The 54,849-nt window shown below is 72.8% G+C and carries 56 protein-coding genes (2 of these 56 running past the window's edge); 18 read left to right on the top strand and 38 right to left on the bottom strand.

The window, feature by feature from the left end; all coding sequences use genetic code 11:
• On the bottom strand, positions 1–1,707 hold the 5' portion of the coding sequence (locus tag AB0D74_RS21005; protein WP_362588768.1) for a non-ribosomal peptide synthetase. Its footprint begins 1,050 nt before the window's first position; only the first 1,707 of its 2,757 coding nucleotides appear in the window; its start codon is at positions 1,705–1,707; its stop codon lies off the left edge, out of view.
• Between the two features lie 708 nt (positions 1,708–2,415).
• Positions 2,416–3,339 carry an LLM class F420-dependent oxidoreductase gene (locus tag AB0D74_RS21000; RefSeq protein WP_362588766.1) on the bottom strand — a complete coding sequence of 308 codons (924 nt, stop codon included), beginning with the start codon at positions 3,337–3,339 and terminating at the stop codon, positions 2,416–2,418.
• 244 nt (positions 3,340–3,583) lie between these two features.
• Between AB0D74_RS21000 and AB0D74_RS20995 the strand changes: the two genes are divergently transcribed.
• Both AB0D74_RS20995 and AB0D74_RS20990 read left to right on the top strand, forming a co-directional pair.
• The gene (locus AB0D74_RS20995) at positions 3,584–3,781 is read left to right on the top strand and encodes a hypothetical protein (protein WP_362588763.1); all 198 of its coding nucleotides are present in this window, start codon (positions 3,584–3,586) and stop codon (positions 3,779–3,781) included.
• 320 nt (positions 3,782–4,101) lie between these two features.
• Entirely contained in the window at positions 4,102–4,770 is a 669-nt protein-coding gene (locus tag AB0D74_RS20990) for a Type 1 glutamine amidotransferase-like domain-containing protein (RefSeq protein WP_362588760.1), read from the top strand.
• Positions 4,771–4,827: 57 nt separating this feature from the next.
• Here AB0D74_RS20990 and AB0D74_RS20985 read toward each other — a convergent pair whose 3' ends face one another.
• From AB0D74_RS20985 to AB0D74_RS20970, 4 genes are all read right to left on the bottom strand, one after another.
• Positions 4,828–5,286, bottom strand: a complete 459-nt coding sequence (locus tag AB0D74_RS20985) for a DUF6099 family protein (RefSeq protein WP_362588757.1) — start codon at positions 5,284–5,286, stop codon at positions 4,828–4,830.
• Positions 5,287–5,481: 195 nt separating this feature from the next.
• Positions 5,482–5,811, bottom strand: coding sequence for a nucleotide pyrophosphohydrolase (locus tag AB0D74_RS20980; RefSeq protein ID WP_362588754.1), 330 nt, complete (start codon positions 5,809–5,811; stop codon positions 5,482–5,484).
• Positions 5,808–7,112, bottom strand: coding sequence for an ATP-binding protein (locus AB0D74_RS20975; RefSeq protein ID WP_362589074.1), 1,305 nt, complete (start codon positions 7,110–7,112; stop codon positions 5,808–5,810). The genes AB0D74_RS20980 and AB0D74_RS20975 overlap by 4 nt, the downstream gene beginning before the upstream one ends.
• Before the next feature lie 433 nt (positions 7,113–7,545).
• Entirely contained in the window at positions 7,546–7,935 is a 390-nt protein-coding gene (locus AB0D74_RS20970) for a cell division protein SepF (protein WP_362588751.1), read from the bottom strand.
• A gap of 292 nt (positions 7,936–8,227) precedes the next feature.
• Here AB0D74_RS20970 and AB0D74_RS20965 point away from each other — a divergent pair, with 292 nt between their 5' ends.
• Positions 8,228–9,925, top strand: coding sequence for a hypothetical protein (locus tag AB0D74_RS20965; RefSeq protein ID WP_362588749.1), 1,698 nt, complete (start codon positions 8,228–8,230; stop codon positions 9,923–9,925).
• Positions 9,926–10,027: 102 nt separating this feature from the next.
• Here the strand turns inward: AB0D74_RS20965 and AB0D74_RS20960 are convergent, their stop codons facing one another.
• A complete protein-coding gene (locus tag AB0D74_RS20960; RefSeq protein WP_362588746.1) occupies positions 10,028–10,540 on the bottom strand; it encodes a YceI family protein in 513 nt (170 codons plus the stop codon).
• Between the two features lie 100 nt (positions 10,541–10,640).
• On the opposite strand from AB0D74_RS20960, the gene AB0D74_RS20955 reads away from it, so the two are divergent.
• From AB0D74_RS20955 to meaB, 4 genes are all read left to right on the top strand, one after another.
• The gene (locus tag AB0D74_RS20955) at positions 10,641–11,138 is read left to right on the top strand and encodes a MarR family transcriptional regulator (RefSeq protein WP_362588743.1); all 498 of its coding nucleotides are present in this window, start codon (positions 10,641–10,643) and stop codon (positions 11,136–11,138) included.
• 113 nt (positions 11,139–11,251) lie between these two features.
• Positions 11,252–13,057: a methylmalonyl-CoA mutase family protein gene (locus AB0D74_RS20950; protein ID WP_362588741.1), complete on the top strand. Its 1,806-nt coding sequence runs from the start codon at positions 11,252–11,254 to the stop codon at positions 13,055–13,057.
• Entirely contained in the window at positions 13,057–15,216 is a 2,160-nt protein-coding gene (gene scpA, locus AB0D74_RS20945) for a methylmalonyl-CoA mutase (protein WP_362588738.1), read from the top strand. The genes AB0D74_RS20950 and scpA overlap by 1 nt, the downstream gene beginning before the upstream one ends.
• Positions 15,213–16,211 carry a methylmalonyl Co-A mutase-associated GTPase MeaB gene (meaB, locus tag AB0D74_RS20940; protein ID WP_362588736.1) on the top strand — a complete coding sequence of 333 codons (999 nt, stop codon included), beginning with the start codon at positions 15,213–15,215 and terminating at the stop codon, positions 16,209–16,211. Before scpA ends, meaB begins: the two co-directional genes overlap by 4 nt.
• On the opposite strand, the gene AB0D74_RS20935 is transcribed toward meaB, so the two are convergent.
• The 6 genes from AB0D74_RS20935 to AB0D74_RS20910 all read right to left on the bottom strand — a co-directional run bounded on the left by AB0D74_RS20935 (position 16,199) and on the right by AB0D74_RS20910 (position 20,925).
• Positions 16,199–16,774, bottom strand: a complete 576-nt coding sequence (locus tag AB0D74_RS20935) for a sigma-70 family RNA polymerase sigma factor (RefSeq protein ID WP_362588733.1) — start codon at positions 16,772–16,774, stop codon at positions 16,199–16,201. The genes meaB and AB0D74_RS20935 overlap by 13 nt on opposite strands.
• A gap of 132 nt (positions 16,775–16,906) precedes the next feature.
• Complete coding sequence (locus AB0D74_RS20930; RefSeq protein ID WP_362588730.1) at positions 16,907–17,560, bottom strand: hypothetical protein; 654 nt, start codon at positions 17,558–17,560, stop codon at positions 16,907–16,909.
• A gap of 490 nt (positions 17,561–18,050) precedes the next feature.
• Positions 18,051–18,773 (bottom strand): hypothetical protein, encoded by a 723-nt coding sequence (locus AB0D74_RS20925; RefSeq protein ID WP_362588728.1) that lies wholly within the window; start codon positions 18,771–18,773, stop codon positions 18,051–18,053.
• A 118-nt stretch (positions 18,774–18,891) separates the two neighbouring features.
• Entirely contained in the window at positions 18,892–19,617 is a 726-nt protein-coding gene (locus AB0D74_RS20920) for an alpha/beta hydrolase (protein ID WP_362588725.1), read from the bottom strand.
• A 35-nt stretch (positions 19,618–19,652) separates the two neighbouring features.
• Complete coding sequence (locus AB0D74_RS20915; protein ID WP_362588722.1) at positions 19,653–19,940, bottom strand: hypothetical protein; 288 nt, start codon at positions 19,938–19,940, stop codon at positions 19,653–19,655.
• 13 nt (positions 19,941–19,953) lie between these two features.
• Positions 19,954–20,925, bottom strand: a complete 972-nt coding sequence (locus AB0D74_RS20910) for an alpha/beta hydrolase (RefSeq protein ID WP_362588719.1) — start codon at positions 20,923–20,925, stop codon at positions 19,954–19,956.
• 342 nt (positions 20,926–21,267) lie between these two features.
• Between AB0D74_RS20910 and AB0D74_RS20905 the strand changes: the two genes are divergently transcribed.
• Together AB0D74_RS20905 and AB0D74_RS20900 are read left to right on the top strand one after the other, a co-directional pair.
• Positions 21,268–22,500 (top strand): MFS transporter, encoded by a 1,233-nt coding sequence (locus tag AB0D74_RS20905; protein WP_362588716.1) that lies wholly within the window; start codon positions 21,268–21,270, stop codon positions 22,498–22,500.
• An 87-nt stretch (positions 22,501–22,587) separates the two neighbouring features.
• On the top strand, positions 22,588–23,457 hold the full coding sequence (locus tag AB0D74_RS20900; protein ID WP_362588713.1) for a LysR family transcriptional regulator: 870 nt from the start codon (positions 22,588–22,590) through the stop codon (positions 23,455–23,457).
• A gap of 72 nt (positions 23,458–23,529) precedes the next feature.
• Here AB0D74_RS20900 and AB0D74_RS20895 read toward each other — a convergent pair whose 3' ends face one another.
• The 5 genes from AB0D74_RS20895 to AB0D74_RS20875 all read right to left on the bottom strand — a co-directional run bounded on the left by AB0D74_RS20895 (position 23,530) and on the right by AB0D74_RS20875 (position 30,066).
• Positions 23,530–23,994: a DUF5709 domain-containing protein gene (locus tag AB0D74_RS20895; protein WP_362588710.1), complete on the bottom strand. Its 465-nt coding sequence runs from the start codon at positions 23,992–23,994 to the stop codon at positions 23,530–23,532.
• Between the two features lie 149 nt (positions 23,995–24,143).
• Complete coding sequence (locus AB0D74_RS20890) at positions 24,144–25,103, bottom strand: helix-turn-helix domain-containing protein (RefSeq protein ID WP_362588707.1); 960 nt, start codon at positions 25,101–25,103, stop codon at positions 24,144–24,146.
• Positions 25,097–26,134 (bottom strand): helix-turn-helix domain-containing protein, encoded by a 1,038-nt coding sequence (locus tag AB0D74_RS20885; protein ID WP_362588704.1) that lies wholly within the window; start codon positions 26,132–26,134, stop codon positions 25,097–25,099. The genes AB0D74_RS20890 and AB0D74_RS20885 overlap by 7 nt, the downstream gene beginning before the upstream one ends.
• Positions 26,135–26,261: 127 nt before the next feature.
• The gene (locus tag AB0D74_RS20880; RefSeq protein WP_362588702.1) at positions 26,262–27,233 is read right to left on the bottom strand and encodes an alpha/beta hydrolase; all 972 of its coding nucleotides are present in this window, start codon (positions 27,231–27,233) and stop codon (positions 26,262–26,264) included.
• Positions 27,234–27,264: 31 nt separating this feature from the next.
• Complete coding sequence (locus AB0D74_RS20875) at positions 27,265–30,066, bottom strand: AAA family ATPase (RefSeq protein ID WP_362588700.1); 2,802 nt, start codon at positions 30,064–30,066, stop codon at positions 27,265–27,267.
• A gap of 214 nt (positions 30,067–30,280) precedes the next feature.
• Between AB0D74_RS20875 and AB0D74_RS20870 the strand changes: the two genes are divergently transcribed.
• A complete protein-coding gene (locus AB0D74_RS20870) occupies positions 30,281–33,064 on the top strand; it encodes a LuxR family transcriptional regulator (RefSeq protein ID WP_362588697.1) in 2,784 nt (927 codons plus the stop codon).
• Positions 33,065–33,071: 7 nt separating this feature from the next.
• On the opposite strand, the gene AB0D74_RS20865 is transcribed toward AB0D74_RS20870, so the two are convergent.
• The 3 genes from AB0D74_RS20865 to AB0D74_RS20855 form a co-directional block, all read right to left on the bottom strand.
• A complete protein-coding gene (locus AB0D74_RS20865) occupies positions 33,072–34,304 on the bottom strand; it encodes a serine hydrolase domain-containing protein (protein WP_362588694.1) in 1,233 nt (410 codons plus the stop codon).
• Positions 34,305–34,468: 164 nt separating this feature from the next.
• Entirely contained in the window at positions 34,469–34,906 is a 438-nt protein-coding gene (locus tag AB0D74_RS20860) for a glutaredoxin domain-containing protein (protein ID WP_362588690.1), read from the bottom strand.
• A gap of 151 nt (positions 34,907–35,057) precedes the next feature.
• Positions 35,058–36,008 (bottom strand): ion transporter, encoded by a 951-nt coding sequence (locus AB0D74_RS20855; RefSeq protein WP_362588687.1) that lies wholly within the window; start codon positions 36,006–36,008, stop codon positions 35,058–35,060.
• Between the two features lie 150 nt (positions 36,009–36,158).
• On the opposite strand from AB0D74_RS20855, the gene AB0D74_RS20850 reads away from it, so the two are divergent.
• Both AB0D74_RS20850 and AB0D74_RS20845 read left to right on the top strand, forming a co-directional pair.
• Positions 36,159–36,659: a TetR/AcrR family transcriptional regulator gene (locus AB0D74_RS20850; protein WP_362588684.1), complete on the top strand. Its 501-nt coding sequence runs from the start codon at positions 36,159–36,161 to the stop codon at positions 36,657–36,659.
• Between the two features lie 13 nt (positions 36,660–36,672).
• Positions 36,673–37,029, top strand: a complete 357-nt coding sequence (locus AB0D74_RS20845; RefSeq protein ID WP_362588681.1) for a hypothetical protein — start codon at positions 36,673–36,675, stop codon at positions 37,027–37,029.
• 123 nt (positions 37,030–37,152) lie between these two features.
• On the opposite strand, the gene AB0D74_RS20840 is transcribed toward AB0D74_RS20845, so the two are convergent.
• The 9 genes from AB0D74_RS20840 to AB0D74_RS20800 form a co-directional block, all read right to left on the bottom strand.
• Positions 37,153–37,326: a CsbD family protein gene (locus tag AB0D74_RS20840; protein ID WP_359225796.1), complete on the bottom strand. Its 174-nt coding sequence runs from the start codon at positions 37,324–37,326 to the stop codon at positions 37,153–37,155.
• 85 nt (positions 37,327–37,411) lie between these two features.
• Complete coding sequence (locus AB0D74_RS20835; RefSeq protein WP_362588678.1) at positions 37,412–37,834, bottom strand: gas vesicle protein K; 423 nt, start codon at positions 37,832–37,834, stop codon at positions 37,412–37,414.
• On the bottom strand, positions 37,831–38,064 hold the full coding sequence (locus AB0D74_RS20830) for a gas vesicle protein (RefSeq protein ID WP_362588675.1): 234 nt from the start codon (positions 38,062–38,064) through the stop codon (positions 37,831–37,833). The genes AB0D74_RS20835 and AB0D74_RS20830 overlap by 4 nt, the downstream gene beginning before the upstream one ends.
• Entirely contained in the window at positions 38,061–38,885 is an 825-nt protein-coding gene (locus AB0D74_RS20825) for a GvpL/GvpF family gas vesicle protein (RefSeq protein ID WP_362588672.1), read from the bottom strand. The genes AB0D74_RS20830 and AB0D74_RS20825 overlap by 4 nt, the downstream gene beginning before the upstream one ends.
• Positions 38,878–39,243 (bottom strand): gas vesicle protein, encoded by a 366-nt coding sequence (locus AB0D74_RS20820; protein WP_362589071.1) that lies wholly within the window; start codon positions 39,241–39,243, stop codon positions 38,878–38,880. The genes AB0D74_RS20825 and AB0D74_RS20820 overlap by 8 nt, the downstream gene beginning before the upstream one ends.
• Before the next feature lie 45 nt (positions 39,244–39,288).
• Positions 39,289–39,543 (bottom strand): gas vesicle protein GvpG, encoded by a 255-nt coding sequence (locus AB0D74_RS20815; RefSeq protein WP_362588669.1) that lies wholly within the window; start codon positions 39,541–39,543, stop codon positions 39,289–39,291.
• Between the two features lie 12 nt (positions 39,544–39,555).
• Positions 39,556–40,269, bottom strand: coding sequence for a GvpL/GvpF family gas vesicle protein (locus AB0D74_RS20810; protein WP_362588667.1), 714 nt, complete (start codon positions 40,267–40,269; stop codon positions 39,556–39,558).
• 2 nt (positions 40,270–40,271) lie between these two features.
• A complete protein-coding gene (locus AB0D74_RS20805) occupies positions 40,272–40,790 on the bottom strand; it encodes a gas vesicle structural protein GvpA (protein WP_362588664.1) in 519 nt (172 codons plus the stop codon).
• 31 nt (positions 40,791–40,821) lie between these two features.
• Entirely contained in the window at positions 40,822–41,184 is a 363-nt protein-coding gene (locus tag AB0D74_RS20800; RefSeq protein WP_362588661.1) for a gas vesicle protein, read from the bottom strand.
• Positions 41,185–41,331: 147 nt separating this feature from the next.
• Here AB0D74_RS20800 and AB0D74_RS20795 point away from each other — a divergent pair, with 147 nt between their 5' ends.
• Together AB0D74_RS20795 and AB0D74_RS20790 are read left to right on the top strand one after the other, a co-directional pair.
• A complete protein-coding gene (locus AB0D74_RS20795; protein ID WP_362588658.1) occupies positions 41,332–42,117 on the top strand; it encodes a histone protein in 786 nt (261 codons plus the stop codon).
• 3 nt (positions 42,118–42,120) lie between these two features.
• Positions 42,121–43,104, top strand: coding sequence for an SRPBCC family protein (locus tag AB0D74_RS20790; RefSeq protein WP_362588655.1), 984 nt, complete (start codon positions 42,121–42,123; stop codon positions 43,102–43,104).
• A 146-nt stretch (positions 43,105–43,250) separates the two neighbouring features.
• Here AB0D74_RS20790 and AB0D74_RS20785 read toward each other — a convergent pair whose 3' ends face one another.
• Entirely contained in the window at positions 43,251–43,373 is a 123-nt protein-coding gene (locus AB0D74_RS20785; RefSeq protein ID WP_362588652.1) for a hypothetical protein, read from the bottom strand.
• A 530-nt stretch (positions 43,374–43,903) separates the two neighbouring features.
• Here AB0D74_RS20785 and AB0D74_RS20780 point away from each other — a divergent pair.
• The 3 genes from AB0D74_RS20780 to AB0D74_RS20770 all read left to right on the top strand — a co-directional run bounded on the left by AB0D74_RS20780 (position 43,904) and on the right by AB0D74_RS20770 (position 45,436).
• Positions 43,904–44,458: a hypothetical protein gene (locus tag AB0D74_RS20780; protein ID WP_362588649.1), complete on the top strand. Its 555-nt coding sequence runs from the start codon at positions 43,904–43,906 to the stop codon at positions 44,456–44,458.
• Between the two features lie 40 nt (positions 44,459–44,498).
• Positions 44,499–44,978: a hypothetical protein gene (locus AB0D74_RS20775; protein ID WP_362588646.1), complete on the top strand. Its 480-nt coding sequence runs from the start codon at positions 44,499–44,501 to the stop codon at positions 44,976–44,978.
• Positions 44,979–45,061: 83 nt separating this feature from the next.
• Positions 45,062–45,436, top strand: coding sequence for a plasmid stabilization protein (locus AB0D74_RS20770; RefSeq protein WP_362588643.1), 375 nt, complete (start codon positions 45,062–45,064; stop codon positions 45,434–45,436).
• A 57-nt stretch (positions 45,437–45,493) separates the two neighbouring features.
• Here AB0D74_RS20770 and AB0D74_RS20765 read toward each other — a convergent pair whose 3' ends face one another.
• Together AB0D74_RS20765 and AB0D74_RS20760 are read right to left on the bottom strand one after the other, a co-directional pair.
• Positions 45,494–46,441 (bottom strand): cation diffusion facilitator family transporter, encoded by a 948-nt coding sequence (locus AB0D74_RS20765; RefSeq protein ID WP_362588640.1) that lies wholly within the window; start codon positions 46,439–46,441, stop codon positions 45,494–45,496.
• Positions 46,442–46,704: 263 nt separating this feature from the next.
• The gene (locus AB0D74_RS20760) at positions 46,705–48,324 is read right to left on the bottom strand and encodes an amidohydrolase (RefSeq protein ID WP_362588637.1); all 1,620 of its coding nucleotides are present in this window, start codon (positions 48,322–48,324) and stop codon (positions 46,705–46,707) included.
• A 515-nt stretch (positions 48,325–48,839) separates the two neighbouring features.
• On the opposite strand from AB0D74_RS20760, the gene AB0D74_RS20755 reads away from it, so the two are divergent.
• Positions 48,840–49,637, top strand: a complete 798-nt coding sequence (locus tag AB0D74_RS20755; RefSeq protein ID WP_362588634.1) for a maleylpyruvate isomerase family mycothiol-dependent enzyme — start codon at positions 48,840–48,842, stop codon at positions 49,635–49,637.
• 462 nt (positions 49,638–50,099) lie between these two features.
• On the opposite strand, the gene AB0D74_RS20750 is transcribed toward AB0D74_RS20755, so the two are convergent.
• From AB0D74_RS20750 to AB0D74_RS20730, 5 genes are all read right to left on the bottom strand, one after another.
• Positions 50,100–51,080: a sigma-70 family RNA polymerase sigma factor gene (locus tag AB0D74_RS20750; RefSeq protein ID WP_362588631.1), complete on the bottom strand. Its 981-nt coding sequence runs from the start codon at positions 51,078–51,080 to the stop codon at positions 50,100–50,102.
• A 52-nt stretch (positions 51,081–51,132) separates the two neighbouring features.
• Entirely contained in the window at positions 51,133–52,482 is a 1,350-nt protein-coding gene (locus tag AB0D74_RS20745; protein WP_362589068.1) for a carotenoid oxygenase family protein, read from the bottom strand.
• Between the two features lie 44 nt (positions 52,483–52,526).
• Positions 52,527–53,225 (bottom strand): alpha/beta hydrolase, encoded by a 699-nt coding sequence (locus tag AB0D74_RS20740; protein WP_362588628.1) that lies wholly within the window; start codon positions 53,223–53,225, stop codon positions 52,527–52,529.
• Between the two features lie 44 nt (positions 53,226–53,269).
• On the bottom strand, positions 53,270–53,851 hold the full coding sequence (locus AB0D74_RS20735; protein ID WP_362588625.1) for a hypothetical protein: 582 nt from the start codon (positions 53,849–53,851) through the stop codon (positions 53,270–53,272).
• A gap of 158 nt (positions 53,852–54,009) precedes the next feature.
• Positions 54,010–54,849: the 3' portion of a carboxylesterase family protein gene (locus AB0D74_RS20730; protein WP_362588622.1), read on the bottom strand. It continues 546 nt past the right edge of the window; the window shows 840 of its 1,386 coding nt (coding positions 547–1,386); the start codon falls outside the window, past its right edge; the stop codon is at positions 54,010–54,012.

The following is a 54,849-nucleotide window of genomic DNA, read 5'->3' as shown; positions in this document are numbered from 1 at the left end:
GCCGGCGAGCGCCGTCTCGGTGTCGCCCTCGGGTGCGTGGTAGCCGCCGAGCCTGCGCAGCACCAGGTCGTCGACGGCGTCCCGGATCCCGTCGTAGGCGCCCGACTCCAGGCGCCTGCGCATCAGCGAGCGCTGGATCTTGCCGAGGCTTGTCTTGGGGAAGGCGTCCGCGGGCAGCGGCAGGATGAGGGCGGGCCGGAAGCCCCAGTGCATGACGACACTGCTGCGGACGGCGGACAGCACCCGGTACAGGGCGAGTTCGTCGTCGGCGGCGCACTCCGGGTGGAAGGCGATCACCAGTTGCTCGGTGTCGCTGCCGGGGGCGCGGGTCGGGAAGGCGGCGACGTAGGAGCGGGCCACGTCGTCGAGGCCTTCGAGGACCGACTCGATGTCGTGGCTGAAGTAGTTGACCCCGTTGACGATGATGCTGTCCTTGCTGCGTCCGACGAGGGTGAGCCGGCCCTCGTCGAGGCGGCCGAGGTCGCCGCTGCGGAACCAGCCGTCGGGGGTGAAGGCGTCCCGGGTTGCCTGTTCGTCGTTGTGGTAACCGGCGGTGATCATCGGGCCGTTGAGCTGGAGTTCGCCCACCTCGCCGGCCGGCAGTTCGTGATGGTCCTCCTCGTCGGCGATCCGGATCCGCAGCCCCTCGACGGGCCGGCCCAGGTTGGCGAACTCCTGGCCCTGGTCGGCGGCCGGGAACTCGACGGAGTAGATGCTGCCGGCGCAGGTCTCGGACATGCCGAAGGCGGGCCAGAGGGCGTCGGGGCCCAGGCCGTGACCGGCGAAGCGGCTGAGGAAGGTCTCGCCGGTGGTGCGGACGACGGCCTCGCCGCCGCTGATGATGTGCCGCAGCCGGGACAGGTCCAGGCCCTGGCCGTCCTCCTCGGCGAGCAGGTCGGCCTGCGCGTTGATCAGCCCCAGCAGGAAGTTGGGGGTGAAGGTCATGGTGACGCCGAATCCGGATATCAGCCGCAGGAAGCCGAGCGGGTCCTGGAGGACGACGGGTGCCTCGACGTGCAACTGGGTGCTGCCCGTGGACAGCGGCAGCATGTGGCACTCCAGCAGGGCGGCCACATGGTCGAAGGAGACCCAGTTGAGGGTGGTGTCGGCGGCGGTCAGCCGGTGGTAGCCGTTCTTGCCGGCCATGGAGGCGAGCAGGTTGCCGTGCGAGAGCATCACGGCCTTGGAATTGCCGGTGGAGCCGGAGGTCAGCACCAGCACGGCGGTGTCCTTCGGGTCCGCCTGGTGGAAGTGCTCGGCGGGCTCCGCGTACAGCTCCTCCAGAGCGACCACCGACAGGCCCTCGGTGCGCGGGAGTTCGGCGGCGAGGGTCTCACTGGTGACGACCAGCGGGTGGTCGAGGAGGGCGTCGACATGGGCGAGCTGGGCGGCCCAGCGTTCCGGGTCGCCGCCGAGCGCGGCCATCGGGCAGGGTACGAAGCCGCCCAACTGGCAGGCCCAGAAGGCGGCGAGGAACTCCTTCGGCCGCTCCAGCAGCAGGACGGCCTTGTCCCCGGCGGCGAGCCCGCGCCCGCGCAGGCCGCCGAGCACGGAGCGGGCCGCGTCGAGGAGTTCGGGGTAGCTCTGGAAGGGCGCGTCGGGGTCGGTGGCGGTCCGGGGGTAGCGCAGTCCGGATGCGGCGTGGTTCCGGGCGGCGTCGCGCAGCAGGTCCACGATGGTGCGGGTGGTGGATGCGGCTGTGGTCATGGCGGTGCCTCTCTTCCTGTCGCGTCGAGGGCCGGGCTGTGGTGGCCGTGGACGGGTGACGGCCGGCGCTCGGGCCACGGGTGGCGGCCGTCGCGCCGCGACGGTGGGGCGGATCGGATGGCGTACGGCATGCCGGGCAGGGCTGCACGGCACGCCGTTCAGCCGGGGAAACCGGGCAGGTCAGCCGGAGAAACCGGGCAGGCCGACCGGAGAAACCCGACGGGTCAACAAGGAAAACCGGGCGGCTCAGCCAGGGAAGCCGGGCGGAGAGAACTCCGGGAAACCACACCGGAAGCACGCATGCCCGGACTCAGCGACCGCTGCGGGGCATCAGGAAGGAACGCCGGAGCAGAAATCGAGCGTTCCGCAACACCGATAGAGCAAGTGCCTGTACATCGTCCCCCACCGACCAGGTCAGTACCGAGAGCCACGGCGCCGGGGCCCTGAATACCCGCCGAGAATAGAAACCGGCGCACCCGATTGTCAAAGGGCCCAGGAAAGCGGCGGGTAAAAAATGGTAGGCGCAGGAAAGCGCGACACCGGCGACTTGCTCCGGAATTCCACCTTCGACCCTCGGCATAACGGCCCGGAAGGCGAGGAACGGGGCGGGTGCAATTTTTTCTTACACCCGGCGTCAGAAATCACGACGCCCGCGGAAACAACCGCCCCCGGCCCTTTCGGGTCGGGGGCGGCGGCGCGCGGTGCGGGTCAGGAGAGCTGCGACTGGACCTGGGCGGAGATCAGCTCCAGGTGGTCCAGGTCGGAGAGGTCGAGGATCTGGAGGTAGAAGCGGCGGGAGCCGACCTCGGCGTAGCGGCCGATCTTCTCGACGACCTCGGCGGGCGTGCCGGCCAGCCCGTTCTCCTTCAGCTCGCCGACCTCGCGGCCGATCGCGGCGGCGCGGCGCGCGACCTCCTGGTCGTCCTTGCCGACACAGACCACGAGGGCGTTGGAGTACGTCAGCTCGTCCGCCCCGCGCCCTGCCGCCTCGGCGGCGGCCCGCACCCGGCCGAACTGCCGCTCGCTGTCCTCGACCGAGGCGAACGGCATGTTGAACTCGTCGGCGTACCGGGCGGCCAGGTTCGGGGTACGGGTGGCGCCGTGGCCGCCGATCAGGACCGGGATCCGCGGCTGGGCCGGCTTGGGCAGCGCGGGCGAGTCGCTCAGCTCGTAGTAGGTGCCGGAGTAGCCGAAGCTCTCGCCCGGCTTGGTCTCCCAGAGCCCGGTGACGATCGCCAGCTGCTCCTCCAGGCGGCCGAACTTCTCCTTCGGGAAGGGGATGCCGTACGCCTTGTGCTCCTCCTCGAACCAGCCCGCGCCGAGGCCGAGTTCGACCCGGCCACCGGACATCTGGTCGACCTGGGCGACCTGGATGGCGAGCACGCCGGGCAGCCGGAAGGTGGCCGCGGTCATCAGGGTGCCGAGGCGGATCCGCTCGGTCTCGCGGGCGAGTCCGGCGAGGGTGATCCAGGCGTCGGTGGGGCCGGGCAGGCCGTCCACGTCGCCCATCTTCAGATAGTGGTCGGAGCGGAAGAAGGCGTCGAATCCGAGGTCTTCGGTGGCCTTGGCGACGGTGAGGAGGGTGTCGTAGCTCGCGCCCTGCTGGGGCTCGGTGAAGATACGAAGGTCCATACACCCATCCTGCACGGCCCCCGCTCCGTCAGGCGCATCGGCACCGCCCGTCGCGGGCGTCCGCCTTCGGGTGAATGTCGTCGACGGCGGGGCCGCCGGGCGGCGCGGGCCAGTGACCGGCCTGTGCGGTGATCGTTGGGTGGGGGGAGCCGGGCCGTCCGGCACCCGCGCCGGACGGTCGCCGTCGCCGCGCGTCGTTCGTGGCCCGCCGCCGACGGCGGGCCGGGGGGCCGAGGAGGCCGTCGTGACCGAAGAGTCCGTTCCACAGCAGGGTGGCCCCTCGTCCGGCCGGCCGAAGGGGCTGCTCCAGCAGATGGAGGAGCTCATGGCGGCGTTGAACGCGGAGCTGTCCAGTCTCCAGGAAGAGGCGGGTATTCCCGCCTTGGATTCCCAGGAGCACGTCCGCGGCTCGGCACCCGACCTGGGCTGCGCGGGCGGGTGATCCGGCGCCCCGTGCACCGCCGCGAGCCGAGCAGCTGGGGCAAGGGCGACGCGCAGCATCCGACGGCTCGCCGCATTCGGCGGCTCGCCGCATTCGGCGGCTCGCGGCATCCAACGGCTCGCCGCATCCGCCGCGGGCATCATGCCCGCCGGTGTGCCGGGATGCCGACGGGACAGGGCTCGACGCGTTCGACCCCGCGTTCACCGAAGCGCTGGTGGCCCAGGACCGGCCGGAGCGCACTCGGGCCGGCCCTCTCGGGAGTCGTCGACGTCGCGGGTCCGTGCGTTGCGTGAGTCCGCCAGGCATGGTTCGCTCGCCCGATGGAACTTCTGCTGACGTCGAGTGGGCTGCGCAACGAGACCCTGCGGGATGCTCTGCGGGACATGCTGGGAAAGCCGTTCGGGTCGGCAAACGTCGTGTACGTCCCCACGGCGTCCGTGGCCGAGTCCGGAGACCATGGGTGGCTCCTCTCGGACATGAACCGGCTGCACGGCCTCCGCTGGCGGGAGTTCGACATCCTGGAACTGAACGGCCTGCCCCGGCGGCTGGTCCTCGACCGGCTGCTGCGGGCCGACGTCGTCTATGTCGGGGGCGGCAATCACTACCACCTCGCGCGCAGCATCACCGGCAACGGCCTGGCCGACGGCTTCCTCGAAGCGCTGGCGGACCGGGTCTACGTGGGGATGAGCGCCGGATCGATGATCTTCAGCCGGAATCTCACCGAACACTCCGCCGACGTCATCGGGGACACCGCAGACCTCCATGTTCTCGACGCGACGACCGTGAAGCCGCCCTTCGGCCTCTTCGACTGGTATCTGAAGCCCCACCTGTACTCGCCGGACTTCCCGGAGCGCGACGACGCCTGGGCCGATGACATCACCGCGCGAGCGGACTTCCCGGTCTACTTCATCGACGACGACACAGCCGTTCGCGTCAGTGACGACAAGGTGGACGTCGTCACGGAGGGCCGGTGGCGGTTCCAAGCGTGATCCGCCCCGGGACGGGCGTGCGGCACGGCTTCCGGCCCGGAGAGCCGCCTCCCGGGGCTAGCCGTCCCGGACCTCCTCCCGGGCCGCCAGCTTGCGGAGCATCTCCAGGACCCGGTCCCGGGACTCGTCGGCCGCGTCGATGGCCTCCATGCACTGCCAGTACGTCGCCTCGTCGGCCGCGGCGCTGGCCATGCCGACCAGGGCGATGCCGGCCTCGGCGAGAAGACCGCCGAGGCTCAGCAGAGTCAGGCGGGCGTCGTCCAGTTCGGTGAGCTGGGCGGCGCGCAGGGTGCCGGGGTCCAGGTCGGGGGTGCCCAGCACTCCGCAGCCCCGGCCCGCCAGCTCGGTCAGGCCGAGGGCCTCGCCGCGCAGTTCGGGCGGACCGGAGACGGCCAGCCGGCTGCCGATCGCCTGGGCCAGGGCCTGGGCCTGCCACACCTCGGTCATCATCTCCGGAACGCCCGCGCCGTGCGCCAGCGCCTGTCTGCTCGCCACGATGAGCCGCATCGCGTCCATCCGTCGCCCCGTCCCCGTCGGTCCGAACTGCCTTGCCGCACTCAGTAGTTCACTACCCAGAGTGAGGGTTCCTGAGACGTGGAGCCAGGGGAAGACGGAAATCTGTGGACAACAATTCGGATTCGGGCGGGGTGATGGCTACTGAGCGTTAAACCGGAGTGTCATGCTCCTCGCCGACGCCCTCCCTACGACCCGTCAGAGGGGCGGGAACCGCTTCTCGTTGCGGTCGATCTTCGCGGCCAGCGCGGCCAGCGGGTCGACGTCCAGGACGTCACAGAGCTGGAGGAGATAGGCGAGGACGTCGGCGACCTCGTCCGCGACCCGGTGCGCGGTACCGGGGTCGGCCATCACCCGGGACGACTCCTCCGGGGTCAACCACTGGAAGATCTCGACCAGTTCGGAGGCCTCCACGCTGAGGGCGGAGGCCAGGTTCTTGGGGTTGTGGTACTGCCGCCAGTCGCGGGCGGCGGCGAACTCGGCCAGCCGGCGCTGGAGTCCCGCCACGTCGAGGGGTTCGTCGGTCACGCCTCCAGGTGTACCACCGTGATCGCCCCGGCTCCCTCGGCCCAGGACGCGTCGCTCACCGCGCCGACCAGCCGGATGTGGCCACGCTCGCCCATCAGGAGGGCCGTACGCAGGAGTTGGGCGCGCTGGCCCGGGTCGAGGGCGCGGTCGAAGCCGTCGGCGAGGACGGTGAGGCCGCGCATGGCGTCGGGCACCTCGCCGGGGGCGTCGACCGCGAGGACGCCGGGGCCGGTGAAGAGGACCAGGGCGAGGGCGAGGTAGCGCAGTTCGCCGTCGCCGAGCCGCTCCAGTTCCGTGCGCCGTCCGTCACCGCGGTCGAGGAGGGCCCGTACCGTGCCGTCACCGAGCGGTTCGGCGAGCAGGTCGACGACGGGGCCCGCGCAGCCGGAGCGCACCGCGTCGACGAGCAGGCCGTGCCGACGGCCGCATTCGGCGCGGGTGCGCCACAGGACGTCGGCCAGGTTGTCGCAGCCGCGCAGCAGCCGGCCGGAGCCGGTGCGGACCGGGGCGCGCATGCGGTCGGGCCGCGGGTCGCAGGGGAACACCGACCGCAGGGCGACGACCATCTGCTCGGCGGCGGCGAGGACCTGCCGCTGTCCGTCCGTCTTCCCGGCGACGCGCAGCGGCAGCAGGGCGGTGCCGAGGAGGTCGTCGGGGAGCGGCGCGCGGGTCACCGGCGCGGCGCCCGCGGTGTGCCAGGCGGCCTGCACGGCGGGGCGGCTCGGGTCGCGCAGCGCGGTCTCCAGGAGCACGAGGCCGCCCGCGGTCAGCCGTTCGCCGACGACGCGCAGTTCGGGTTCGGCCTGGACGGCGAGGTCGAGCCGCACCGGTCCCTCGGCGCCGTCGGCCGTACAGCCGATGCGGAACCCCCGGCGCCGCTGCGCGTCGGGCCGGGCCTGCTCCGGCACCAGCGCGGCCGGGTCGGGAAACACCTCCGCGAGCGCGGCCCCGCCCCCGAGCCGGGCGAGCGCCTCGTAGGCCGCGAGCACCGTGCTCTTCCCGCTCCCGCTGGGCCCGGTGAACAGGGTGACCTGCCCGACCGGAAAGGTCGCGCCACGGTGCCGGGCGAAGGCGGAGAGCCGCAGCTCGGTGACGCGGGGACGCGGGTCACGTCGGAGGGCGGGGGCGAGGTCGGGCGCCGGGCCGGAAGCAGGCGCCCGACGGGAACCGGGTGCGGCGGCCGGAGACGCTCCCCGGCTGCCCGAGCGGGCGCGCGGGACGGTCTCCGACGGCCCGGCGGGCGCGCCGGAGCGGACCGGGCGGGGCCGCTCGGGAACCGAACCGGCGGACCCCGTCGGCAAGTTCGGAGCGTTCGGCGGGCTCGGCGCGTCCGGCGGGCTCGGCGCGTCCGGCGGCCTCGGCGGGTTCGGCGCGTCCGGCGGGCTCGGAGCCACCGACGCCACCGCCATCGCCACCTCCGGCACCACCGACGCCGCGCCGTCGTCGGGCGGCGGTGTCAGCGGCTGCGACGACGGCGGGGCCGACGTGGCACCCGGAGCAGGGCGGGCGGACGGAGAGGACGAGGAAGGGCGGGACGCGGACGAGGCGGAGGGCACGGCCATATGCGGACCGTAGGCCGCCGGCCGACCGGCGAACCGTTCCGCCCGCGCGCCCTTCCTTCGATCGGGGGATGCCCGGCCGTGCCACGGATCACGGGACCTCGGGATCTCGGGACCTCAGGACCTCGGGATCCCGGGATCTCGGCCCGGTCCGGGCTCCCCGCCGTACCGGCCGTCAGTTCCCGGAGACCCCCGCGCCCTCCATCAGCCCGGCGACCTCCGTGCCGGGCGGGGTGAGGAGGAAGACGTTGCGGTCGACCCGGTGCATTCCGCTGGCCAGGCCGAAGACCACGCCCGTACTGAAGTCGAGGACGCGCTTGGCGACCTCCGTCTCGGCGCCGGTGAGGTCGAGCAGGACCGGTATCCCGGCCATCAGCGTCTCGGCGACGTCGCGGGCGTCGGCGAAGACGTTGACCCGCAGGACGACGAAACGGCGGCGCGTCTCGGTCTCCGCGTCCGGCAGCGCCCGGTGGCCCACCGCCGACGGCCAGGCGTCGCGGCCCCGCAGCGGCACCACCTGGGCGAGCCCCTCCCACTGTTCATCGGTGACGTCGTAACGGCTCACCGGCTCCCCCCGACCTGACTCGCACTCGATGCCTGCACCAGCCAATTCTTACGCCAAGTCACCCGTTCGGCCCAACAGCGACACGAGGCGCGAGCGTTTCCGGGTGGCCTTGCACCAAAGAAGGGATCTTGTCACTATTCAGGCGATTGACGCGCATTGGGGGCTTCTTACCGCCCTCACACCGGACTCTTCTCCTCCTGCGACGCCCCGCTCACCGCCCGCGATTACCGTCCGGTGCGTGCACTTGGCAGAAACACAACAGGTGACACCCGGCCGGCGGACACAGTCGGCGGTGTCCGCCGCTCCGGGCGACGCCGGAGCCCCCGCCCCCTGGCACCGGGTCCTGACCCTCCTCGCCGACATCGGTCTGTTCATCGGCACCCGGTCGGTGTGGACGCAGGCGGTGACCCACCACCAGGTCCTGGCGGCCCTGATCTCCCTCTGCTATATCTCGATCCTCATGACCGGCGTGCTGACGCTGACCGTCCGCAGCACCCGGTCGCTGGCCCGCCTCGACCTGGTGGTCCTGGTCACGGCGGTGGTGCTGGCACTGTGCACCTGGGTGCTGAACCACAACGGCGGCGACGAGGGCGTCCTCACCACCCAGGCGGCCCGGGAACTCCTCGCCGGCCACCCGGTGTACGGACAGCCCTGGCCCTGGCTGTTCGGCGGCAAGGGAGTCGCCCTCACGCCGACGATAGGCGGCAGCTACGACTACACCTACGGCTATCCCCCGCTGGCCCCGCTGCTGACCGTCCCGTTCCTGTGGCTCGGCCACCACGGCGCCCCCGCGACGGCGGCGTGCGCGGGTGCCCTGATCACCGGCACGGTCGTGCTGTGGCGGATGCTCCCGTTGCCGTGCCGCTCGGCGGCGACACTGTCCTGCCTGGGCTTCGGCTTCCTCTCCACGTACTCCCGGGTCGGCTACCCGGCGGTGATCGCCCTGGCGCTGCTGATGCCGGTGGCGGTGCGCTGGCCGCGGATCGGGCGGGGCGGGCGGCTGGGATGGGCCGGGATCGCGCGGGCCGCGTGCCTCGGGGCCGCGTGCGCCGCGCAGCAACTGCCGTGGTTCGTCACGCCGTTCCTGCTGGCCGGCATCTACGCGGTGCGGCGCGGGGAACTCGGCGGCCGGGCCGCCGCGCTGGTGGTCCTGCGGTTCGCCGGGGCGGCCGTCACGGTGTGGCTGCTGATCAACACGTACTTCATCGTGTCCGAGCCCGGCCGCTGGCTGGGCGGGATCGCGCTGCCGCTCACCCAGGGTGCCGTCGTGCACGGCCAGGGCCTGGTGGACATCACCCTCTACTTCACGAACGGCAGCGACCGCATCGACTGGTACTCGCACGCCAGCATGCTCCTCGCGGCGGCCCTGCTGGCCCTGTTCGTGCTCTTCGTGCGCCGGCTCGGGCCGGCCGCGACCGTGCTGCCGTGGCTCGCCTTCTTCCTGGCGACCCGCTCCCAGGACGGCTACTACCTGCTGATGACCCCGCTGTGGCTGGCCGCGGCGGTCACCGCCCCGCTGTCCGAGTTCGAGCACGCCTGGCAGCCGCGTCCGGCCCTGCTGACCGGCCCCCGCCGCCGCCCCGCCCTGGCCGGGACGGTCGCCCTGCTGCTCACCCCGGCGCTGGTGAGCGCGGCGCTCGCGGTGTCCGGCCGGCCGCCGTTGCGGATGGAGATCACCGCGCTGCGCCGGGCCGCGCACCAGGCCTCGGTGGTCAGGGCGATGACGCTGAAGGTGGTCAACACGGGGAGCGTCCCGCTCACCCCGCACTACACACTCACCACCGGCCAGGGCATGAGCAAGTACTGGCTGCTGGTGCGGGGTCCCGCGACGATCCCCGCGCACGGTACGGCGAGTGTCGAACTCAGGCCGTCGAACGGCAGGTTCGGCATCCCCGTCAAGCCGAGCACCCGGATCCGGCTGCGCGCCTTCACGGCGGATCCGCAGACACTGTCCAGCCAGGACGTCAGGCTCAGCCGGACGGTCCGCTGAACGTTCCGGTCGCCAGTCGGCTGCGGCGCCGTCGTGGCTGGTCGCGCAGTTCCTCCCCAAGCCTTCGGCCGGGGGGACCCCCAGCGCCCCTTACGGGGCGCTTCAGGCCGCCGTGCGGGTGAAGCGGAGGGTGGCGGTGACCGTGGTCGGGCCGCCCATCATGCCCATCTGGTTGAAGGTGATGCCGAACTCCTCGCGCACCACCTGGAACTCGACCTCCAGCGTGAGCGCGTCGTCGCTCGCCGAGACCAGCTTCGCGGTGGCCTTCTGCGGCCTGCTGATGCCCCGGACGGTCAGCTGACCGTCGACCTGCACCTCGTCACCGGTGTGCCGGGCGCTGCGCACCGCGAAGGTGATCTCCGGGTGGTTGTCGGCGTCGAAGAAGTCGGCCGAGCGCAGGTGGTCGTCGCGCTTCTTGTTCTTGGTGTCGAGCGAGGTCGCGTCGATCGACAGGGTGCCGCTGGCGGTGCCGTCGGCGGCCACCTCGCCCCGGCCGCCGACGCCCGCGAAGGTGCCCTTGACGGCGACCAGGCCCCAGAAGGTCTTGTGCCGGACGGCGACGGTGGAGGCGGTCGGGTCGAGCTGCCAGAGGCCGGTTTCCACGGTGACGGACATGGCCGTACTCCGATCCATTGATGGTTCAAATTTGGATGACTGCGATATGCCTGCACGTTAGCCCACTATCCAAATTTGGACAACAGGTAGACTCGATGCCATGGCCGCCGACCAGGAACACCCCGCAGAGCTGCCCCCATGTCCGTCCCAGGGGGGCGACGGGCTGCTCCCGGCCGAGCTGCGCGCCTGGATGTTGCTGCTGGCCGCGACCGGTGCGGTGGAGCAGCGGCTGCGGTCGGTCGTGAAGGAGACGCTGGACGTCTCGCACGACGAGTTCCTGATCCTGTGCCTGCTGGCCGAGCTGCCGCGCGAGGGTCTGCGGATGACCCGGATGGCCGAGCTCCTGGGCCGCCCCAAGACCCGCCTCACCTACCAGATCGCCTGCCTGCAGCACGCCGGCCTCGTCACCCGCAAGGCCGCCTGCGGCGACAAGCGGGGCATCGAGGTCGCCCTCACCGACAAGGCCCGCCGGCAGATCCAGGACGCCTCCGCCGCGCTCGCCGGGACGGTGGCGCAGGCGGTCGGCCACGTCATCGGTCCGGAGCAGCGCGAGGCGCTGTGCGCGCTGATCCCGGAGCTCGCCGACGACACGCCCTGACCGTACGAATCAGGCCACTTCACCCCCGGGAGGCACAGGTCACAGCCACGGAGAGGGCAAGGTCACAGCCCTGCCACCCGTGCACTTCTGACGCTCTGCCCTAGCATCCGAGCATGACGGTCCTGCCTGACGACGGGCTCTCACTGGCCGCCGAGTTCCCCGCCGCGACGCAAGAGCAGTGGCAACGCCTGGTCGAGGGTGTGCTGCGCAAGTCCGGCAGGGAAGTCTCGGGCGAGGCCGCCGAGGACGCCCTGTCCACGACGCTGGAGGACGGGCTGCGCACCCGTCCCCTGTACACCGCGCGCGACACCGCGCCCGACCCCGGTCTGCCCGGCTTCGCGCCGTACGTGCGCGGCGGCCGTCCGGCGGGCGGCACCGCGGGCGGCTGGGACGTACGGCAGCGGCACGCGGCGGCTCCCGACGGCGCGCTCCTCGCCGACCTGGAGAACGGCGTCACCTCGCTCTGGCTGCTCGTGGGCCGGGGCGGCATCCCGGTGCCCGGCCTCGCCCGCGCCCTCGACGGCGTCTACCTGGACCTCGCCCCCGTGGTCCTGGACGCCGGCCAGGACACCGAGGCGGCGGCGGCCGAGCTGTTCCGGCTGTACGACGAGAAGGGCGTCGCCCCCGAGGCGGTACGCGGCAACCTGGGCGCCGACCCGCTGGGCTACGAGGCCCGCACCGGCACCGCCCTCCCCTTCGCCCCCGTCGCCGACCTGGCCAAGCGCTGCGCCACGGAGTTCCCCGGCCTGCGCGCGCTGACCGTGGACGCGCTGCCGTACCACGAGGCGGGCGGCTCGGCCGCGCAGGAGCTGGGCGCCTCGCTGGCCACCGGGGTGGCCTACCTGCGCGAGCTGACGGAGGCCGGGCTCGGCGTCGAACAGGCTCTGGCCCAGCTGGAGTTCCGGTACGCGGCCACCGCCGACCAGTTCCTGACGATCGCCAGGCTGCGCGCGGCCCGCCGGCTGTGGGCGCGGGTCGCCGAGGTCAGCGGGGCCGCCGACGCGGGTGCGCAGGTGCAGCACGCCGTCACCTCGACGGTGATGATGAGCCGCCGCGACCCGTGGGTGAACATGCTCCGCACGACGGTCGCGACGCTGGCCGCCGGGGTCGGCGGCGCCGACTCCGTCACCGTGCTGCCGTTCGACCACGCGATCGGCCTGCCGGACGCGTTCGCCCGCCGGATCGCCCGCAACACCTCGACGATCCTCATCGAGGAGTCCCACCTGGCCCGGGTCGTCGACCCGGCCGGCGGCTCCTGGTACGTGGAGAAGCTCACCGACGAACTCGCCAACGCGGGCTGGGAGTTCTTCCGCAGCATCGAGCGGGACGGCGGCCAGGCGGCCGTGCTCCGCTCCGGCCGCCTGCGCACCGACCTGGCGACCACCTGGGCCGAGCGCTCCAAGAAGCTCGCCAAGCGCCGCGAACCCGTCACCGGCGTCAGCGAGTTCCCGTTCCTCGCCGAGAAGCCGGTCGTGCGCGAGCCCGCCCCCGAGCCGCCGTCGGGCGGCCTCCCCCGGGTCCGCCGCGACGAGGCCTACGAGGAGCTGCGCGCCCGCTCGGACGCCCACCTCGCGGCGACCGGCAGCCGCCCCCGAATCTACCTGGCGACGCTCGGCCCGGCCGCCGCGTACACCGCCCGGGCCGGCTTCGCCGCCAACCTCTTCCAGGCCGGCGGCATCGAACCCGTCACCGAGGGCACCTTCGAGGAGAGCGGTGCCGCCGAGGCGGTGCTCTGCTCCAGCGACGCGCTCTACGCCGAACAGGCCGTGCAGCAGGCCGAGTCGCTGAAGGCGGCCGGTGCCCGGCACGTGGTCCTCGCCGGCCGGGGCGAGTACACCGGCATCGACTCGTACGTCTTCGCGGGCTGCGACGCCGTGGCCGTGCTGTCCGAGACCCTCGACCGCATGGGAGTGTCCTGATGGGAATCCCCGACTTCTCCGGCATCGAGCTGGGGACCCCCGTCACCGACGGCAGCCTTGAGGAGTGGCGGGCGGCCGGCGGTGACCTGCCCCTGTGGGAGACCCCGGAGGGCATCGGGGTCAAGCCGCTCTACACCGGCAGCGACCTGGAGGGCCTGGACTTCCTCGGGACCTACCCGGGCATCGCGCCGTACCTGCGCGGCCCGTACCCGACGATGTACGTCAACCAGCCCTGGACCATCCGCCAGTACGCGGGCTTCTCCACCGCCGAGGAGTCCAACGCGTTCTACCGGCGCAACCTGGCGGCCGGTCAGAAGGGCCTCTCGGTCGCCTTCGACCTGCCCACGCACCGGGGCTACGACAGCGACCACCCGCGGGTGACCGGTGACGTCGGCATGGCGGGCGTGGCCATCGACTCGATCTACGACATGCGCCAGCTCTTCGACGGCATCCCGCTGGACCGGATGACCGTGTCGATGACGATGAACGGCGCGGTGCTCCCCGTCCTCGCCCTCTACATCGTGGCGGCCGAGGAACAGGGCGTACCGCCCGAGAAGCTGGCCGGGACCATCCAGAACGACATCCTCAAGGAGTTCATGGTCCGCAACACCTACATCTATCCGCCGAAGCCGTCGATGCGGATCATCTCCGACATCTTCGCCTTCACCTCGCAGCGGATGCCCCGCTACAACTCGATCTCCATCTCCGGGTACCACATCCAGGAGGCGGGCGCGACGGCCGACCTGGAGCTGGCGTACACGCTCGCGGACGGCGTCGAGTACATCCGGGCGGGACGCGAAGCCGGCCTGGACGTGGACGCGTTCGCGCCCCGGCTCTCCTTCTTCTGGGCGATCGGCATGAACTTCTTCATGGAGATCGCCAAGCTGCGCGCGGCCCGGCTGCTGTGGGCCAAGCTGGTCTCGCAGTTCGAGCCGCAGAACACCAAGTCGCTGTCCCTGCGCACCCATTCGCAGACCTCGGGCTGGTCGCTGACCGCGCAGGACGTCTTCAACAACGTGACGCGTACGGCCGTGGAGGCGATGGCCGCGACCCAGGGCCACACCCAGTCGCTGCACACCAACGCCCTGGACGAGGCCCTCGCGCTGCCGACGGACTTCTCGGCGCGGATCGCCCGCAACACCCAGCTGCTCATCCAGCAGGAGTCGGGCACCACCCGGGTCATCGACCCGTGGGGCGGCAGCGCCTACGTGGAACGGCTCACCTACGACCTCGCCCGGAAGGCCTGGGCGCACATCCAGGAGGTCGAGCAGGCGGGCGGGATGGCGCAGGCCATCGACGCGGGCATCCCGAAGCTCCGGGTGGAGGAGGCCGCGGCCCGCACCCAGGCCCGGATCGACTCCGGACGGCAGCCGGTCATCGGCGTCAACAAGTACCGGGTGGACAGCGACGAGCAGATCGAGGTCCTCAAGGTCGACAACTCCTCGGTGCGCGCCCAGCAGATCGAGAAGCTGCGGCGGCTGCGCGCGGAGCGGGACGAGACGGCGTGCCGGGACGCGCTGGACGCGCTGACCCGGGCGGCGGACGGCGAGGGCAACCTGCTGGAGCTGGCCGTGCACGCGGCCCGCTCCAAGGCGACCGTCGGTGAGATCTCGGACGCCCTGGAGAAGGTGTACGGCCGGCACGCGAGCCAGATCCGTACGATCTCCGGTGTGTACCGCAACGAAGCAGGCGAGTCCCCGAACGTGGACCGCACCCGGGCCCTGGTCGACGCGTTCGACGAGGCCGAGGGGCGCCGCCCGCGCATCCTGGTCGCCAAGATGGGCCAGGACGGTCACGACCGCGGCCAGAAGGTGATCGCGACCGCCTTCGCCGACCTCGGCTTCGACGTCGACGTCGGCCCGCTGTTCCAGACCCCGGAGGAGGTCGCCCGCCAGGCGGTGGAGGCGGACGTCCACGTGGTCGGCGTGTCCTCGCTGGCGGCCGGTCACCTCACCCTCGTACCGGCGCTGCGCGAGCAGCTCGCCGAGGAGGGCCGGGCGGACATCATGATCGTGGTCGGCGGTGTCATCCCGCCGCAGGACGTGCCGACCCTCCTGGAGATGGGCGCCACGGCCGTGTTCCCGCCCGGGACGGTGATCCCCGACGCGGCCTACGACCTGGTGAAGCGGCTGTCGGCGGAACTCGGGCACGACCTGTGATCGATGTCGACGCCTATGTGAAGGGTGTGCTCGACGGGAAGCGCGCGGTGATCGCCCGCGCCATCACCCTCGTCGAGTCCACCCGGCCACAGCACCGGGTACTGGCACAGGAGTTGCTCACCGAGCTGCTCCCGCACAGCGGCCGGGCCCGGCGGATCGGCATCAGCGGGGTGCCGGGCGTGGGCAAGTCGACGTTCATCGACGCGTTCGGCACGCTGCTGACGGGGCTGGGGCACCGGGTGGCCGTGCTGGCCGTGGACCCCTCGTCCACCCGTACCGGCGGCTCGATCCTGGGCGACAAGACGAGGATGGAGCGCCTCGCCGTAGACCCGAACGCCTTCGTCCGGCCCTCCCCCAGCGCCGGCACGCTGGGCGGGGTCGCGAAGGCGACCCGGGAGTCGATGGTGGTCATGGAGGCCGCCGGGTACGACGTGATCCTGGTCGAGACCGTCGGCGTCGGGCAGTCGGAGACGGCGGTCGCCGACATGGTCGACTCCTTCCTGCTGCTCAGCCTCGCCCGTACCGGCGACCAGCTCCAGGGCATCAAGAAGGGCGTCCTGGAGCTGGCCGACGTGATCGCCGTCAACAAGGCGGACGGCCCGCACGAGCGCGACGCCCGTTCCGCCGCACGCGAACTGGCGGGCGCCCTGCGCCTGATGCACGGCAAGGACGCCTTCTGGACTCCCCCGGTGCTGAGTTGCAGCGCCCGCGAGTCGACGGGGCTGGATGTCGTCTGGGAACGCCTGGAGCAGCACCGGGTGCTGCTCGACTCCACCGGGCGGCTCGCCGACAAGCGGCGTGACCAGCAGGTGGGGTGGACCTGGTCGATGGTCCGGGACGAGTTGCTCGGCCGGCTCTCCGCCCACCCCGCGGTGCGCGCCACCGCCCCCGGCCTCGAACAGGAGGTCAGGGACGGCACGCTGACGGCGACACTGGCCGCCGAACGCATCCTGAAGGCGTTCGGGGAGCCGGCCGAGGGTCCTCAGGCCAGCTGATCCTGGAGCGCCTCGCGGGCCCTGGCGACGCGGGAGCGGACCGTGCCGACCGGGCAGTCGCTGACCTCGGCGGCCTCCGCGTACGGCAGCCCGACGAGCTGGGTGAGGACGAACGCCTCCCGCCGCTCCTCGGGCAGCGCCGCCAGGAGGTCGAGGAGCGCGACGCCGTCGTCGAAGCCGGGCAGCCCGTACGGCTGGGCCCGCTCGACGGCCTGTTGCCAGTCGGGGACGTCCGCCGGGCGGGGCCTGGCGGCGGCGTACCGGTGGCTGTCCACGACGGCCCGGCGGGCGATCGCCAGCAGCCAGGAGCGGGCCGAGCCATGGCCTTCGAACCGGTGCAGGCTGCCCAGCGCGCGCAGGAACGTGTCCTGGGCGAGGTCGTCGACGGCCTGCGGGTCGGCGCAGAGATGGGCGACGTACCTCAGGACGTCGCGGTGCAGAGCCCGTACGAACGCGTCCACGGCGGCCGTGTCGCCGGACCGGGCGGCGAGCGCCCAGGCCGTGATCGACGCGTCGCGTTTCGCGTCCGGCGCGGGGCGTGCGGGCAGGACGGAAGTGATCACTCGGTGTCCTCGGAGTCCTCGGTGACGAAGATGAAAGGGGAGACGGCCCGGTGGCGCTCACGGTGCTCAAGCGGGCGTACGGCCGCCGTGTTCGTCCGGGGCGCGCGGGCGGCCCCGGAACACCAGCTGTCGTCAGGCGACAGCCGTCCGCACCGGCGGACCCCGGGAAGTGATCGCGTGGACGAGGAGGCGCAGCCGCGGGGCCCGGTCCGAACGGCGGCGGCGCGGCCGGAGGCGCGGGCGCTCGGGAGTGACCGGCAGGGCGAGCAGCAGCCGGAGCGGCGCGACGAGCCGGCCGGCGACGGCCCGGACGATACGGAACGCCGCGCGTTCGCCGTGGCCGAGCCAGAGGCCGCACAGCAGCGCGGCGAGGAGGTGGGCGGCGAACATGCCGGTGGAGGCGGTACCACCGGTGCCGAAGCCCAGGTATTCGACGGGGTCGGTGTGGGCGGGGGCCATGTGCATCGGCCCCATGTGCGCCGACCCCATGTGCATGGCGGCCATGTCCATGGGCGGTGCGGTATGGGTGGTCCACACCTGGGCCGCGGAGAAGCCGGAGTGCAGGGCGGTCTGGGCGCCGACCGCGGCGGACACGACCAGTGGCAGCCCGCGTTCGCGGCCGGACAGGGTCCAGCCGAGGGCGCCGGTGAGGGCCAGGGCGGCGGCCAGGGCCCAGGCGGGCACCCGGCTCCCGGACATCAGGACGTGGCCGAGGGCGGCGAGCAGCACGCAGACGGCCGCGAACACCGCGGACCGTATCGTGCGTGCACACCACCCTGCCGTCATGGCGCATCATCCTTGCATCCGGACCAGCCGCGTCGGGGAGTGGTACGGCGATCCACAGCCGGTTCGCTCAACTCACAGCCGAGACGCACCGGTTCACAGAGTCGTTTCGACCGCGGCCCGGTGGGGGCCGATCGCGCAGTTCCCCGCGCCCCTCACGGGGCCACCCAGCTGCGGGCAGACGCTCCACCGCGGCCCAGTGGGGGCTGAGCGCGCAGTTCCCCGCGCCCCTCACGGGGCTACTCAGCCGCGGGCAGACACTCCACCACGGCCCAGTGGGGGCTGAGCGCGCAGTTCCCCGCGCCCCTTACGGGGGCTACTCAGCTGCGGGCAGACACTCCACCACGGCCCAGTGGGGGCTGAGCGCGCAGTTCCCCGCGCCCCTTACGGGGCTACTCAGCTGCGGGCAGGCGTGCCGCAGGGCGGCACGGGTGGGCGCGGGGGCACCCGGCGAGCGCCGGTGAGCGTCCCCACCCCCCGGCACCAACCCGGCTCAGCTCTTCGCCCAGGGTGCTTCGGGCACGCCTGTGCGTACCCTCGCGCCCGTGACGTCGACGACGATCGTGCGGTCGTCGTCGAGTTCCTCCCTGACCCGGCGCAGCCGTCCGGCCCCGTCGATCCAGTAGCTCAGCGGTACGTCACCGGCCGAGAAGACGTCGTACCGGCGGCCGTCGATCCGGTCCGTGCCCACGTGGCGGCGGCCGGACCGGGCGATCCGGCGGGCGTCGTCCGGGCGGGCGGCGGCCAGGGACAGGGTGAGCCGCAGGGCGGTGTCCAGCGAAGCGGGCCCGTAGCGGCGGCGGATCCACGCCGTCGGCTTCAGCCGGGCGGCGTCCCGGACCGCCTCCGCCGTCGACGCCGGTCTCGCCAGCGGGCCCGCACTGCCGTCGACCCTGGGCCGGGCGACCTCCAGCCCGGCGCCGTCCCACGCCAGCAGCCCCCGCTCCGCCGCGTCCCCGGTGTCGAACCAGCCGACCGCCCGGTGCCGGTGCTCGTCGACCACCGCGCGGACCACGGCCGTACCGCCGGGCAGCGGGGCCCGTACCGTCACCTCGGCGGGGCTGTCCCGGTACGCGCGCAGCGGGGTGAGGGCCAGACGCCGGGCCTCGGCCGCCGAGAGGGGGCGGGGAGCATCGCCGCCGGCGAGGAGGAACGGCAGGGTCGCGCACGTTCCCGTGACGGCGGCGAGGGCCGCCCAGGTCCAGGGGGATCGCATCCGTGCTCGTACCCGTGCCGGTTTCATCCGCATGGCAACGTACCTACACGCGGACGGGCCGCGCCCGGTGGGCACCGGTGCGCGGCCCGCTCGGCATCACCCTTGCGGGGTGCGCCGTTTACTCCGTACCGAGGCTCCGGACGGCCTCGCGGATCAGGTCCGCGACCTTCCCGGGGTGGGCGAGCATGACCAGGTGGGAGGAGTCGACCTCGACCGTGGTCATGCCGGCGCGCCGGTAGCCGTAGCGCTCGACGTCCGGGTTGATGGTGCGGTCCGAGGACGACACCAGACCCCAGGACGGCTTGGTCTTCCAGGCCGCGACCGGGGCCGCCTCGGCGAAGGCCGCGCCGGCCAGCGGACGCTGGGAGACGGCGAGCACCCGGGCGAGGTCCGGGTCCACGTCGGCGGCGAAGATCGCGGGGAACCGGTCGACGTCGACGGTGACATCGGTGCCTGGCTCGTCCGAGCCCTCGACCGGGAACGGCGTGTACACCAGGGCCTGGGCGAGCTCGGAGTCCGGGAACCTGCCCTGCAGCTCGCCGAGGCTCTCGCCCTCCTCCAGGGCGTAGCCGGCCAGGTAGACCAGGGCCCGCACGTTGTCCTCGGCGCCCGCGACGGTGATGACGGCACCGCCGTAGGAGTGGCCCACCAGGACGACGGGGCCGGGAACCGCCCGGACCACCGAGGCGATGTAGGCGGAGTCGCCGGTCAGGCTGCGGTTGGGCACGGCCGGGACGAGCACCTTCAGGCCGTCGGCCAGCAGTTCGGGGACGACCCGGGCGAAGCTGGACGCGTCGGCGAAGGCACCGTGCACGAGGACGACGGTGGGCGTGGAGTCGGTCATGGGGGTTCCTTGTCGGCGGTGGGCGGTCGGCCCGCTCAGCGCGGGTCGACGCCGATGTCGGTGTCGACGTCGTAGGCGGCTTCCGCGTGGTCGGGGGCGGGGTGCGCGATGTCGGCCCCCAGGTCGAAGGCCGCCGACCCGACGGCCTCCGCCAGCTCCGCCCCCTCGCGCTCCGCCGTGGCCCGGCGGTGGTGCTCGGTGAGCTGGTCCCTGAGGTGCCTCAGCCGCGGGTGGCCGTCGTGGGCGGATGCCTCGGACGACGGGTCCGACGGCGGTTCCGATGCCGGTTCCGACGCCTGTTCCGCCTGCTCGTTCGTGGTCACGCCCGCTCCCCGGTCAGACGGTGTGCAGGGCGGTGTGGAGGGTGTGCACGGCCAGGGAGATGGCGGCCTCGGCCGCGTGGGTCTCGCGCAGGGCGTTGAGCATCACGAAGTCGTGGATGATGCCCTGGAAACGGACGGCGGTGACGGGCACCCCGGCCTCGCGGAGCTTGTTGGCGTAGGCCTCGCCCTCGTCGCGCAGGACGTCCGCCTCGGCGACGACGACCAGGGCCGGCGGCAGGTCCTTGAGCTGCTCGACGGTGGCGCGCAGCGGGGAGGCGGTGATCTGGGCGCGCTCGGCCTCGTCGGTCGTGTACTGGTCCCAGAACCAGAACATGCCGTCGCGGCGCAGGAAGTAGCCCTCGGCGAACTGGTGGTAGGACGCGGTGTCGAAGCTCGCGTCGGTGACCGGGTAGAACAGCACCTGCTGGACCAGCGGGACGCCGCCGCGCTCCTTGGCCATCAGGGTCAGCGCGATCGACATGTTGCCGCCGACCGAGTCACCGGCGACCGCGATCCGGGTGGCGTCCAGGTCCTTCGTCGCGCCCTGCTCCACGACCCACTTCGCCACGGTCCAGTTCTGCTCGATGGCGACCGGGTAGCGGACCTCGGGCGAGCGGTCGTACTCGGGGAAGACGACGGCCGCGCGGGCGCCGACGGCGAGCTCGCGGACCAGGCGGTCGTGGGTGTGGGCGTTGCCGAAGACCCAGCCCGCGCCGTGGATGTAGATGATCACGGGCAGCGGGCCGGTGTGGCCGGCGGGCTTGACGATCCGGGCGCGGACGCTGCCGGTGGGGCCGCCTTCGACGGTGATCCACTCCTCGTCGACCTCGGGCTTGGCGATCGCGCCGGACTGCACCTCGTCGACCGCCTTGCGGCCCTCCTCCGGGGCCAGGTCGAAGAGGAAGGGCGGGTTGGCGGTGGCCTCGACGAAAGCCTGGGCGGCGGGCTCGAGCACCGGCGTGACGGGCGTGAAGGCTTCGGACATGCGATTCTCCTGGGATTGCGTGCGGCACACCGGGCGATCCGGCGCCGCCGCGATTCACCGTAGGAGCGCCGCGCGCCCGGCAGTTGCCCCCGAGCGCACGCCCACCGTCCCGGCAGCGCACGCGCGGGGTGGAGCGCGTGGTTCCGGGGACCTCCGCCACGTACGCGCACACGGGAAGCGGCGATCCGGGCGGCGATCCCTGCGGTGTCCCAGCGGTGATCCCAGCGGTCATCTCCTGGCGAGATGACTGACATCCCGATCCATCGCCGCGCGCTGGGAAGCATGGCGGGCGGCCGAGTGCTGGTGACTGACGAGAGCAACGCCTGCTGTGAGGAAGGTCCCGTGTCCCAGACACCGTCGCCCGACATACGCTCCCCGCGCCGGGAGGCCGCCGAGGCCGCCCACGGGGTGCCGGGCTGGCTGATCGCGCTGTTCGCCGTCGCCTCCGGCATGACGGTCGCCAACCTGTACTACGCCCAGCCCCTGCTGTCCGAGCTGCGGGGCGTCTTCCACGTCAGCGAGCCGACCGCGGGTCTGCTGATCACGCTCACCCAGGTCGGCTACGTGATCGGCATGATCTTCCTGGTGCCGCTCGGCGACCGGCTGGAGAAGCGGAGCCTGATCACCGCGCTGCTGACGGTCACCACGCTCGCCCTGGTGGCGGCCGGTCTCGCGACCGGGTTCCCGATGCTGCTCATCGCCTCGCTGATCAGCGGGGCCACGTCCGTCGTGGCGCAGATCCTCGTCCCGTTCGCCGCGAGCCTGGCGCCCGACCACGCCCGCGGCCGGGTGGTGGGCCGGGTGATGAGCGGCCTGCTCACCGGCATCCTGCTGTCCCGCACGCTCAGCAGCCTGGTCTCCAGCGTGGCCGGCTGGCGGGTCGTCTACCTCGGCTCGGCCGTCCTGATGGCCCTGCTGGGGGTGGCCCTGCGGCTGGCCCTGCCCCAGCACGCGCCCACCACCTCCGTGCCGTACCACCGGGTGCTGCGGTCCACCGCGGCGTTGGTGCGCACCCATCCGGCGCTGGTGCGCAGGGGCCTCTACCAGGCGGCGATGTTCGGTGCCTTCAGCGCCTTCTGGACGACCGTCTCGTACGTGCTGACCGGCCCGCGCTTCCACTACTCCGCCGTCGGGGTCGGGGTGTTCGCCCTGGTCGGCGCCGCCGGTGCGGCCGTCGCCCCGTTCGCCGGGCACTGGGCGGACCGCGGACTGACCCGCCGGATGACCGGTGCCGCGTTCGGCCTCGCCGCGCTGGCCTTCGCGGCGGCGGGGTTCGGACAGCACAGCGTCCTGCTGATCGGGCTCGCGGCCGTCCTCCTCGACATGGCCGTGCAGACCAGCCTGATCCTCGGCCAGCACACCGTCTACCAACTCGATCCGCTCGCCCGGGCCCGGCTGAACAGCGCCTTCATCGCGATCTTCTTCATCGGCGGCGCCCTCGGCTCCCAGCTCGGCTCCATCGCCTACCGGTCCGGCGGCTGGAGCGCGGTCAGTCTCCTCGGGGCCGCCCTGCCGGTGCTGGGCCTGCTGTACTGGCTCACCGAGCTCCGGAGCGGCGCGAGGCGCTCGGCGTAGGAGCGCCGGGGAGCGGGGGCGCCTGCCTAGGATGCGGCGGAGATCCTCGCCGTACCGAGGCGGGCGCCGTGCCACCGGGAGCAGATCATGGACCTGCGGCAGATGGAAGTCGTGGTCGCCGTGGCGGACGCGGGCGGGTTCACGGCGGCGGCGCGACGGCTGCACGTGGTCCAGTCCGCCGTCTCCGGCACGGTCCGCGCCCTGGAACGCGAGCTGGGCACCCCCCTGTTCACCCGGACCACGCACCGGGTCGGGCTCACCCCGGCAGGCGAGGCGTTCGTCCCGGCGGCCCGGCAGGCCCTGCGCGCCGCCGAGCTGGCCCGCGAGGCGGTCGACGCGGCGAAGGGCGAGCTGCGCGGCCGGGTGACGGTCGGCACCATGCAGGGGGTCTGGGCGAACCTGCACCACGCGCTGGCCGCGCTGCGGGCGGAACATCCGCGGGTGCTGGTCCGGTTGCGGCAGGCGGCGGTCGTCGACATCCGGCAGGCGCTGCGCGAGGGCACGGTGGACCTGGCGGTGGTGGCGCTGGACCGCCAGCAGCAGCGCGGTCTGGTGACCAGGCTGCTGGCCCGCGAGGAGATGGTCCTGGTGGCCTCGCCCCGCCGGAGCCTCACCACGAACGGTGCCGGGGGCACGGTCGACCTGGCCGGCATCGCCGAGCTGCCGCAGGTGGAGTTCACCCCCGGCTGGGCGATCCGGGACGCGGCCGACCGCGCGTTCCGGGCGGCCGGCGTCGAACGGGCCACGACCTTCGAGGTCAACGACATCGTGGCCGCGTCCGAACTGGTCCGGGCCGACCTCGGCGTCTGCATCATGCCGCCGACGATCGCCCACCGTTTCCCGGACCTGACGCCCTACCGGTTCGCCCGGCACGCGCCGAGCTGGAAGGTGATGGTGGTACGGCCGCAGGGCGAGCCCCCGGCGGCCGTCGCGGCGCTGCTGCGCCACCTCACCTAGACGGACCGGGCCAGGACCCCGGCCCGTCAGAAGTCCTCAGAGGGTCAGCAGGGGGTCCGCAGGGGGGCGGCCTCAGAAGTCCTCGGACTCCGGGATCACGTGCATCGCGGCCTCCTCCGCCGACGCCCCGGCGCCGTCCAGGCCCCGGTCGGAGGCGAACAGGTCGGAGTCGGTGACCTCGTGCGCGCCCTCGTCGGGTGCGAGGAGCCGTCCGGCACGGTCGTCGCCGACCTCGTCGTCGAGGAGTTCGCCGTCCGTGTCCCAGGCGTCGCCGAGGTCGTCGCCCTCCGGGACGCCGATGTCCGGCACCTCCTCGGCGAGGCGCTCGTCCAGGGTCTCCCCGCGCAGTCCCTCCGCCGCCGTCACCCCCGTGTGCTCCACGCCCCAGGGCCGCTCCGGCGGCGAGTAGCCCTCGTCCAGGGCCTCTTCGCCGGCCCGGTAGTCCAGGGTGTCCGAGGCGTCCAGCACACCGGCGTCGTCCTGCACCTCCGAACCGTCCGGCTGGTAGACCTCGTCACCCATCGCCTCGTCGGTCATGCGCACTCCATCGTCACTCGGGCCGTCAGTTCGATCCGGCCGTCAACCGGAAAGGGTAGGAGGTCGTGGTCGCGGTCGGGCGGCACGATCACCAAAGCGGTGCGGAAGCAGGGGCGGGACGGGCCGGGCGGACCGCGCGGCGCGGGCCGTCAGTCACGCCGTCCGGCGGCGCCCGCCGCCCGCCGCCACTGGGCCGGTGACATCCCGTACGTCTCGCGGAACGCCCGGCTGAAGTGCGAGGGGCTGGTGAAGCCCCAGCGGGCCGCCACCGTGGCGATCGACCGGTCGGCGGCGCCGGGCAGGGCCAGCTCCGCGTGGGCCGCCTCCAGCCGGCGCGCCCGGATCCAGGCGCCCACGGTGGTGCCCTGGCGCTGGAAGAGCCGGTGCAGGTAGCGCAGCGAGATGGCGTGCCGGTCGGCGATGTCCCGCGGGGTGAGTCCGGGTTCGCCGAGCCGGTCCCGGACGGACGCGGTGATCCGCTCCCACAGGGCCGGCTCGGGCGGCCCGCCGATCCGCTCCAGGGCCAGGGTCGCGAGGACGTCCACGACGGTCCGGGCGAGTCGTTCGCGCCGGGCCGCGGTGACCCGGGCGACCTCGTCGACGAGTCCGTCGAGCAGCGGCAGCAGCAGGGCCGCCGCGCCCCCTGCGGCCTCGTCCACCGGCGTGGCCGTGAGGGCGTGCAGCTGCCGTTCCTCCAGGCGCAGCAGGGCGCGGGGCACCATGAGGATCCGGGCCCGCTGCGGTTCGGGGAGCACGATCCGGAACGGGCGCCGCGCGTCGTGGAAGGCCAGGCCGCCGGGGCGGAGTTCGGCGGTGCGGCCGTCCTGGAGCAGCAGGGCGGTACCGGCCAGCTGGCGGCGGACCAGGATGTGGGTGCGGGGGTCGGCGGCGGCGGTGCGGGCGCCGCGCAGGATCGTGCCGGGGCCGAAGTCCTCGGTGGCGATCTGGAGGGCGCCGAGCCGTTCGGCGGCCAGTTCGCCGGTCCACGGACGGCCGCGGTCCACCCTGACCTCGACGTCCACGAAGGTCCGGGACAGGACGCGCTGCCAGGCGTCGAGCCGGTCGCCGGGGGCCAGGTCCCGGGTGGCGCAGGACACCGCGGTCAGCACGGCGGACCGTCCGTGCGCACCCGGTCCAGCCAGTCCGTCGGGGACAGCCCGAAGGAGCTGCGGAAAGCCTTGCCGAACCCGGCCGCGCTGCTGAACCCCCAGCGCCGGGCAACCTGGCCCAGGCCGGCCGGGCCCGCCGAGCCCGCCGGGCGCGCGGCGAGTTCCCGGCGGCACTCGCGCAGCCGCAGGTCGCGGATCGACTGGCAGACGGTGGTGCCCTCGGCCTGGAACAGCCGGTGCAGATAGCGCACCGAGATGCCGTGCGCGCGGGCGATGGTGCCCGGCGTCAGCCCGGGGTCCGAGAGGTGCCAGCGGATGTACGTCCTGACACGCAGCAGCAGCACGCCGTCGGCACCGGGCAGTTCGGCGGCGTCGGCCCCGAGCTGCTCGGCCGCGGTGGCCGCCACCAGGTCGACGACGCTCTCCGCCAGCCGCTCGGCCGTCGGCGAGGTGTACGACGCGGAGGTGTCCGCGAGCCGTTCGAGCAGCGGCCCGAGCAGCGCGGGGAGTCCGCCGGCCGGGCGGACCGCGCGGCCGGTGAGCTGTCGTACGTCGGCCTCCGAGAGTTCGAGGAGGGGGCGCGGCACGGCGAAGATCTTCAGCCGGAAGCGCTCCGGGAAGGTGGTCCGGAAGGGGCGCAGGGTCTCGAAGAACCCGATGTCGCCGGTCCGCAACTCGGTGGCGCGGCCGTCCTGTTCGACCCGGGAGCGGCCGGCGCTCTGGACGGCCACGAAGATCTCCCGGCCGTCGCCGCGGGCGATGAACCGCGGCGCCCGGTGGACCCGGCCGGGGTCGGCCTCCACCGTGGTGATCCGCAGCTCACCGAGGCGGTCGGTGCGCAGGCTGGCGTCGTAGGTACCGCCCTCGGCGGCGATGTCCATCCCCACCAGGGTGTCGAGCACGGCGTCGTGCCAGTACTCCAGGCTCTCCTCCGGTGGAACCGAGCGCGTGGTCAGCACCCTGGTCCGTTCGCCCGTCGCGCCGGTCGGAGGCCGGCGTCTCTCCTCGTAGGAGCCGATCGCGGTTGCCATGCCACCAGCCTCGCCCGACGACCGGCAGCGACGCATCAGTCGGGCGACTGGTCCTCGGCCGGCGCCGGGCCCGTCAGTTCAACCGGGCCCGTCAGTTCAACCGGGCCCGTCACGACAACCGGGCCCGTCACGCGAGCCGGGACCGCAGGAAGGCACAACCGGTCAGCAGTGCCGCCCGGGTGGGCGCGCTGTCGGCGAGGGCGTGCAGGGCCACGAAGTCGTGGACGGTGCCGAGGAACCGCACGGACAGCGCGTCGACGCCGGCCTCGGACAGCCGCCGCGCGTACTCCTCGCCCTCGTCGCGGGCCACGTCGGCCTCGGCGGTGACCACCAGGGCCGGTGGCAGCCCCGCCAGCTCCTCCGGGCGGGCCCGCAGCGGAGCCGCGGTGGGCTCGCCGCGCCGGGCCGGGTCGTCGACGTACCGGTGCCAGTAGCCGCGCAGCGCCCGGCGGGTGAGCAGGTAGCCGGTGGCGAACTGCTGCTGCGAGGGGCTGTCGCAGCGGGCGTCGGCCAGTGGGTAGTAGAGCAGCTGCGCGCTGATCCGCGGCCCGAGCCGCGCCTTCGCCAGCATGGTCACGGCCGCCGCCAGCGTGGCGCCGGCGCAGTCGCCGGCCACCGCCAGCCGGCCGGGGTCCAGCGCGAGCGCCTCGGCCCGGGTGACCGCCCAGGCCAGCAGGGCGTAGCACTCCTCCAGCGCCACCGGGTAGCGGGCCTCGGGGGCACGGCTGTACTCGGGGACGACGGCGCACACCCCGGCACCGGTGACGAGTTCGCTGATGAGCCGGGCGTGGGTCTGGGCGTCGCCGAGCGCCCACCGGCCGCCGTGCAGGTACAGCAGGGCCGGCAGCGGGCCCCGCGCCCCGGCCGGGCGTACGGTCCAGAAGCCGAGCAGCCGGGCGGGGCCGACGGGTGCCACGTGGAAGACCGCCTCCACGTCGAAGTCCTCGAACCGGTCGGCCTGGGTCTCCCGCAGCGCCTGCCGCGCGGCGTCCGGGCCGAGGTCGTCGAGGACGGGCGGCACGGCGGCGGCGCTGACCAGGCGCTGCACCACGGGGTCGAGGACGACGGCCGTACCCGGCCCCGGTGCTCCGGGTGTCATGGGCGCTCCTCCGTCCGGCCCGCGGGCGCCCTCACCGGCCCTGTACCAGGTCACGGAGTTGATGGCGGCTGCTGATGCCGAGCTTGGGGTACACGTTGTACAGGTGCGAGCCGACCGTGCGCGGGGACAGGAAGAGCCGCTCGCCGATCTCCCGGTTCGACAGGCCACGCGCGACCAGCTGGACGATCTGCCGCTGCTGCGCGGTCAGTTGCTCCAGCAGACCCGCGTCCGCCGGGGCGGGGGCCGCACCGCTGGCGCGCAGTTCGCTGCCGGCGGCGGCCGCGAGGGCTCCGGCACCGAGGCGTTCGGCGGTCTCCAGGACCGCGGTCAGCTGCTGGCGGGCCTCCAGGGTACGGCGGCAACGGCGCAGCCAGATGGCGTAGTTGAGGCGGACGTGGGCGCACTCCCACGGCCAGCGGTTCGCCCCGTGGTTGACGAGCGCGAGCTGGAAGTGCCGCTCGGCCTCGCCGTCCGGGCCGACCAGGGCGGTGGCGTGGTGCAGCAGCAGCGTCATCCGGGTGCTGGGGCGGTCCCCCTGGTCGGCCGCGACCCGTTCCAGGAGGGGCAGCGCCTCGGCCGACCGGCCGGTGCGCTGGGCGGCGACGGCGAGTTCGGCGACGGCCCGCGCGGACAGGAAGGGGTGCAGGGGCGAGCCGTCGGCGGTGAACAGGCCGCTCAGCTGCCACCAGGCGTCCTCCATGTCGCCGCGGGTGACGGCGGCGAGTCCGCGGGCGCGCAGCAGCCGGGCGTGGGTGGCCCGGTTCTCGTCCAGGCAGACGGCCCGCCACACGGACGGGGTGAACCAGGGCTCCGGCGGCAGGGTGCCGCGCAGCGCCCGTACGGTCAGCGCCTGCGTCTCCAGGTCGGCCCGCAGACGCGGCAGGCGCAGCACCGCGGCCTCGGTCAGGGCGTCCTCGATGACGCCGCCGGCCTCGGCGAACCGTCCGGTGGCCAGCAGGGTGTCCACGAACGGGAGCACCGACCAGCCCCGCAGCCCGAAGGCGCGGGCGCTGCGCAGCCGTTCGTCGGCCGTCCGCGACTGTCCCAGGTCCGTGTCCGCCTCGTCCGCCTGGTGGGCGACGGCGGCGAGGACCGCCTGGGCGGTGGGGGCGGGCGAGCCGGGGCCGGGGGCGTCGTATGGGTGGCCGGGGGCGGGCGGGGTGTGGTGGGGGCGGGCGAGGGCGGGTGGGGCGGCGGTGGCGGAGCGGGGCCGGGCGATCGCGGTGACCAGTGCGGCCAGGGCCCGCCGGGCGTACGGGGTGTCCAGGCGGGCCAGCGGTCCGGTGGTGGCGGGCCGCCACCGCCCGGACGCGTCGGCCTGCCGGGCCCGGTCGAGCAGCGCGGGCAGGGCCGCCGTGTGCTCGGGCAGCCCGGACTGGGCGGCGATGCCCGCCGCCAGGCCGACGAGGGCGAGCGCGAGGGACCGGTCGACGACGGGGAAGTGTTCGGAGGCGTCGGCGAGCAGTGCGAAGGCCTCGCGCTGGGCCGACTCGTGGGAGAGGGCGGAGGCCAGCGCACCGGCCGCGGCACAGCCGAACTGCGGCTCGGCGCCTTCCTGCACGATCCGTTCGTACAGCTCGCGGACCCAGCCGGGGTCGCCCGCCGTGTGGGCCGCGGTCAGTGCCTCGGCAAGCCGGCGGGCGCGTTCCGGCGGTCGTGGGCTGAGCCGGGCCGCCTGTTCCAGGGCGCGGGCGGCCTCCACCGCGTCCCCGGGCCGCCAGGCGGAGGCCTCCAGCTCGGCGGCGACGAAGGCGTTGGCGCCGACGGTGGCGGCGGCCAGGTGCCGGGCCCTGGCCTCGGGCCGCGCGGCGACCCTGGCGAGCTCCCGGTGGGCCCGCTGGCGCTCGCCGGCCGGGCGCCCGAGGTAGGCGGCCGAGCGGGCCAGCGGATGCCGGAAGTCGAGCCGGTCCTCGGCGAGTGCGATCAGCCCGGCTGCCTCGGCCGGCGCCCACACCGTCAGGTCGCCGGTGCCGAGGGCGGCCATGACCGCGGCGACGGTCCCGCCGGGTCCCGCTGCCGCCGCGTACAGCAGGGCCCTGCGGGTCCCGGCGGGGAGCGCGTCGACCCGTACGCCGAAGACGTGCGCGTGCCGGACCGCTTCGGCGGGGCCCGGCGCGCCGCGGCCCAGTTCCACGAGTGCCAGCGGGTTGCCGGCGGCCTGGGCGAGGATCTCCAGCCGGTGCCGGCCGGTGGGCGCGGCCGGCTGCCGGTCGAGGAGGGCCGCGGCCGAGATGCCGTCGAGCGGGCCCAGCCGCAGGGTCTCGGTGCCGGGCGGCGGGCCGGGCAGGGCCGCCTCGTGGCGTGCGGCGAGCAGCACCGTCAGCGCCCGGCCGGTCAGCTGCCGGACCGCGGCGAACAGCGCCTCGGGGAAGGCAGGGCCGCACAGGTCGGCGTCGTCCACGCACACCAGCACCGGACCGGCCCCGGCGAGCCGGTCAAGGAGCGCGGCCACCGCCGCGTGCGGCTCGGCCTCGTCCGCCGGGTCGTCGGCGGCCGGTACGGCGGTCAACGCCCTTCGCAGGGCGGCGGGGAGCGCGGCCAGTTCGGCCCGCACCGGCGGCGTCAGCAGCTGGTGCAGACAGGCGTGCGCAGGGCGGGGGTCCTCGGCCCAGCCGTGCGCGGCCAGCACCTGCACGCCCTCGGCGGTGGCCCGGTCCCGGACGTGCCGGAGCAGTGCCGTACGCCCGGTCCCCTCCTCGCCGAGGAGCAGCAGGGTCTGGGGAGTGCCGGGCTCGCGCGTCGCGCACCGCAGGATCCGCTCGATCTCGCCGTCCCGGCCCAGTACGGCGCTGTCGTCGCCGGTCGTGGACTGCTGGGGTGGGTGGACCGTCATGCACGTACTCCCGGGCGGTGCGCGTTTTCCCTGGCCGGGGCCGTCATCGCGAAGGCCCCGCGGCCATCCTCGCCGAGGCCGGGGCGGCCCGCTTCCGTCACATGACCAGTCGCCCGCGCCCGCGGCGGCCGGGCCGCGCGAGCCCGCGGTTCGGGTCCTGCCGTGGGCCGCTGGCAGGATTGCCGTATCAGCGGCTCGACGACAAGGACGGTTCATGCACGCCGGCACCACCGACCACCCCTTCGATCCGGGCATCCTGGGCCGGGCCGCCGAGCTGGGGCGCCTCGACCGGCTGCTCGGGGCGGTGGACGGCAGCGGACCGCAGGTGCTGGTGCTGGCCGGGGAGCCGGGGACGGGCAAGAGCACCCTCGTGGACCGGGCGGCCGAGCGGGGCCGGGAGCAGGGCCTCGGGATCCTGCGGGTGCGCGGCAGCGAGGGCGAGGCGGGACTCGGTCTGTCGGGCATGCACCAGTTGCTGCACCCGCTGCTGCCCGGAACGGGCCTGCCCGCGGGGCAGCGGGAGGTGCTGGACCGTGCCTTCGGGCCGCAGGCGGCGGAGTACGAGCTGAGGCTCGACCAGCTGTCGCTGTGCGTGGGCGTGCTCGGACTCCTCACCGAGGCCGCCGCCCGCCGGCCGCTGCTCCTGCTGGTGGACGACGCCCAGTGGCTGGACCTCGGCTCGGTGGACGTACTGGCCTTCCTCGCCCGGCGGCTGGAGGGCAGGCCGGTGGTGCTGCTGCTCGCCGCCCGCGAGGACGGCGTACCGGCCCGCTTCGACCGGGCCTTCCCGCAGATCACGCTCGGCCCGCTGAGCCGTACCGCGGCCGGGCAGCTCCTGGACGCGCAGCCGGATCCGCCGCGCGGCAAGACCCGGGCCGAGATCCTCCAGCAGGCGGCCGGCAACCCGCTGGCCCTGATCGAGCTGCCCCGCGCGCTGGCCCGGGGCCGGACCGGGGACATGGGGGCCGGCGGAGCCGGGGGCGCCACGCTGCCGCTCACCGCGCGCCTGGAGAACCTGTTCGCCGCCGACCTGCCCGGCCTGCCCGCGCCCACCCGGGCGGCCCTGCTGCTGGTGGCCGCGGCCGGTCCGGCCCGGCTGACGGACCTCATACGGGCCGCCCCCGAGCTGGACCTGGTGGCGGCGCTGGACCCCGCCGAGCGCGCCGGGCTGGTGCGGGTGGCGGACGGCGGGGTGCTGCTGCGGCACCCGCTGGTGCGCTCGGCCGTCTACCACGCGGCCTCCTTCCACGAGCGCCGGCAGGCCCATCTCGCGCTGGCCGCCGCGCTGACCGGGGAGCCGGACCGCAGGGCCTGGCATCTGGCCGCCGCCGCGACCGGCCAGGACGCGGCGGTCGCCGACGCGCTGGCGGAGAGCGCCGAACGGGCGCGGGGCCGGGGCGGCTTCGCGGCGGCGGCGACCGCACTGGAACGCGCCGCCGAGCTGACCCCGGCGCCGGACCTGCGGGCCCGGCGCCTGCTGACGGCCGCGCAGGCGGCGATGTTCGCCGGTCATCCGCAGTGGGTCGGCGAGCTGAGCGGCCGTGTCGGGGGGATGACCGATGATCCCCGGCTGCGTGCCGAGGCCTCCCTGCTGGGCGGCTGGGCCCTCGGGGTGACGCTCCGTCACGAGGAGGCGCTGGCGCTCCTGTTGGGCGTCGCCGAGGCCACCGCCACCTCGGCACCGGACCTCGCCCTCGGCGCCCTGAGCACCGCCGCCACCTCCGTCTACAACTCCGGCGCGCCCCGCCACCGCGCCGAACTCGACCGGATCGACGGCCTGATCGAGGGGGACGCGGACCCCGCGGGCCGCGCCTGGGCCCGGGCGGCCGTCGATCCCGTCCACGAACGGCCGCTCCTGACCCGGCACTTGACGGAGGGGCTGGCCGTCCTGGCGCGGGAGGAGTCGCTCGGCAACCTCACCGCGGTGGGCGGCACGGCCTGGATCCTGGACGAGACCGAGCAGGCCGTGCGCGTCCTCGGGCGGACCATGGACGTGCTGCGGCGGGCGGGCAGCGCGGGCACGAACGCGACCGTGACCCAGGCGCTCGCCCTCGCCCTGTTCGAGAACGGTTCGTGGACGGCGGCCGAGGAGGCGGCGCACGAGGCGTTCTGGATGGCGACGGAGGCGGGCGCGGACAACGTGACCGTGGGCGCCGGCCTCCTGCGGGCCACCCTGCACGCGCTCCGCGGCGACCCCGCGACCGCCCGGGCCGAGGCGCTGCGGGCCGTGCGGGGCGTGGACCTGCGCCGGTCGCTGAGCCTTCAGGTCCGCCACCGGCACGCCCTGGGCATGGCCGCGTTCGCCGCGGGCGACCACGCGGACGCCTACGAGCAGCTGCGCGCCACCTTCACCCGGGACTTCCGGCCGGACCCCGTCCACTACCACGCCTCGCTCTACTACCTGGGCGACCTGACGGCCGCGGCGGTGCGCGCCGGGCGGGCGGACGACGCGCGTACGGTGGCCGACGCCGTGCTGCACGGCCTGAAGCCGGACCCCTCCCCGCGGCTGGCCGCCGTACTGCACCGGGCCACCGCGCTGCTGACCGACACGGACGACGCCGAACGGCACTTCCGCGCCGCCGTCGACGATCCGGCGACCGACTGCTGGCCGTTCGAGAAGGCCCTCGCCCACCTCGACTTCGGCGAGTGGCTGCGCCGGCGCCGCCGCAGCGCCGAGGCCCGCCCGCACCTGACCGCGGCCCTGGAGTGCTTCCAGCGCCTGGACGCCCGCCCGTGGACCGAGCGCACCACGGCGGAGCTCCGGGCGGCGGGGGCAGCGGGGGCGGCGACCGCTCCGGCCGCCGTCGGCGAACTCACCCCGCAGGAGCTCCAGATCGCCGAACTGGCCGCCCAGGGCCTGACCAACCGGGACATCGCGGCCCGCCTCTACCTCTCCCCCCGTACGGTCGGCTACCACCTGCACAAGATCTTCCCGAAGCTCGGCATCACGGCCAGGGCCCAGCTCCGGGACGCCCTCACGGAGGGGGGCCGGGGCTGACCCTGCCCTACGGCCGGTCGCAGAGGGCGTGGTCGACGAGGACGCCCGTGGCCCGGTTGAGGGCGGCGAGGTCCGGCGGCGCGGTCGTGGTGGTGACGGAGACGGTCACCGCGCGCCTGCCGTCCGCGCTCACCGCGGGGCGGGTGTTGACGCCCGCCCCGTCGCCCTCGTGGGTGTAGTAGTAACCGCCGCAGGAGAGCGGGATCCTGCGCAGCCCGAGGCCGTAGGTGCCCTCGGGCATCTCGGCGACGTCCTCGGGGTCGTCGGTCCGCTCGACGGTCTGCCGCATCTCGCGCCACTGCTCTGCGGGGAGCAGCCGGCCGCCGGCCAGGGCGCGGAAGAAGGTGTTCAGGTCGGCGGCGGTGCTCACCACGCCGGAGTCGGCGGTGTGCTGGAAGCTGTGTTCGGTGACGTCGAGGCGCGTGCCGTCCGCGGTCGTCAGGTAGGCGCGCACGTACGGCTCCGGCAGGTACGGGTCGAGTCCGGGGACGGAGGTGTTCCGCAGTCCCAGCCCGGCGATCACCCGGTGCGCGACCAGGTCCTGCCAGCTCGCGCCGCCGGCCTTCTCGGCGATCATCCCGGCGACCAGGTAGTTGGTGTTCGAGTACGCCCATCGGGTGGCCCCGCCGGGCCGCGGCACGAACAGCGGCCGGTGCCTCATGGCCACCGCGACCAGGTCGGCGGCCGGGGTGGTGTCGTAGCGGTTCTCGTCGAAGTGGCCGATCAGCCGGTCCTGGACCTCCGGGTCGTCGACGTAGTCGTACAGGCCGCTGGTCTGGCGGAGCAGGTCGCGGACGGTGATGCGGCTGCCGTCGTTGCCGTGGCCGGCGACGACCCCGGGCAGCCAGTGCTCGACGGTGTCGTCCAGCGACAGCTTCTTCTCCGCGGCGAGCTGGAGGACGACGGTGGCGGTGAACGTCTTCGTCGTGCTCGCCACGCGGAAGTGCGCGTTCCACGGCACCGGGTCCGAGGAGCCGGCGGTCCGGGTGCCGATCCGTGCCATGAGCGGCGCCCCGTCCGCCCGGTCGACCCTGGCGAGCACGTTCACATCGCCTCCCCCGGCCTGCCGTACGGCCGCCAGGTCCTGGCGGAGAGTGTCCGCGCCGTAGGAGTGCCGTGCGGCCGGACGGTGTCCGGCGGTGACGACGTTCGCGGCGGTCGCGGTCATGGGCGAGGCGAGCGCGAGCAGCGCTGCGGCCGGCAGGGCGGCCCCGGCCTTCTTCGACGACGGCATGTGCATGTTCCGATCCCCCGTTGCTTCCGGTGTCCCGGTCGGTGACGACCACCAGCCAACCGGAACCGGAGGCGCGGGGGGATGGGACTTCCCACCGGATGCGGGGTGTACGTAGGCCCCCTGCCGGCGCCCTGCGCGGGCGACGTGGCGTGGCGCCTCGCGCCCCTGCCTCACGCAGGAGAAGAGAGCTGTTCGCGCACCCATGCGGGATCGGGATTGGTGTATGCCTGGCCGGCCAGAAGGACGGTCGGCACGGTTTCGTTGCCGTCGTTCGCCGCTCTGACCGCTGCCGCTCCAGCGGTGTCACGCCAGATGTCGACCCAGTACAACCGGCGGGCGTCACGGCCCAATCGGATGCGCAGTCGCATGCAGTACGTGCAGCCAGGCCGCCAGAAGACGACCGGCCGGCCGTCGACCGCGCTACGGCGTTGCGCCTCCAGCGCGTCGATCGACCTCGGGAAGATCAGAGGCGAGTTCACGCCGGCGAGCAGCACGAACACCAGGAGGAGTGCCGCGGCTGTGCCGGGGCTCCCCCTCAGGAGCAGCCCAGCCGCAGAGGCTGAGCCGCAGACCACGAGCAGCATCGGCAGGATCCAGGCGCGCTTCATGACGACGCACGCTATCGATGAGTCGGACTGTCTGTCCCACCAGGCCGTGCGACGGGGGGCGTCCGGTCCGGGTCCGGTGCACGGCGGTGGCGGTGTACGCGGTCATGCCCCCGGTCGGGCGCCCTGCGCGAACCAGACGTCGGCATGCACGCTAGGCGCCCTCTCCGACGGCCGGAACCGATGCACTCGCCGCTCGGCCGGCGTGCTGGGGTGGCGCGGCATGGACGAGGTCGCGTTCGAGGGCGTCGAGGGCCTGGCGTGCCGCCGCGATGCGGGCGAGGAGCAGCGGGCCGTCGGGCGGGGCAGCGGCCGGGGCGGCGGCCGGATGGGGGACGGTCTCCGCCTCCCGCTCCATCTCCCGTGCCTCGTCGAGGGAGGTGATGACCACGCCTATCAGGACGTTGACCAGGACGAAGGAGGCGATGAGGACGTAGGAGGCGTAGTAGGCGAGGCTCCAGCGGGAGATCTGCAGGCCCGCGTGGACCGCGTCGCCGATGCCGTCCAGGGTCATCAGGAGGAAGAGGGTGAGGACGGCGCGGCCGATGGAGCCGAAGTGCTCGGGGTCGTGGCGGCCGAAGAAGACCCAGCCCACCATCGCGTACACGTACAGCAGCAGCGCGCCGACCAGCAGAAAGCTCAGCGTGCCGGGCAGACTGCGGGCGACCGCGACCAGCACGATCCGCAGTTGGGGCAGGAAGCGGGCCGTGCGCAGCACCCGGGCCAGCCGCAGGAGCCGCAGCACGGTGGTGTTCTCACGGACGACCGGCAGGAACGCGCAGAGGACCACAGCGAGGTCGAACAGGTTCCACGGGTCCTTGAAGAAGTCACGCGGGCGGTCCGCGTGGGCCCCCAGGCGCAGCAGGATCTCCACCGTGAACGCGGCCAGGCAGGCGTGCTCGGCCAGGCGTAACCAGCCGTGCCAGTCCGCGACGACACCGGAGTAGGTCTCCACGCCCAACAGCGCGGCGTTCAGGAGGATCACGGCGAAGACGGTCAGGGCGAACCAGCGCGCCTCCGTGATGTCGCGGCACCGGCGGGCCAGGTCGGCCGGGCGCGGGGACCGGAACTCGACGGGGCTTGTCTGGTCGTACTGCTCCGGCATCGTGCTGCCCCGGCCCTTCGTAGTGCTGTCCTCTACAGCACTGTAGATCAACAGGGAGAGAGCGGACCCCCAGCCTCCGCGGGAGGGAATCCATGATTAAGGAACGATCGTTCTTGACCGATCGTTCCTTAAGTGTCTACCGTAGTGCTCATGGGGAGGCCAAGAGCATTCGACGAGGACGAAGTGGTGCGTGCCGCCGTGGACTTGTTCGGCGCACGCGCGTATGACGGTGTGTCGGTCGACGACCTCGTCACCCACCTCGGCGTCCACCGCAACAGCCTGTACAAGGTGTTCGGCAGCAAGCGCGGCCTCTACCTGATCGCCCTGCGCCGTCATCTCGCCGACGACGTCCGCCCTTTGCTCGACGCCCTCGCCGGCGCATCGGATGCCGCGACCGCGCTGCGGCTCGTCACGTCGGCCGACCTCGACCTGCTGCTGCTCGCGGCGATCGAACGTGCACCGGCCGACGAGGAGGTCGCCTCCGAGGTGACGGCCGCACTGACCGCCGTCGACGAGGCGATCGCCGACGCCCTCGGCGTTCCCTCCGACCTGGCCGCCGCCCTCACCGCCGCCGCGCTGGGCATCCGCCTGCGCGGCAACCCCGACGACGTCACCACCGCGCTGACCCGATACCTCGGCCCACTCCCCTGAAACGGAAACCGACATGGCACTGATACGTATCGAGGCCGACGACCTCGTCGTCGTGATCGAGGGTCTCGACAAGCTCTGGTCCTTCAAGGGCAGCCTGACCATCCCGCTGGCCAACGTCCGGGGCGCGACCGCCGACCCCGGCATAGCCGCCGATCCCAAGGGAATCCGCGTGGCGGGCTCCCACGTACCGGGCGTGATCACCGCGGGCACCTTCCATCAGCACGGTGAAAAAGTCTTCTGGGACATCAGGGATCCTTCGAAGGCCGTCGTGATCGAACTCGCCGACGAGAGGTACGCCCGGCTCGTCCTCCAAGTCGACGACCCCCGCGCGGCCGTCGCCCTGGTCGAGAACGCCCTGGCCCGGAGATAGGCCGGTGCTCCTCCGCCTGGCGGCGGACCCACCGACCGCGACGGCCCTCCACCGGGAACCGGGGTGGCCGGGGGCACGAAGGGGCGGGCCCTCGCATGGAGAGCCCGCCCGATGGTCGCCTCGTCAGTGCTTGAAGACGTCCTTCGTCTTCTCCTTGGCCTGACGGGCCGCGCCCTTCGACTTCTTGGCCTGCCCTTCGGCCGTCATCCGCTCGTTGCCCACGGTGCGGCCGACCGTCTCCTTGGCCTTTCCCGCGGCTTCTTCGGCTTTGCCCTTGATCTTCTGCTGCTTGGCCATGGTCTTTCTCTCTCCTCGCCCCATGGGGGATCGGGCACCCGTCCCGAGTAACCCGCCGCCGGACGGTGAAACGGAACGGCGAACGTCAGTCGGGACCCGCCGGCGGGAGGAGTGTGCCGAGCGGGCCGAGGTCCAGGTTGAGGTCCTCCATGGTCAGGCCGTAGGTGGCGCACAGATCGGACATGCGGTCGTGGAGGATCATGAGGGTGGAGCCCAGCCGTTCCTCCTGCTCCTCGGTGAGGTCCCCCTGGTCGACCCGGTGCAATGCCTGCCGCTCCATGAGCTGCCGCAGCAGTTCGACCAGGGTGAGGACGAGTCTGACCAGGTCCCGTTCGACGGTGTCGGGGTCCGTGCTGATACGGCGGGCGGGGCGCGGCAACCCCGGCTGCCGAGTGTCGTCGGGTACGGCGGGCAGCAGCCGGAAGGCCCGGGCCGCCGCAGCCGTGACCTCGGCCAGGCGGTCCGGCGGATCGCGATCGGGACGCCTGTCGGCTGCCGTGCCCGTCATGGCGCGTCCTCGGCACGGGCCGGCGTCGCCCAGGGTGACGGGTTCTCGGCGCTCACGGAGACGATCAGCGCGCGCAGCGAGATCCGGACCAGGTCGATGTCGGCGATCGACAGGACCAGATCCCCGGTGACGACGACACCGCCACTGAGCAGGCGGTCGAGGAGGTCGATGAGGGCCACCTGGCGCTGGACCGGCGGCTCGGCCCCGGGCAACCGCTCCACGGCGTTCACGGCGCCCGGTCCGTCGCCGGGGTCCGCGCACCGGGCGGGGTGGCGAAGGAGTACGGCGCCCAGGGCCCGGTGACATCGATCCGGATCCCTGACAGCCCCTCGGCGGCGCCGAGAACCCGCGCACGGAAGTCCGCTGCCGCCTCGCGCGGAAGGAGATAGGCATCGTTGACGACGTTCTCTCCGGCGCCGGCGGCGAGTTCCCCCTGCTGCACCCGGTGGCGGGCGTGGCCGGCCGCCATGGCACGGCCGATCGCCTCGACGCGATCCGCGGCCTGACGGGCGGCCCGGTAGGACTCGTCACGCGAGTGCCGCTGGTCGCGGCGCGCGCGCAGGTAGGCCCGGCCCGGGCCGAGCCCGTCGGCCGTGTCGGCCACCGACGCCGTGCCGGTGGCCTGCGGGTCCGGCTGCGGCTCGACGTAGATCTTGACGCCCCATTCGAGGTGTCCGGCCAGTCGCTCCAGGGCACGCGAGAACTCCTCCGCCTCCTCGCGGAGCATCGCGGCCACCCGCCCGTCGTCCAGGTAGACCGTGGCGAGCCGCAGCGGCAGCACGGTGGTGCGCGCGGCCAGGGCCTCGATCACGCAGTGGTGGGCGCGGGCGACGGTCGCGAGCCAGTCCAGGTCCTCCAGATGGCTGCGCAGGGCGTCCTCCCGGAAGTCGCCGGCGGGGACCGAACTGACGGCGGCCGACAGTGCGCTCCCGGAACTTTCCGGCACCAGGCGAACGGGCGCCCCCGCGACGCCTTCCACCCCGTCCAGGGCCGCGCCCAGGTCCTCCACGGCGCGCAGTACGGCGTAGGCGTAGGCGACCTCGTCAGTCATCGGGCGCCCCGTTCCCGCGCCGGGTCACGGAGGGACGCGGCGGGCGCTCGCCCCTCAGGGCCTCTATCTCCGCCTGCAGCCGCCTGTTCTCCTCGGCCAGCGCACGCTCCCCGGCGCGGGAGGAGAGCGACGGGTCGTGCTCCCACCAGTCGATTCCCATCTCCCTGGCCTTGTCGACGGAGGCGACGACGAGCCGGAGTTTGACCGTGAGCAGTTCGATGTCCAGGAGATTGATCCGGATGTCCCCGGCGATGACGATGCCCTTGTCCAGGACACGCTCAAGGATGTCGGCCAGGTTGGCCGAGGAGCCCTGTCCGTAGCCGTACGGGGCCGTCGCCCGGGACGGGTACGTACTCAGTCGGTCGGCCGGGGATTCCGACACCGCAAGCACCTCGATTCCGGCTCAGGGGGCGAGGTCGCCCCGCCGGTAGGCCGCGATCTCCTCCAGACGGTCGAGGAGGAGGTCCTCGCGCTCGTCGAAGGTCTCCTGGTCGATGCGGCCGTCCAGCAGCGCGCGCTCCAGCGCCGCCAGTTCACGTTCGACGGGCTCGGGGTCGTAGTACTCGCGTTCGGCGGCCTCGACCACCCGGTCGACGACCCAGCCCACGCCTCGTACGGGCGCCAGCGGCAAGGTGAGGAGTTGCTCCAGCAAGCCCATGAGCTGCGCCTCTCAGACGAAACTGTACGGGGGCAGAGGCCCGCGCAGCCGGACCTCGCACTCCTCGCCCAGTTGGTTGGCCAGGCTGATCTCCGTGGCCAGGAACATCTCCTCCTGATCCGCCCGGACCAGGAAGGAGACGCTGAGGAAGTCATGGCCGCCGGGAGGCGCGAAGCTCTCGTCGCGGACGTACGGGTGCAGCGCCTCGACGATGCCCTTGGCGAGAGCCTGTTGTCGCACCTCGGCTTCCCGCGCGACCAGTTCGCCGAGCGCGAGGGACATCTGCGGGGTGCCGGAGCCGTCGCGGATGGCGGCGTTGAGGTCGCGGGCCTCGTCGGATTCCCGCAGGATCCGGCGCAGCAGCGGCTCTTCCTCCCAGGAAGCCTTGAGGTTGTACTCGGTGGTGCCCGCCAGGTTCCGCAGCCGTTCCTGGTACTCGCCCGCCCTGTCCGCCAGGGCCGCGCGAACGGTTTCGTCGCTCTCGGTCGTCATGCCGAACCGCAGTGGCAGCACGGCGCCGTCGGCCATCAGCCGTTCCTGGACCTCCTGGTGCGCCAGCACGTCACGGCGCTTGGGGCGCAGGCCGTCGGGAGCGTCACTGACGACGGCGCACAGCGCTCCGGCGGTCACCGTGCGCAGCGTGCCGGGAGGCTCGCCGACACCGTGGACGCCGTCCAGCCTCATCGGGTGGTCCCTCGAGGTGATGGAGTACACGTAGACGGCCATGGTCACTCCCTGTGCCGCCGGGAAGCCGCCCTGGGCTGCCGACGACGCTGTTGCCGCGGCGCCTCCTCGTACGCGGGCTCCTCCTGCTCGCCTTCGCTGTCCTCGTACTCGTCCTCGTACCCGTCCTCGTCCTCGTACTCGTCCTCCTCGTCGGCGTCGTCCTCTTCGCCGCCGCCGGTCAGGGTGTCCTTGACGGCTTCGACGGCTCCCGTCAGCGCCCCCTTGGACTTGCCCGCGGCCCCGCCCTCGGTGATCTCGCCGACGAGGTCGGTGAGCTGGGTGGGCTGTTTGCTGCCTGTTTCGAGGTCGAGGCGGTTGCATGCCTCGGCGAAGCGGAGGTAGGTGTCCACGCTGGCCACGACGATGCGTGCATCGATCTTGAGTATCTCGATGCCGACGAGAGACACGCGCACGAAGACGTCGATGACGAGGCCGCGGTCGAGAATCAGATCCAGAACGTCGTACAGACTGCTCGTACTACCGCGCGAGAGGGTGCTTCCACCCTGTGGCACCACAGTCATGGTGTCTCCCTTCGCCACCCCCTGATGCGGATCAGCGGCGCCGGTCGATCTGGCCGCGCGTGTAGCGGCGGGTCCGTTCGTACGCCAGTAGTTCACCTCTCGCACTCAGCGTCACGTGATAGGTGCCGAGCACGCTGGTGGTCTCGGGGACTCGTTCCAGTTCGAGTACCTCGACATCCGCTTCCCACCCGTCTTCGGTCGGTTTTATTGCCGAGACCGACTCGGGAGTACGTCCGAGGAGTTCCTCCAGTTGCCCCGCGGCGGAACGCATGGCCCAGGACGCCGAGTGTCCGGCGGGCTTCCGGGTACGTGCGCCGCTTGCGCGGCGTGCGGTGTCGTCACTGCGGGAGGGGCGTCTGCCACTCCCCGTGCCGTTCTTGTCTGACGCGGGCATGTTCCCAACTCCGTAGCTGGAGCGGCCCTCCACCGTCACTCAAATGTACAATTTCACCATATACATCTTGAAAGTGTGCCGCGACGGGCCGATGGCGACCGCGCGCCGCCGTGCGACCGCGTAGCGGCTCGCCGGAGGGAATGATCGATGAAAGATTCGACGAAGATCGCGCTCGCTGCCGCAGTCGCCGGAGGCTATGTCCTCGGCCGCGCCAAGAAAGGGCGACTCGCCTTCGGGCTCGCCACCTTTCTCGCGGGCCGCCGTTTCGGCCTCGAACCCCAGCAGCTGCTCACCGAAGGGCTGCGCAAGCTCCAGGACATTCCGCAGGTCGCGGATCTCAGCGATCAGGTGAGCGGCGAGTTCAAGGACGCCGGCCGACAGGCTCTCGTCGCAGCCGCCGACCGCAAACTCGCCGACCTCGCCGACGCCCTGCACGAGCGGACCGCGCGCATCGGAAACGAGGAGGAGGAAGAGGAAGAGGAGGGAGAGGAGGAGTACGAGGACGAGGACGAGGCGACGGCGGACGAAGAGGAGGAGCCGGAAGAGGAGGAGGAAGAAGGGGAAGAAGAGGCGCCCAGGGCCCGGAGGTTGACGTCCAGGCGTCGGCGGTCCGGTCGTAGCGCTGAGGACGCCACGGAAGAAGCACCGGAAGCGCCCCGCCGCCGCACGGCCAAGCGCCCGTCCGCGCGGTCCGCACCGCACAAGACGACGGCGCGCAGGACGACGGCGCGCAAGACCACTGCCAAGAAGGCACAGCCCGCGAAGAAGGCGACCGCCAAGAAGGCGGCTCCGGCACGGAAGTCCGCCGCGAAGAGGAGCGCCGCACCGGCCAAGAAGGCCGCCGCGAAGAAGACCGCTCCCAGGAAGACCGCTCCGAGAAAGACCACTCCGAAGAAGGCGACGGCCAAGAAGGCGTCCCCGCGGAGGAGGTAGGCCATGGTGAAGACGGCGCAGAAGACCGCGGAGGCCGATCTCTCCGGCCTCGACCGGTTGCGCGACGAGCTCGTCGACTACCTCGGTGCCCAGGTGGAGCATCTCGCGGACGTGGCGGGCGACAAAGTGGAAGGCCTCACCGACCAGTTGCTGGACGTGGCCGAGAACGGCGGCGTTCTGCCCAAGGTCGGCGCCCGCGTCCTCCAGGGGGACTCCCCCCTCAAGGCGCTGATCGGCGAGAAGGCGAAAAGCCTCAAGGACAGCGCGGTCGAGAAGGTTTCGGGTCTGTTCGGCGGCGGCAAGGGCCGCAAGTCCGGCACCCAGAAGGCGACGACCATCATCGAGCACCTGGACGTGGGTGTCCCCGTCCGTGTCGCCTACGACCACTGGACCCGGTTCGAGAAGTTCAGCTCCTTCACCAAGGGCGTGCGCAGTGTGTCGCAGGGGGACGACACCAGCAGCGACTGGAAGGTGAAGGTCGGCCCGTCCACCCGCTCGTGGAAGGCCACCGTCCAGGAACAGGTCCCGGACGAGCGCATCGTGTGGACTTCGGACGGCGCCAAGGGCAGCACCAAGGGGTGCGTCAGCTTCCATGAACTGACGCCCACGCTCACCCGCATCGTGCTCGTCGTCGAGTACTACCCCTCGGGTCTCTTCGAGAAGACCGGCAACCTCTGGCGCGCCCAGGGACGCCGACTGCGGCTCGATGCCAAGCACTTCCAGCGCTACGTCACCCTCTCCGACGAGGCCGCCGACGGCTGGCGCGGTGAGATCCGCGAGGGCGAGGTCGTGCGCACGCACGAGGAGGCGCTGGAGGAGGAAGAGGCGGAGTACGAGGACGAGGAGCCCGAGGACGAGTACGGCGAAGAGGAAGAGGAAGCGGCGCCGGAGGAGGAGTACCCGGAAGAGGAGGACGAGTACGAGGAGGAGGAAGCCGAGGAGGACGAGGAGGGCGAGGCCTCCACGCACGACGCGCCATCGCGGTGACACTCGCCCCGACGGACCGCGTTCCCCGGCGTGCGTGGGGCATGGCGTCGGCCGAACGCGGTACACGTTGCTGGTCCGCGACGACCGACGCATGCGGGTGGGGAGGGGAGATGCGCACGGCACTGGCAGCGCAGCCCACCAGGCGATTACCAGGCCTCGGTGCCGACCTGGCCCGTACCGCCCGGCAGTTCACCGACCGCACCGGCTACGCCGGCGCAGCCCTGGGACACCCCGTAGCGCCGTCCGCGCCGGTCCCCGACGTCGCTCACCGCTCGCGGCCCCGGTCAGAACCGTCTGCGGGACCGTGGGGCGGCACGTGATCGTCCCCCTGCGGCGGCAGCACTGGGGACACCTCGGTGACTACGTCGCCCGGCTCACCGTCGGGGTGGCGGTCCTGCTGGCCGCCATGACCGTGTAGCTCCTCGTGGTGTGCCGGAGCCGCCCGGCGGTCAGTTGTCGTCCCCGGTCGGGGATTTGGGCTCGTCCCTGTTCTCGGCGTTCTCGGCGTTCTCGGGGTTTCCGGCCTTTTCCCGGACATCCCGCGGCGTGGGCGCGGTGACATTCCGTTGCTCCGCAGACCGTTGCCGCGTCTTCTCGCCGACTGGAGGTGTGTCATTGTCGCCGGAGGCTTTCATGATTTTCCTCTCTCAGGTGTCCGCTGTACCAGACGCGTGACCCCGAGAAGCCGTACCAAACGTCCTCTCCGCTCTCTTTCGGCTCTCTTTCGGCGCGCTTGGAATATCCGAAGCAGAAGGGGTACCCGGAACGACATCCAATGATCGGAAAGGAGGTCGGTCCGATGTCTACCGGCACGCTTCTGGCGATTGTCATTCCCATTGTGGTGGTCGCCGCGCTGATCGCCCTGGCTGTCCCCTTCCAGCGACGCAGGGCTCTGCGCGAGAGGTTCGGCCCGGAGTACGAAAGGGCGGTCGACGGCGCGGACAGCCGACTGGCCGCGGAACGCGAGCTCAGTACGCGCGAGAAGCGACATGACACGTTCGACATCAAGCCACTGCCCGACGGTGTCCGGGAGCGCTACAGCCGGGACTGGGAGGAGGTGCAGCACGAGTTCGTCGACCGGCCCGAGGACGCCGTGCACGACGCGGACCGGCTGGTGACGTCGCTGATGGAGGCGCGCGGCTATCCCACCGGAAGCTACGACCAGCAGCTCAAGGATCTCTCCGTGGAACACGGCCGCACCCTTGACCACTACCGGGCCGCTCACGAGATCGACATGCTCGGCACGAGCCACAGGGCCACCACCGAGCAGCTGCGCAGCGCCATGGTGCACTACCGCGCGCTGTTCGACGAACTTCTCCTCGACGGCGGCCAGACCCGCCATGCCACGGCCTGACACCCGAGCGGCCGGGATCCGACGATCCGACGGAGGCGACATGGAACGCAACGACACCCAGCACACCACCGACACCGCGCTGTCCACCGAGGATCTCGCACAGCCTCGCGCGACCGGGACAGCGCCGGACCGCACCTCGCCGCCCCCGGTGTACCCCGGCGAGAACGACGAACGAGCCGACGTGAACGACATCGGGGCCGACGACGCGGACGCTCCCGTGACAGCGGCACGGGCCGGGGACGCGGACGAGCTGCCGCAGCTGCTGACGCCGCAGGACGAGGAGGACTTCCGCCAACGCTGGTCGAAGGTCCAGACCGCGTTCGTCGACGACCCGCGCAACGCCGTACAGGACGCGGACAGCCTGGTCGCCGGTGTCATGCAGACACTTGCCGCGACGTTCGACGAGCACAAGAAGGAACTCGAAGGCCAGTGGAACCAAGGCGGCGAGGCGGACACCGAAGCCCTGCGTACGGCCCTGCGCCACTACCGATCGTTCTTCAACCGTCTGCTGACCACCTGAACCAACCCGACGGGGCCGGCGGCACGATCACCTCTGAGCCGCCGGCCGGTCTCGGTGTGAGAACAGCGAGGAGGAGGAGCGACATGCCTGCCGGGTCGAGTGCCAAGCGTGAACGACAGTACGAGCACATCAGGAAGAGCGCCCAGGACCGGGGCGAGTCCGCCGAGCGGGCCAAGGAGATCGCCGCGCGGACGGTCAACAAGGAACGCGCGAGGTCGGGCGAGTCGAACACCGCCGGTGGAGTCTCTCTCCGCGACCCCAAGTCCGCCTACCAGCGCGGCGGGCAGCGCTCCCACAGCGGCGCGGAGGGGCCGACCAGGGACCAGTTGTACGAGGAGGCCAGGACGCGCAACGTCCATGGCCGCTCCTCGATGACCAAGAAGCAGTTGGAGACCGCCCTCGGCCGCGCCAGGGGCGGGAACCGAGGCGACGCCTACGCGCACCCTGGGAGGCCGTGACCACCGCCTCCCATGACTCGCCGGGGTTCAAGGCCGGTCACCGCTGACCGCGCGCACTCACCGCCCGGGGTGCGGTGGCGCCTCCGTGATGTCGAGGAAGACCTGGTCCGCCTGCGGCCATCGGTCGGCCATGGCCTTCTTGATGCGTTCGGCGACCGTCTCGACCTCCTCGCTGTCCAGACCGGGGGCGAGGTCGATCCGGGCGGCGACGAGTGCCGAGTCCGGGCCGAGGCGCATGGTGAGCAGCTCGGCGACGTTGTCGATCTCCGGCTGTCCGTCGAGCATGCGTCGGATGGCGGTGCGCAGCTCGGGCTCGATGGCGGCGCCGATGAGCTGGTCGCGGGACTCGCGGGCCAGCCGGTAGGCGACGTACACGAGCAGCAGTCCGATGATCAGGGAGGCCGCCGCCTCCCACGCCGGGTTCCCGGTCGCGAGGTGCAGTCCCATCCCCGTCATGGCGAGAACGACTCCGACCACGGCGGCGCTGTCCTCGGCGATGACCGTGCGATGTGCGGGATCGTGGGCCGTACCGCCCTGCCGACGAGCCTGGTACAGCGCCCGCAGCAGCGAACCGCCCTCGGCGAGCAGCGCGACCGCGAGAACGGCGATTCCGGCGAGGTAGCGCGGCACCGACACGGTCTCGGTGCTGTGCAGGGCCTCTACCGCCTGGAAGAAGGAGAAGCAGGCGCCCATGACGAAGATGCCGATCGCGGCGAGCAGCGACCAGAACCACCGTTCCTTGCCGTAGCCGAACGGATGCCACCGGTCGGGCGGGCGCCGGCTGCGGTGCAACGCGGTGAGCAGGAAGACCTCGTTGAGGCTGTCGGCCACCGAGTGCGCGGCCTCGGACAGCAGGGAGGGCGAGGAGGCGACGAACCCGCCGACGGCCTTGGCGACGGCGATGACCAGATTCGCCACGAGCGCGACGACGACGGTCACCCGGGTGTGCCGGTCCGAGCGGGCCCGCCGGGCTCGCTCGGCCGCGTTACCGGCTCCTCCGGACATCACATCCCCTGCCCAAGCATCGCCTCGTACATCCGCCCGGCATACGACGGTCCACACGAAGGGTCTTGTCCACCATCGCGCTCACGAGTGCCCGGCATACGCGCCCTCACTCACACCGACACGGGTGGAACACCAGACGCTCCCCTCGCGCGGGCCGTTCTGCCCGAGCGCTCGGGATCGGCTCGACGACTGCGTACCGGTTGATCCGCGACAGCGAGTTCCCCTGCCCCGTGCCCCGCGGAAAGGGCGGGCACCGCCGTCGGTTACTGCGCGTCGGCAGGTGTGACCAGGAGGCCGCCGACGAAGGTGTGGGTGGGGGTCAGGTCGCGCAGGGTGTCGCTCGGGCAGTGGGCGGGGTCCTGGTCCCAGACGGTGAGGTCGGCGAGGCGGCCGGGGGTGAGGGTGCCGCGCAGACTCTCCTCACCGTTCAGACGTGCGGCGTTGAGGGTGTGCAGGGTGACCGCCTCGTCGTAACCGATCGCGTGCTCGGGGCCCTTGACGCCGATGGCCGTCTGCCGCGTCGTCATGCCCCACACCGAGCGCATCGCGCCGAACTGGCCGACCGGGAAGTCGGAACCCGCGCTGACCTGCGCGCCCAGGTCGAGCCAGCCGCGGGCCGGGAAGAGGCGCGCGACCCGTTCCGGGCCCCAGAAGCCCTCCTCGACCTCGGCGGTGTCGTGCAGCAACGGCTGCTGGATGGTGACGGGGATGCCGAGGGCGACGGCGCGGGCGCGCTGCTCGGGGCCGGCGAGGCCCCCGTGCTCCATGACCAGGGTGCCGGCGGGCAGGCCGGGGTTGCGGTCCCAAACGCGTTCGTAGACGTCGAGGAGCGTGCGGACCGCCCGGTCGCCGTAGGCGTGGGTGCCGACCCGCCAGCCGCGCCTGACCACCGCCTCGACGGCCTCGACCAGCGCGTCCGGCTCCCAGATCAGCATGCCGGAGAAGGAGTGGTCGCAGGCGTACGGCTCCTCGGTGGCGCCGGCCTCCAGGCCGCCGTCGAGGCCGAACTTGACCCCCCAGACCGACAGCCACGGGTCGGAGGCGTCGCGCCACTGCTCCATGGTGTCGAGCAGATCCTCGACCTGGGCCGCGCTGGTCATGCCGAGCGCCGAGATCAGCGCCCGTACCCGGGTGTGGAGGGCGCCCTCCTTGCCGGCGGCCAGGTACACGGCGTAGTCCTCGGGGGTCACCGCGCAGTCCCGGACGGTGCCGATGCCGGTGGCGGCGTAGTCACGGGAGGCGATGCGGAGACCCTCGATGCGCTGGGCCCGGTCGGGGGCCGGGACCAGGTGTTCCACCAGCTGCAGGGCGTTGTCGATCAGCCGGCCGTTCAGCCTGCCGTCGGCGTCGCGGCCGATGGTGCCGCCGGGCGGTACCGGGGTGTCCTCGGTGATGCCCGCGAGGCGCAGCGCGTAGTGGTTGACGACGTCGTTGTGGCCGCCGCGCTTGACCAGGACGGGGTGCCGGTCGGTGGCCGTGTCGAGTTCGGCCGCGGTGGGCATGCGGCGCTCGGCCAGGTTCAGTTCCTGCCAGTTGGTGGTGGTGCGGATCCACTCGCCCTCGGGGGTGACCGCGGCCCGCTGCCGGATCAGGTCGAGGAACTCGGGGATGGTGCGGGCCCGGTGGACCGGGACGTCCTGGGCACCGAGCCCGGCGAAGACCAGGTGCGTGTGGGTGTCGTCGAAGGCGGGCAGCACGGTGGCGCCGGGCAGGTCACGGATCTCGGTCCCGGCGGTCACCAGGTGGTCGAGGCCGTGCGGGTCGGCGGACATCGCCATGATCCGGTCGCCGCGCACCGCCAGCGCCCGCTGCGGGGCCTGGCCGGGCACCAGCGTGTGCACCGCACCGGCGCGGATCAGCAGGTCGGCTCCGTGGTCGGTCATCGTCTTCTCCCTGAGCTCGAAGCGTTTCGAAGGGTGTCGCTGACAAGACAGTTGTAGAAGCTGGATTGCGATTGGCCGCCATATTCGGATCCGAAAAGCAGGAAACATGTCACCTACTCGCATCAGATAGCAGATCATGCGCCAGAGGCGAGGGAGAGGGGCCGCGGCGTGCCCTGCCCGCGACGAGACCTGTCAGGGGGTCCGCGCACTGGTTCGCGTCAAGGCAGGGGGGCGTCGGTGAACTTGGTGCGGTCCGGGAACAGGATCCCGCCGTGTGGACAGGATCGGCCGGTGTCGCCCAGTCAACTCCCGCGGCCGGAGCCGGACCACGCAGAACAGCACGCAGAAGTTCTCTGCACACCGGAACTCACGCGCACGGTCGTCCCACGTGGACGAGGATCTGCGAAAACTGCCGGGCCCGCTCTCGAAGGCGAGGACGGCGTCCGCAATGGCCGACCGGCGGCGAGTGTGAAAATCGCTGTCCGATCACCGGAGCACGGTGATAGACATCCGGCGTGGAAAAGAGTCTTGACTTCCCTGACCTGCTGCGACTGATCGACGAACGGTCGACCGCGTTCCGTGCCGTGGTCGCCGCCGCGCCCAGTCTCGACGCACAGGTGCCGACCTGCCCCGGGTGGACGCTGTTCGATCTGGTGAAGCACCTGGGTGGGGGAGACCGTTTCTGGGCCGCCATCGTCGGCGCGGGGCCCGCCGACGCTCCCCCGGCCGAGGCCGCCGCTGCGCGGGCGGCTCTGGAATTGCCGCGGGAGCGTGAGGCCCTGCTGGCCTGGCTGGCCGCGTCGACGCAGCTTCTGCTGAGCGCCTTGCGCGAGGCAGGACCGGACGTCGGCTGCTGGGCGTGGTGGAGCGCCCTTCAGACGCCGCGGACCTCCGGCGGAGTCGTCCGGCACCGGGCCCAGGAGACCGCGGTGCACACCTACGACGCCCAGCTCGCCGCGGGCGCCCCGCAGCCACTGCCCGTCGAGGTCGCCCTCGACGGTGTCGAGGAGTTCCTGTTCACCTGCGTCGCTACGTCCAGTGCATGGCCGCACAAGCCCACGGCCTTCGACTTCCACGCCGCCGAGGGCCCCTCCTGGCGCCTCACGGTCGACGGCGACGGCGCACGCTCCACCCGCATCCCCGCGCCGACAGCCACGACCGGCGAGGACTCGGACGCAGCCGGCGCCTCCATCCATGGCACGGCCGGCGAGTTGGTCCTCTACTTGTACGACCGTGTCCCGGCCGAATCCTTGCACGTTGGCGGAGACGCAGGGCTGTTCGACCTGCTCCGCGCCTGGGAGCCGGAGAATTAGGACGTGGCGGGGCGGTTGGCCACGCCTCGCTCGGTAGGACACGGCTCTTCGCCAGGTTTCTGCCGGAACTCCTCGCTCAGCACGAACACGTGCTCGTGCATCAGGACGGTGCCGAGGTCGCCGGCCTCCACGGGGCCGCGGACGCTCTGCACTTGTGCGGGCGGGGTCGTGTGGGTCCTTCGGGCTTGCGCCGTCGCCTCGGGGGTGTCGGCTTGATCGGATGCAGCAGGGGCGGGATCGGGCGGGGCCGACGATCCGATGCGCCGACGCGCCCGGCACATGCGGCGGTGTGCGGACCGGGCCGTCCGTACGCTGTCCACTCTGCAAGGCGGGGCGAGGACGGTCTTTCGCGTCGGCGCGGAGTGCTTGCGCGCCGACGCAGTCCGTGCGCGCGCACCCGGCTCCACGACGGCGTCGGTCACCTCGTGCGGGCGGTGCCGGCGGGCGGGAGCAGTGAGAGCGCTACGGCTCGGGGAAGACCACGCGGAGGGTCCGGACCCGCCTGTTGCGGCGGAACATGAGCCAGGCGAGGGTCGGCGGGCAGGGGTCGGTGCTGCCGGCGGGGTTGGTGACGTCCATTTCCCAGATGGTGACGGTACGGCTGGCCACCACATGGCGCAGATGCTGGGTCACGCCTTTCTCCCGGTTCCTGCGCATGGCCGGGATGGGATGGCAGCGTTCGCCCGGCGTGCTCAGGACACCGACCAGTTCGGTCTCGGCCGGCCACAGCTCCAGGATCTCCCTGGGCTGACGGCCGCGCCGGGCGCCCTCCAGCGTGACCTCGGCCTCCTGCCGGCTGTCCTCGGTGAGCCGGGCGGCGTCGTCGTGCACGTGCGTGGCGGTCGTGAGCAGAACCTTGGCGAGCTTGGCCCGGGCCTGGTTGAGGCGGCTGCGCACGGTACCGACCGGGATCTCGCAGGCGTGGGCGATCTCCCGGTAGGAGGTGATGCCGCTGAAGTGGCGCAGCATCAGCACCAGCCGCAGCGGCTCGGGCAGTTGCTCCAGCGCGTCCCAGATCCAGTCGCGCATCGCGTGCTGGTCCACGACCCGCTCGGGATGCATGAGCTGCGTGGGATAGGGGGGATATGAGCGATACGGGGGATACGGCAGCCCGTCGTGGCACGTGTGCAGGCGGTCGAGGCTTTCCGGACGGGCCGGTGTGTCCCGGTCGGCGCGCAGCCGCATGCGGCAACTGTTGCGCACGATCGCCCGCAGCCACGCGCCCACGGCCGCCGGGTCGCGTACGTCGCCGATGCGGCGCAGCGCGGTCAGCGCGGCGTCCTGCACCGCGTCCTCCGCGTCGGGGCCGTAGCCGAGCAGGCTCAGCGCCACCGCCCGCATCGGCGCCTGGTGGCGGGCGAGCAGCAGACCGAGCGCCGCGGTCTCACCGGCCTGGGCCCGGCGGGTGAGTTCCTCGTCCGTGGGCGGGTCGACGGCTGTCATGGTGGGCGAACGCCTCCGTGGGGACGTGGTTCGGTAACGCATCATGCTCCGGTCAGGACCGTTCCGGCAGCCAGCTGCCGTGGAAGCCTGCCGGGACGGGGTACGGCAGCTCCACCACCGCCTGGACGGCGAGCTCCCGGGCGTCGAGGACGAGCAGCTCGCCCGCCTGGCCTCGGTCGTCCGAGACGAGCGACAGCAGCCAGCCGTCGTCCTCGCCGGCGCCGTCCGCCGCCGGTACGAAAACGGCCTCGCCGGCCTGCCGGCTGCCGGGCGTCCTGTGGAGGTGACGGGTGCCGGTCCTGAGGTCGTGCTTGGCGATGGCGGCGCCGGAGACCGTGTAGAGGTAGCGGTGAGGGTGTCCGGTGCGGGCTTCGTTGTGGGTGGGGAACTCGGCTTCGCCGTCGTCCAGTTGGGCCTCGGTGACGCGACCGGTGGCCGGGTCCAGGGTCCAGCGGTGCAGGACCGAGGGGGCGGCGGCCGGGGAGCGACCCGGTTCCCGTACCGCGACCGGGCCGCCGATGCCGGACCACGCGTCGCGGAAACCCGCGGGGTCGTGGCGTACCGCGTCCAGCACGATCCGGCCGTGGATGTCCTCGTAGGCGTTGCCCACGTGGAAGACGTAGCAGGGATCGATGTCGTACCAGCGCACGTCGGTGCTGCCGGGCGCGCGGGACATGATGCCGAGCCGGGCGCCGTACCCGTCGTCCCACCGGTAGGGCATGCCGCCGCGTCCGGCCAGGACGGGGTCGAGGACGACGGGAAGGTCCAGCCACACGATGTGGTGCGCGGTGACGGCGAAGTCGTGCATCATCGTCGGCCCCGGCACCTCGACCGGCCGGCTGTCGAGGAGTTCTCCCTGTGCGGTGACCCGGTGATAGGTGAGGTACGGCGGGGCGAACCCGGTGCCGAACAGGTGCAGTTCGCCCGTGACGGGGTCCCGTTTGGGATGCGCGGTCATCGCCGTCCGCAGCCGCCCGCCGAAGTCGTACGGCCCGACGGTCTCCAACTCGTCGGTGACCCAGTAGGGCAGGCCCGCCTCGCACAGGGCCAGCACCATGCCGGCGTGCCGGATCACGTGCGTGTTGGCGGGCGTCGCCGCCAGGTCGACGGTGCGGTCCTCGCGGATGAACGGGTGCCCCGCCAACTCCCGGGTGCGCACCCACCGGTTGCGGTACCACTCGGCGCGCCCGCCGCGCAGGCGGATGCCGTGCAGCATGCCGGAGCCGGTGAACCAGTGCCCGGAGACCTCACCGGGCGGCGGGTTGGGACCGTTGCGCAGATAGCGGCCGTCCAACTCGGGCGGCAGCGCACCCCGCACGGTCAGGCCGGCCGCCGCACGCTCCTCCGGGACCGGCGCGAACCGGCCCCGGAGGTGGCGAGGAAGGGACGACCCAGCGGGCATGCCCTCGGTCACGCCCTCGGTCATGCCTTCCGGCACGCCTTCCGTCATGCCCGCGGTCCGGGCGACGCGGCCTTCCTGACCAGCGCGGCGACCTCGGCGGGCTTCGACACGTACACGGCGTGGCTGCCGCTCGTCTCGGTCACCGCCGCCCCGGCCCGTTCGGCCATGGCGCGCTGGGCCGGCGGCGGGATCATACGGTCCTCGGTGGCGACCAGGTAGAAGCTCGGCCTGTCCCGCCACGCGGGGTGGGTGACGGTCCCGCCCAGCGCGGCCACGCCCCAGGGCACCTGGGAGTCGGCCAGGAACCGGGCCTCGTCGGCGGGCAGGTCGGCGGCGAAGGACGCGGCGAACTTCTCCCGGTCCAGGAAGAGGAAACCGTCGCGGGGCGGCAGGATCGGCGGGACGGGCGCACCGGGCGGCGGGTCGGCGATCAGCGTGTTGACGGACTCGTCCTTGTCGGGCGCGAACGCCGTGACGTACACGAGCGCGCTCACCTTCTCGTGGTTGCCCGCCTCGGAGATCACCGCACCGCCGTAGGAGTGGCCGACGAGCACGGTCGGGCCGTCCTGGGCGTCGAGGACCATCCTGGTGGCGGCGACGTCGCCGTCCAGGGACAGGGTGGGGTTCTGGACGACGGTGACGGTGTAGCCGTCGGCGGTCAGCAGGTCGTAGACCCCCTTCCAGCCCGAACCGTCGACGAACCCGCCGTGGACCAGGACGACGTTCCTTGCTTCAGCACTCATGTGTACGCACTCCTCTTGGACGGGTGAGCTGATGCCCGGGTGGACTACTGCGGCAGGACCGTGACCGGCGGCTGGGCGGCCTGCAGACGCGCCTGGGCACGGGCGGGATGGACCTTCGTGAAGACGGCGGGCCCGACGAGGCCGACGACGTGAGCGGCGATGCCCACCCAGGCGGGGGCGTCCACCGCGCCCGCGACGGCCAGGCTGACGCCGATGAACGTGAAGCCGGTCCCCCAGGCGGCGGTGATGTGGTTGTTGACCCGGACGAACTCCGGCATGTCCCAGAACTCGCGTGGCGTCTGGCGCTTGGCGATGCCCAGCGTGAAGGGGCGGCGGATCGCCAGCGTTCCCCAGGCCGTGGCCGCGAGCCAGGCGAAGGAGAGGACGTCGGTGTGGTGCGACAGGGACGAGTGCGGCCTCGCGAGGGCGACGGCTCCGACCACGGCGAAGTACACGATGGTGCTGGTCTCCAGGATCAGCGCGTCGAGGTCGACTCCACGACGGCGGTCCTGAAGCAGGAGCAGCAGCCCCGAGGCGAAACCGCTGGCCGCACCCCAGCGCCAGTCCACGAAGCCCGACACGAAGCCGGCGACGATCCAGGGGATGAATCCCCGAAAATAACCCATTGAGCCCATTGAGTCTTCCTTGGTGAGCCAGAACGAACGTGGTCGACGCGGACTGGATGCAGGGCGGACGCGGAAGTTCGCACACGGACATGTGGCGTCCGTCACATGCGGGCACCCCGATGGACGCCAGGGTGGAGGGGAGCGGACGCGCGCCCCTCTCAGCCGAAGTGGCGGATGCGGGCCGTGGTCGCGGGGGCGTAGGGCAGCCAGTCGCCGGCCGTTCCGGTGGCGACGAACTCGGCGACGGCGGTCGCGAAGGCGTGGCCCAGGGCTCGCTGGGCATCGGCGGCACCGGCTCCGGCACCGGCTCCGGCACCGGCTCCGGCTCCGGCGAGGAGGGGGCTGTCGGGGTAGGCGTCGAAGGTGTGGAAGAGGAAGGGGAGTTCGGCGCAGTGGGTGGCACCCAGGCCGTACGGGTCCTCGGCGGGGGCGTGGTCGAACTGGTAGACGTAGGTGGTGTTGCCGCCGGCCGCGTGGTGGTCGGCGATCTCCAGCGAGCCGTCGCGGAACAGACTGTCGGTCTGCACCGCGGTGAGGTTCTGGACGCGGGGGTCGAAGGCGGTGAAGGCGGTGGCCTCGTCGCGGGTGGTGCCGATCAGCAGGGGCTTGCCCTCCAGGGCGCCGTCGGCGAGGGCCTGTTGCCGGGTGCGGGGCAGGCCGGGGGCACCGAGGACCGGGTACATCGGCGGGGCCGCGGTGCCCGGAACGGCGAGCTGGGCGGAGAGGCGGCCGTAGGCGTCGAGCAACTGCTCGGCGGACAGCGCACGCAGGGCCTTCGCGGTGTCCGTGCCGTCCGGGACGCCCAGCAGCCGCAGGTAGGCGGCGGCGTGCTCGGCGGCCTGGTGGGGATCCTGCGGGTGCAGGCCGAAGGGGCCGCTCTGCAGCAGTACCCGGGTGACGGACCCGTTCGTCGCGGGGTCGAGGGCCAGCATCAGGGAGGAGTAGGCCCCCGCCGACTGCCCGCCGACGGTCACGGTGCGCGGATCACCGCCGAAGGA

Source organism: Streptomyces sp. NPDC048278 (genome assembly GCF_040652195.1).
In the GTDB taxonomy this organism is placed as follows: Bacteria; Actinomycetota; Actinomycetes; order Streptomycetales; family Streptomycetaceae; genus Streptomyces.
Note: the sequence above shows the minus strand (reverse complement) of the source record. Positions and strands in the feature narration are given on the sequence as shown.

What these genes read in the sequence shown, in the direction of transcription:
- AB0D74_RS20775 (WP_362588646.1), top strand. Translation starts at nt 44,499, where the DNA reads ATGGAACGCAACGACACCCAGCACACCACCGACACCGCGCTGTCCACC.
- AB0D74_RS20950 (WP_362588741.1), top strand. Translation starts at nt 11,252, where the DNA reads ATGACGGTCCTGCCTGACGACGGGCTCTCACTGGCCGCCGAGTTCCCC.
- AB0D74_RS20885 (WP_362588704.1), bottom strand. Translation starts at nt 26,134, where the DNA reads ATGGCAACCGCGATCGGCTCCTACGAGGAGAGACGCCGGCCTCCGACC.
- AB0D74_RS20745 (WP_362589068.1), bottom strand. Translation starts at nt 52,482, where the DNA reads ATGCCCGCTGGGTCGTCCCTTCCTCGCCACCTCCGGGGCCGGTTCGCG.
- AB0D74_RS20920 (WP_362588725.1), bottom strand. Translation starts at nt 19,617, where the DNA reads ATGACCGACTCCACGCCCACCGTCGTCCTCGTGCACGGTGCCTTCGCC.
- AB0D74_RS20875 (WP_362588700.1), bottom strand. Translation starts at nt 30,066, where the DNA reads ATGACGGTCCACCCACCCCAGCAGTCCACGACCGGCGACGACAGCGCC.
- AB0D74_RS20825 (WP_362588672.1), bottom strand. Translation starts at nt 38,885, where the DNA reads ATGACTGACGAGGTCGCCTACGCCTACGCCGTACTGCGCGCCGTGGAG.
- AB0D74_RS20795 (WP_362588658.1), top strand. Translation starts at nt 41,332, where the DNA reads ATGAAAGATTCGACGAAGATCGCGCTCGCTGCCGCAGTCGCCGGAGGC.
- AB0D74_RS20850 (WP_362588684.1), top strand. Translation starts at nt 36,159, where the DNA reads ATGGGGAGGCCAAGAGCATTCGACGAGGACGAAGTGGTGCGTGCCGCC.
- AB0D74_RS20805 (WP_362588664.1), bottom strand. Translation starts at nt 40,790, where the DNA reads ATGACTGTGGTGCCACAGGGTGGAAGCACCCTCTCGCGCGGTAGTACG.
- AB0D74_RS20770 (WP_362588643.1), top strand. Translation starts at nt 45,062, where the DNA reads ATGCCTGCCGGGTCGAGTGCCAAGCGTGAACGACAGTACGAGCACATC.
- AB0D74_RS20810 (WP_362588667.1), bottom strand. Translation starts at nt 40,269, where the DNA reads ATGGCCGTCTACGTGTACTCCATCACCTCGAGGGACCACCCGATGAGG.
- AB0D74_RS20900 (WP_362588713.1), top strand. Translation starts at nt 22,588, where the DNA reads ATGGACCTGCGGCAGATGGAAGTCGTGGTCGCCGTGGCGGACGCGGGC.
- AB0D74_RS20815 (WP_362588669.1), bottom strand. Translation starts at nt 39,543, where the DNA reads ATGGGCTTGCTGGAGCAACTCCTCACCTTGCCGCTGGCGCCCGTACGA.
- AB0D74_RS20895 (WP_362588710.1), bottom strand. Translation starts at nt 23,994, where the DNA reads ATGACCGACGAGGCGATGGGTGACGAGGTCTACCAGCCGGACGGTTCG.
- AB0D74_RS20930 (WP_362588730.1), bottom strand. Translation starts at nt 17,560, where the DNA reads ATGACGGCAGGGTGGTGTGCACGCACGATACGGTCCGCGGTGTTCGCG.
- AB0D74_RS20910 (WP_362588719.1), bottom strand. Translation starts at nt 20,925, where the DNA reads ATGTCCGAAGCCTTCACGCCCGTCACGCCGGTGCTCGAGCCCGCCGCC.
- AB0D74_RS20985 (WP_362588757.1), bottom strand. Translation starts at nt 5,286, where the DNA reads ATGGACGCGATGCGGCTCATCGTGGCGAGCAGACAGGCGCTGGCGCAC.
- AB0D74_RS20870 (WP_362588697.1), top strand. Translation starts at nt 30,281, where the DNA reads ATGCACGCCGGCACCACCGACCACCCCTTCGATCCGGGCATCCTGGGC.
- AB0D74_RS21000 (WP_362588766.1), bottom strand. Translation starts at nt 3,339, where the DNA reads ATGGACCTTCGTATCTTCACCGAGCCCCAGCAGGGCGCGAGCTACGAC.
- AB0D74_RS20865 (WP_362588694.1), bottom strand. Translation starts at nt 34,304, where the DNA reads ATGCACATGCCGTCGTCGAAGAAGGCCGGGGCCGCCCTGCCGGCCGCA.
- AB0D74_RS20955 (WP_362588743.1), top strand. Translation starts at nt 10,641, where the DNA reads ATGGCCGCCGACCAGGAACACCCCGCAGAGCTGCCCCCATGTCCGTCC.
- AB0D74_RS20750 (WP_362588631.1), bottom strand. Translation starts at nt 51,080, where the DNA reads ATGACAGCCGTCGACCCGCCCACGGACGAGGAACTCACCCGCCGGGCC.
- AB0D74_RS20855 (WP_362588687.1), bottom strand. Translation starts at nt 36,008, where the DNA reads ATGCCGGAGCAGTACGACCAGACAAGCCCCGTCGAGTTCCGGTCCCCG.
- AB0D74_RS20880 (WP_362588702.1), bottom strand. Translation starts at nt 27,233, where the DNA reads ATGACACCCGGAGCACCGGGGCCGGGTACGGCCGTCGTCCTCGACCCC.
- AB0D74_RS20925 (WP_362588728.1), bottom strand. Translation starts at nt 18,773, where the DNA reads ATGCGATCCCCCTGGACCTGGGCGGCCCTCGCCGCCGTCACGGGAACG.
- AB0D74_RS20780 (WP_362588649.1), top strand. Translation starts at nt 43,904, where the DNA reads ATGTCTACCGGCACGCTTCTGGCGATTGTCATTCCCATTGTGGTGGTC.
- AB0D74_RS20800 (WP_362588661.1), bottom strand. Translation starts at nt 41,184, where the DNA reads ATGCCCGCGTCAGACAAGAACGGCACGGGGAGTGGCAGACGCCCCTCC.
- scpA (WP_362588738.1), top strand. Translation starts at nt 13,057, where the DNA reads ATGGGAATCCCCGACTTCTCCGGCATCGAGCTGGGGACCCCCGTCACC.
- AB0D74_RS20835 (WP_362588678.1), bottom strand. Translation starts at nt 37,834, where the DNA reads ATGACGGGCACGGCAGCCGACAGGCGTCCCGATCGCGATCCGCCGGAC.
- AB0D74_RS20845 (WP_362588681.1), top strand. Translation starts at nt 36,673, where the DNA reads ATGGCACTGATACGTATCGAGGCCGACGACCTCGTCGTCGTGATCGAG.
- AB0D74_RS20860 (WP_362588690.1), bottom strand. Translation starts at nt 34,906, where the DNA reads ATGAAGCGCGCCTGGATCCTGCCGATGCTGCTCGTGGTCTGCGGCTCA.
- AB0D74_RS20760 (WP_362588637.1), bottom strand. Translation starts at nt 48,324, where the DNA reads ATGACCGACCACGGAGCCGACCTGCTGATCCGCGCCGGTGCGGTGCAC.
- AB0D74_RS20765 (WP_362588640.1), bottom strand. Translation starts at nt 46,441, where the DNA reads ATGTCCGGAGGAGCCGGTAACGCGGCCGAGCGAGCCCGGCGGGCCCGC.
- AB0D74_RS20790 (WP_362588655.1), top strand. Translation starts at nt 42,121, where the DNA reads ATGGTGAAGACGGCGCAGAAGACCGCGGAGGCCGATCTCTCCGGCCTC.
- AB0D74_RS20740 (WP_362588628.1), bottom strand. Translation starts at nt 53,225, where the DNA reads ATGAGTGCTGAAGCAAGGAACGTCGTCCTGGTCCACGGCGGGTTCGTC.
- AB0D74_RS20840 (WP_359225796.1), bottom strand. Translation starts at nt 37,326, where the DNA reads ATGGCCAAGCAGCAGAAGATCAAGGGCAAAGCCGAAGAAGCCGCGGGA.
- AB0D74_RS20735 (WP_362588625.1), bottom strand. Translation starts at nt 53,851, where the DNA reads ATGGGTTATTTTCGGGGATTCATCCCCTGGATCGTCGCCGGCTTCGTG.
- AB0D74_RS20960 (WP_362588746.1), bottom strand. Translation starts at nt 10,540, where the DNA reads ATGTCCGTCACCGTGGAAACCGGCCTCTGGCAGCTCGACCCGACCGCC.
- AB0D74_RS20990 (WP_362588760.1), top strand. Translation starts at nt 4,102, where the DNA reads ATGGAACTTCTGCTGACGTCGAGTGGGCTGCGCAACGAGACCCTGCGG.